Origin of the sequence: uncultured Thiothrix sp. (assembly GCF_937873765.1) — a bacterium.
Classification (GTDB): Bacteria; Pseudomonadota; Gammaproteobacteria; order Thiotrichales; family Thiotrichaceae; genus Thiolinea.
The window spans coordinates 1-46,059 of record NZ_CALMZC010000047.1 but is presented as its reverse complement, the minus strand read 5'-3'; the positions used below and the strand labels follow the sequence as shown (position 1 = coordinate 46,059).

Below are 46,059 nucleotides of genomic sequence, written 5' to 3'. Positions count from 1 at the left end.
CTTAAGTTACTACCGCTTTAGTGGCTCTTCAACTCCTCTGGTGCATGACCAAAAAGTTTAAGAAAAAACCGCTAAGCGGTGCTTGTTAGCAGGCTAACGTTCGGCTTAAGATTTATTAAGGTAATCAATGGTTGCATAATTTAAAAATATAACCTTGTCATCCGCCAAATTCCCTAGCCAAAATTATTGAAGAGTGTCACTTCATGCAAAAAAATAAATTTGTACAAATCATATGCGGTGTGAGTGCATCTATGCTCTTACTTTTAGCATCAGTCGATGTTGAAGCTGAAGGCAAGGGACGAAGCTACGGGCTTAATAACCCTTTCCAAATTAGCGATTTACCAGAGGGTCAACTAAAAAATAAATTAACTAAACTATCACCCAAAGCACGTGAGCAAGCGAAAGCGCGTTTAGATACTTTACGTTTCCATGATCGTGACTTGCCGTATATGCGCACAGATGATGAGGGAGGTATTTATATCGCTGACCCTATCAATCCCGATGTACAGTTAGCTAGCACTGCACGCATGCAGGAGTTAGCTGCTACGGTTCCAGCAGGTGTAGATGTTTTCAAATTACATAGCAATCCGGGTGCTAACAATATCGTTTATTTAGACTTTGATGGTCATGTGATAATCAATACGGCTTGGAACACTTCTACTAGCCCCAGTTATACCGCGAAACCTTACGATATTGATGGTGTCACTAGCAGTTTTAGCGATACAGAAAAAGCGAATATTTTTGAAGTGTGGCGGCGTGTTGCAGAAGATTATGCACCCTTCGGGATTGATGTCACCACAGAGGCTCCAGTGAGTTTTGGGTCAAAAACTGCTCGGGTATTAATTACTGCGAATGTCGATGCCAATGGCATCGACATGCCAGCGAAAAATTCAGGCGGGGTTGCTTATATTAATGTATGGGGCACTTCAAGTTTTGCTAGCAAGTATTCCCCCGCTTTTGCTTATCACAATCAAGTCGGTGGCCCGGATAATATTGCTGAAGTTGTTTCCCATGAATTGGGTCACAATTTAGGTTTATCTCATGATGGTACCAGCACCAGTGGTTATTTCACGGGTCAAGGCAGTGGCATGATTAGCTGGGCACCTATTATGGGCGCAGGCTATTACGCGCAACTTAGCCAATGGAGTAAAGGCGAATATCCAAACGCTAATCAAATTGAAGATGATATTGCTATCATTAGCGCTAAGCTCAGTCCAATTGCCGATGATCATAGTAATGTTCGCTCTGGGGCTACCCCCTTAGTGATCGATTCTACAGGACATATATTTGCAAGTACGCCGGCGACTAGCCCGCTTGATCTAAGCAAAGTCAATAAAGGTATTATTGCTACCCGTACTGATGTAGACGTATTTAGCTTTAATACTGGTGCAGGCAATGTAGTGCTACAAGCAACACCTTTGCGTGAAGCCAGCGCAGAGCGTGGTGGTAACTTGGATATTGCCTTAAGCCTCTATGATAACGCAGGTAATTTAGTCACTAGCAGCAACCCAGCGGATGAAACGGATGCAGGTATCAATACCACACTAGCGGCTGGTCTATATTATTTAGCAGTTGAGGGGGTAGGTAGTGTTAATTACAGCGACTACGGCAGTCTGGGTCAGTATTTTATTGAAGGTGTTTTGTCCTTAGCAGAACCGGATACTACCGTCCCTAATCCTAATCCATTAAGTTTTGTGGTAGCACCTGAGGCTAAAGACCGTAGCAGTATTCATATGACAGCAACAACTGTAACCGATGATAGTGGCAGTGTAGAGTACTATTTTGCTTGTACCGTAGGGGGGAATGGTTGTGTGGATAGCGGCTGGGTAAAATCGCCCGATTTCACTCTAGGTGGGTTGGCTGCGAATACCAGCTACAGTTTTACCGTCAAAGCGCGTGACCTTGCGGGAAATACCACCGATAGTTCAGCCGTGGCGAGTGCAACTACTTTAGATAACCAAGCACCATTGGCTAATGCTGATAATGCTAATGTGGTAAATACCTCCAGTGTTAGTGTAAATGTTTTAGCGAATGACTCTGATCCTGAAAAAGATCCCTTAGCCGTAAAAGCAGTCACCCAAGCGGCTAATGGGTTAGTGAGCTTCACTAATTCAGGAGTGGTTTACAAACCTAATAGTGGCTTCGTGGGGACGGATAGCTTTACTTACACCCTTAATGATAGCTTCGGTGCTAGTGCTACTGGCACGGTCAGTGTCAATGTCACGGCGGCTCCAGTCTCTACCGTTAATCTTAGCCCAGTGGCAGTAGCCGATTCGAGCAAAGTAGTCATCGGCCAAACCGTTACAATTCCTGTGTTAAACAATGATTATGATCCCGATGGTGATGTTTTAAAAATTATCAGTGTGAAATCAGGTCAGCGTGGGTCTATGAGTATTAGCAGTACTGGTAAGGAGCTGATTTATAAAGCGGGCTATCGTACGGGTTCAGATACGCTAAGCTACACGATCAGTGATGGTCGTGGTGGAAAAGCTAGCGCAAAAGTTACCGTGAGTATTGTGCGTTAGTTAGTCCACTGATTTACTTGAGTTCCACAGCAGGCTAGTTTGCCTAACTCCGACAAGCCGGTTCTTGGAAAAGAGCCGGTTTTTGTTATTGGAGCTTGTATTTTTCATTTTCCCCCTTATTGTTAAGCTCATTCTAGTTTTTCTTTAGGATTGTTTTCTATGGCTGATTCTCCGTTTATTTTTGAGGCGAATACCCAAAATTTCGCTCAGTTAGTTATGCAGAATTCACGACAAGTGCCGGTACTGGTTGATTTTTTTGCAGATTGGTGTCAACCCTGTAAGACACTCACGCCGATATTGACCAAACTGATAGATGAATATCGTGGTGCTTTTATTCTGGTTAAAGTAAATACTGACCAAAACCAAGCCCTAGCCGCGCAATTAGGTGTACGCAGCCTCCCAACTGTTAAGCTCTTTAAAGATGGCAAAATCGTTGATGAATTCATGGGTGCTTTGCCTGAAGTCGAGATTCGTAAATTTTTGAACAAGCACCGCACACGTCCTACCGAACCCTATCGTCAGCAAGCTCTAATGATGCAGGCAGAGGGTGATTTAGCGGGGGCAATGAGCTTAATGCAGCAGGTGTTACAGCATGAGCCGGACTTTTATGAAGCTGCTTTGGATTATGCGACCATGTTACTGGTCTCGGGTGAAGTAGACCAAGCGGAGACCTTAGTAAATCAAGTTCCAGAAACATCGGTAGAGCCAGAGTTGCTGCAAAAACTGCGCTCTGAGATTAAGCTCGCTCGTTTAAAAGCGCAGTCGGAAGGCCAAGATACTTCAGAGCTAGAACAACGCCTTGCACAAAACTCGCAAGATTATGCAGCAATGCTTGACTTAGCTAAAATCCGTGTTGCTCAAGGTCGCACTGAAGAAGGTTTGGCGCTCTATTTGACGGTGATGAAGGCAGATCGCAGTTTTGGTGATGATGCAGGTCGGCAAGGTCTAATTGCGAGCTTTGATCTATTGGGTGCTAGTGATCCGCTAGTAAAAAAATATCGCAGTAAAATGTTCTCGCTTCTGTATTGATAACAGGTTAGCTAGTCACCAGCCACTAAGTTTTAGGTTTAGTGGCTAATACTTGGCAAGTTAGTTCACCATCGTATAAACGTATTTGAATACTTTGTTGAGGTTTAATTTGACTCGTTGTTTTAATCAGTTGCTGGTTGTTATCTAAGACTAAAGCATAACCCCGCTCTAGAGTAGCCAGTGGGCTATAAGCCTGTAAGCGAGAGGCTTGTAAACTAAATAGTTGGCCTTTATTCTGTAATTTTTGCTCAATGAAGTGTTGCAAATGTTGGCGGTGCTGCTGTAGTCTGGTCTGTAAGACTTGAATAGCGGAGCTAGGATTTTGCCATTGCAAGCGTTGCTGCAGTATTTGCAGGCGTAAATTCACTCGTTCTTGTTTAAGTTTTAAGGCACGCTGTAAGCGTAAATCTAGTTCATCTAAACGCTGAGTTTTCTGTTGTAAATAATAGAGGGGATGTTGACGTTGTAGGCGATTTTGCACTTGACTTAGCTGCCGGTGACGAGTATTCAAACTTTGCTGGGCTGAGCGCTGTAGCTGCGTTTGGAGTATGTTAACTCTAGCCAAAAGTCCCGCCGAGTCAGGACTCACTAGTTCCGCAGCGGCTGAAGGAGTAGGAGCGCGTCGATCAGCGACAAAATCAGCAATAGTGAAATCAATTTCATGACCAATGCCACTAATGATCGGTAATGCACTCGCATAAATCGCCTGTGCAACGCTGGCTTCGTTAAATGCCCATAGATCCTCAAGAGAGCCTCCACCCCGAGCTAAAACCAATACGTCACACAGTGGTTCATGATTAGCTTGTTGTAAAGCTTTTACAATCTGTGGCGCTGCCCTCTCACCTTGTACAGCGACTGGGTAAATTAAAACTGGGATTTGCGGGCAACGCCGTTTTAGGACATTTAAAATATCATGAACTGCTGCTCCAGTGGGCGAGGTAATCAGACCAATACAGCGTGGATAGCTCGGCAGGGCTTTTTTGTGCTCACTCGCAAACAATCCAGCCTTAGCTAAAGCTTGTTTTAGTTCTTCAAAGCGCCGTTGTAGCTCACCTTCTCCCGCTGCCTCCATGCGCTCAACAATAAATTGATACTCCCCGCGTGGCTCATACAGGCCAATGCGCCCATAGGCAAGAACTTTACTGCCGTTGTCGGGTTTAATGTGTAAGTTTAATGCTTTAGGGCGAAACAAAGCACAACGTAATTGCGCTTGGCTATCCTTAAGAACAAAATAAAAATGCCCAGAACTGGGGCGAGCAAGGTTAGAAATCTCGCCTTCCACCCAAATCGGCGGAAAACCTTGCACGAGCCATTGGTTCACATCGGCATTGAGTTGGGAGACACTCAGAACTAGGCGTTGGTTAGTCATAAGTTTGTAAAATGAACGTTTACTGACATTTGTGTGATAGCAGTTTACCCCATCTAGACCAAACCTTATAATGAAGCGCTTTTATTTTAAGAGCCGGATGATCCCTATGCGTATTCTTCAGGAAGCCCTCACTTTCGATGATGTCCTGCTGGTTCCTGCCCATTCCACTGTGATGCCAGCCAATACTAACCTGCAAACTCGCCTGACTCGCAATATTCACCTGAATTTACCACTGGTTTCTGCAGCTATGGATACTGTTACCGAAGCACGCTTAGCGATTGCTTTAGCCCAAGAAGGCGGCATGGGTATCGTCCATAAAAATATGAGTATTGCTAAGCAAGCTCAAGAAGTACGCGAAGTCAAAAAATACGAGAGTGGTATTATTAAAGAGCCGATTACGGTGAGTCCTGATGCAACCATTCGTGATGTGTTAGAACTCACTCGTGCGCGCAGAATCTCTGGTGTTCCAGTGGTACAAGGCGAAGATTTAGTCGGGATTGTCACCGGGCGCGATTTGCGTTTTGAAACGCATCTAGATGCACCAGTCAGTACGATTATGACGCCGAAAGAGCGGTTAGTGACGGTCAGCGAAGGCGCTGAAAAAGACGAAATCCAATATTTATTGCATAAACACCGGATTGAAAAAGTGCTGGTGGTGAATGATAAGTTCCAGTTGCGTGGCTTGATTACGGTTAAAGATATTCAAAAATCGCATGATTATCCTCATGCTTGTAAAGATGATCAAGGTCGCTTGCGAGTAGGGGCTGCTGTCGGTGTTGGTCATGGCACAGAAGAGCGTGTGGCTGCTTTAGCGGCTGCGGGTGTCGATGTGATTGTCGTGGATACAGCACATGGGCATTCACAAGGTGTGATTGATCGAGTCCGTTGGGTCAAAACTAATTTTCCACATATCCAAGTGATTGGCGGCAATATTGCCACTGGTGCGGCAGCCTTAGCTTTAGTTGAAGCGGGTGCCGATGCGGTGAAAGTCGGGATTGGTCCTGGTTCCATTTGTACTACACGGATTGTTGCGGGGGTGGGTGTGCCACAAATTACTGCAGTGATGAATGTAGCAGCCGCCCTTCAAGGCACGGATGTACCTTTAATTGCCGACGGTGGGATTCGCTTCTCCGGTGATATTGCTAAAGCAATTGCAGCCGGTGCACATTTAGTCATGTTAGGTGGCTTATTTGCAGGGACTGATGAAGCACCGGGTGAGGTTGAACTCTTCCAAGGCCGTTCTTATAAGTCTTATCGTGGTATGGGGTCTTTAGGGGCGATGGCACAAGGTTCGAGTGACCGCTATTTCCAAGAGTCTGAAAATGCTGTGGATAAATTAGTCCCAGAAGGGATTGAAGGGCGTGTCCCCCATAAAGGGCCGCTATCGGCCATCGTCCATCAATTGATGGGTGGTTTACGCGCTAGTATGGGCTATGTTGGTTGTGCGAATCTAGATGAAATGCGCACTAAGCCTGAGTTCATGCGGATTACCAGCGCGGGTATGCGCGAATCGCATGTGCATGATGTGACCATTACCAAAGAATCGCCGAACTACCGCGTTTAGTAGCAAAAATCTGTGCTGGTAGCTTAAGTTTTCTACCAGTGCTAGCTCACTCCCCATCTAGGGGATTTTTTTTTGAGAGTTGACTTATGAGCCAAGATATTCATTCCCAACGTATTTTAATCCTCGACTTCGGTGCGCAGTATACCCAGTTGATTGCTCGGCGCGTGCGTGAGGTGGGGGTGTATTGTGAAATTTATCCTTGGGATGTGAGTGAGGCAGAGGTTACTGCTTTTGGTGCAAAAGGCATTATTCTTTCAGGTGGTCCTGAGTCGGTTACGGCTGGGGATGCGCCCTTTGCACCTGCGAATGTTTTCACCTTGGGTGTGCCGGTGTTAGGGATTTGCTATGGGATGCAAACCATGGCTGCTCAGTTGGGCGGTAAAGTCGAAAATTCAGATCACCGTGAGTTTGGCTATGCACAAGTGCGTGCGCGTGGGCATACTAAATTGCTACAAGGGATTGAAGATCATGTGACGGCAGAAGGTTTCGGCATGCTGGATGTATGGATGTCACATGGCGATAAAGTCACCGAATTGCCGGCAGGTTTCAAATTAATGGCCAGTTCTGAGGGAGCGCCGATTGCAGGGATGGCGGATGAAGAGCGTCAGTTCTACGCAGTTCAATTTCATCCGGAAGTCACCCATACTCGTCAAGGTAAGCGTTTGTTAGAGCGCTTTGTCGGTGAGATTTGTGGCTGTGCACGTCTCTGGACGACGGCGAATATTATTGAAGACAGCATTGCGCGTGTGCGTGAGCAGGTCGGACAAGATGAGGTGATTTTAGGTTTATCAGGCGGTGTAGATTCTTCGGTCGTTGCGGCAGTTTTGCATCGAGCCATTGGTCAGCAGCTTACTTGCGTATTTGTGGATACTGGCTTGCTGCGCCATCAAGAAGGCGATCAAGTGATGGCCACTTTTGCCCAACATATGGGGGTGAAAGTGATTCGTGTGAATGCAGAAGAGCGTTTCTTAAGCGCTTTAGCGGGTGAAACTGATCCTGAAAAGAAACGCAAAATTATCGGACGCTTATTCGTTGAAATCTTTGATGAGGAATCGCAAAAGCTCAGCAATGCTAAATGGTTGGCGCAAGGCACTATTTATCCTGATGTGATTGAATCCGCAGGTAGCAAAACCGGCAAAGCGCATGTGATTAAATCGCATCATAATGTCGGCGGCTTGCCTGAAAATATGCAGCTCAAATTGGTTGAGCCTTTGCGTGAATTATTTAAAGATGAAGTGCGCGTCATGGGTGTGGAGCTAGGTTTACCCCATGAAATGGTCTATCGTCATCCATTCCCAGGGCCGGGTTTGGGCGTGCGCATCTTGGGTGAGGTAAAGAAAGAGTTCGCTGATCTGTTGCGCTTAGCTGATTCTATTTTCATCCAAGAGCTGTATCGTCATGACCTGTATGACAAAACCTCACAAGCTTTTGCGGTGTTTTTGCCAGTCAAATCGGTGGGTGTGATGGGCGATGGGCGCTGCTACGATTATGTGATTGCCTTGCGTGCTGTTGAAACGATTGATTTCATGACCGCTCGCTGGGCGCCTTTGCCGTATGAGTTTCTTGATTTGGTGTCCCGTCGAATTATCAACGAAATCAAGGGCATTTCGCGCGTGGTCTATGATGTGTCTGGCAAGCCACCTGCTACGATTGAGTGGGAATAATCCATGTTGAGACTAAGCGCTAGTGTTCTACTGGCGTTTATGGCTCTTTTCAATTTTCTGCTTCTTGCTGAGCCAAGTATTCCCACTTGGTTCAGTGGTTTATGCGCTTGGTTAAGTCTTGCGCTGCTCTTTACCTTCACCTCTTGGCGTAACTTTATTCAGTTTTTTCTACTCGCTGGCTTAGGCTTGGTGCTTTTGTTGTGGGGCTTAGGTCGAGGTGCTTCACTCTCTTTGCATCAGTTGCTGATACAGAATAATAGCCTGTTAGTGATGCTTTATAGTGTGGGTTTTCTACGCTTGGTGGCGATTCCAGCCGCTGAAGCGGGCGAGTTACCACGTGGGCGTATGGCTTTTGTTAAAACCCTGCTAGGAATTCATGTTTTAGGCGCGGTGATTAATTTATCGATCTTAGTGCTGGTAGCCGGTCGTTATCATGCCCTTGGTTTATTAGGTCGTGATACGGTGAGTTTAATGGGGCAGGCTTTTTCTGCTGCTGCTTTTTGGTCACCATTCTTTGCTGCGATGGGCGTGGCGCTAACTTATACCCCTGGTGCGCAATTATTAGAAGTCATTGCTTATGGTTTAATCTTAACCCTGGTTTCTTTGACTTTAATGACAGTATTAGCGGGCGGCTGGCACTTACAAAAAGTACGAGATTTTCCAGGTTATCCGATGCATTTAAATAGTCTAATCATTCCAGCTAGTTTGGCGGCTTTAGTGATAGGTTTGCATTTACTACTACCTGAAATTAATGTGTTGGCCTTAGTCTCGATTAGCTCGATTACTTTGGTTTTTCTGGTTTTGTTACTCAGAAATAGAAATACCGCTTGGTCGCAATTCAAACGACATTTGTTGGAAGCTGCTCCCCGTATGGGGCGCGAATTGGCACTATTCTTAGGCGCTGGTGTCTTAACTTTAGGTTTACAGATTTTATTAAGTACGGTTGGCGAATTTCAGCTTTTCAAGCACTTTGGTGGAATAGAAGCTTCTTTGGTGCTCGGTGGGGCGATTCTTGTCTCCATGTTGGGGATTCACCCGATTATTAGTATTGCCGTGCTTGGCCCTTTGGTGCTGCCTTTGCGACCTAATTTAGAGCTTTTGGCCACTTTATTCCTGAGCATGTGGAGTTTAGGGGTCGTCGCCAACCCGATTTCAGGTACTAATGTCATGCTGCATGGTCAGTTTGGTGTATCAGGGCGTGATGCTTTTCGGTGGAATCTTAAATATGTGGTGTTGATGTGGTTGCTAAGCTCACTAGTTTTTATTAGTTTGAGTGCTACTCTAGTTTAGAAGCACTCCTAAGACCTAGATATTCTTTATTAAGATCATAAACGATAACTAGCTTTTAAACCTAGATAAGTAGCAACCAGTTTTTCAGCAACTTCATCATTATGTGGAATTAGGCCGCTCACCAATAGGCGCTTGAATCCATGCCCAACTATCTTACCCACTGATTTTATCGCAAAATTCAAATTCACTTCGCCACGTTTACCATTGACGACTAGTTCCGCTTGTTTAGCTTCTAAAGTTGGATTTTCCAGATCAAGCGTATCCAGTTCAAACAGCATGCGCTCATAAATCACCAACGGGCGCTCTGGGTTGAGCATAACCTGTTGCGAAGTCAGAAGCGGTTGAATAGTGTAAGGATAATTATGGCCTGAGAAGGCCACATAGTTACGGCTTAAAGTTTCTGCTAATGCTGGTTTTTTTAGAATTTCGCCTTCACGTTCGACCCGTAAATAAACCTTATCAGCACCATTACTAATATCGAAGGCATTTGCATCGGTTGGAGTAAAATCTAAAGGGTCGTTATCCCCCACCATGCCTTTAAAAATAAAGGTCATTTTGGGGCTAATGCCATATTTAGCTAGTACTAAGGAGAACAACAGATCGCCGGGCACGCAAAAGCGTTGTGCATCAGGATTATGAATGGGATTAAAGTCGTCCGCGATTTCTTTGGCAAAACGGCTCGCTTGTTGAGCACTAATCCGTACAGTATTGCCTTCTGCCTTATGGAACTCATCAAGAAACATACAAACTCAATCGTACTTGAACTAAGGGGTGCTCAGTATAAGCAAATTTCAGTTTAGAATCAGCCAAATACCAATCGCAATCATCAGTGAACCAGTAATTCGATTGAGCAGGCGTACATTGCCTTGCTTTAAGAGTAAATGTCGTAAAGCTTGCCCACCACTGGCATAGGCTAATAAACAGCCGAACTCCATAGTTAGGACAATAGTTAACATGAGTACGAGCTGTGTACCAATTGGACGACTGTGATCAATGAAAGGAGGCAACAAAGACAGCAGAAAAGCCCAGCCTTTTGGATTAGACACGGCAGTAATAAAACCCCGCAGTGCCAAATCCCAAGGCTGAATGGAAATACTCGCATCCGGTGTTTCGGGAATGGCTAAGCGCCCCCGTGAGCGCCACATTTCAATCCCGATCCACGCTAAATACAGCCCACCGATTATTTTAAACACTAAAAATACCTTAGGGAACTGCAGCATCATGGCAGCAATACCAACGATGCCCAAAGTGGCCACTAAGCCCACACCCAACAATTCACCCCACATCATCGGTAGGCTACGCTTTAAACCAATCGACATACCTAAAGTTAGTGCTAAAGTCATACACAATCCGGGGGTAACGGATACGAAAAAAAAGGTCGGAATAAATACCGCCAAAGTTTCAGCTTGCATAATTAAACCGCTACGGGTGCTTTAATATGAGGATGATACTGATAGTTGACCAATTCAAAATCTTCGTATTTAAAGTCGAAGATCGAAGTCACTGCCGGATTTAATTGCATTTGTGGCAAGGGATAAGGTTCACGTGCTAGTTGCTGCTCGGCTTGTTGTAAATGGTTTAGATATAAATGTGCATCACCCAAGGTATGAATAAATTCGCCCGGCTTTAAACCAGTCACTTGTGCAACCATTAAGGTCAGTAATGCGTAGGACGCAATATTAAAAGGTACACCTAGGAAAATATCTGCACTGCGCTGGTAAAGTTGGCAGGATAATTTGCCATCGGCTACATAAAATTGGAAAAAAGCATGGCAAGGAGGCAAGGCCATATTTTCAACCTCAGCCACATTCCAAGCGCTGACAATCAAACGCCGTGAGTCTGGGGTCTTTTTGAGCTGCTCAATCACTTGGCTGATTTGATCAATATGCCGCCCATCTGCACTAGGCCAAGACCGCCATTGATAGCCATAGACAGGGCCAAGTTCACCGTTCGCATCGGCCCATTCATCCCAAATACTCACGCCATGTTCTTTTAAATACGCAATATTAGTGTCGCCACGCAGAAACCATAATAATTCGTAAATAATCGAGCGTAAGTGTAGCCGCTTAGTAGTCAGCAACGGGAAGCTGCTTGAAAGGTCAAAACGCATTTGGTGGCCGAAGACCGATACGGTGCCTGTTCCAGTACGGTCTCCTTTTTGGCAACCTTGGTCGCGCACATGGCGCATTAAATCAAGGTATTGCTGCATAACTGAGTGCTAATTAGCCTTGTTGCTGAGTATTAGCTACTAGTTTACCTGCTTGCTGCTTGCGTGTATTGAATTTTAAGGTGCAAGTGTAAACTAAGGGTAAGCTGTCGTTAGTGCCTGCTTGGCGAGGATGTTCTTCAACATGGCAAGTGGACTTGTGCGTATAGAATAATGGGCGCTGCTGGCCTTCTTGTTGATCAGCGTATTGCATGAATAACTCCTTTTTGTTCTTGTAGGACAATTTAATTGTAAGCCCTAAGTAAAATAGAACATTATTTAGTCGATAATAGGTGGATAAAAATTGAAGAACTCAATAATTGGTCAAGTTTGGGTAGCTGACTGGCTAGCTTTAAATTCTTCTGGACGGGTTTGACTTGCTACTTTGTCTAAAATGCCATTCACGAATTTGTGTGCTTGTTCTGCACCAAATTTTTTAGTGAGATTCACTGATTCATTCACAACGACTTTGTAGGGGGTTTCGGGATTATTGATAAGTTCACACGTGGCAATGCGCATGACAGCGTGTTCAATCATGTCAACTTGAGCTAATTTACGGTCTAAATGCGGATTTAACAGGGTTTCAAGTTGTTCGGTATTTTCGATTGACCAACGCAGCATTTTGTGGAAAAAAGCTGCATCACATTTACGGAAGTCCTCAGCCAACTCTAAATCTTGTTGGAAATATTGATAGATTTCTTCAAAGGTATTCCCAGTCATCAGCCATTGATAAGTACCGATCATGGCTAAGCGACGTGCAACACGGCGTTTAGCAATTAATTGCTGCATCTCATTGAGAGGTCTACGTGAGGGCTTTTTGGACATTTCAAGCACGCAATTTATTTAATAAAGAGACCATTTCGATAGCAGTCAGAGCTGATTCAGCCCCTTTATTGCCAGCTTTAGTGCCAGAGCGTTCAATGGCTTGCTCGATGGTATCCGTCGTCAGTACCCCAAAAATGACGGGAATATCATGGGCTAAACCTACAGAAGCTAAGCCTTTAGCAGCTTCGCCAGCGACATAATCAAAATGCGCAGTACTACCGCGAATCACCGCACCTAAAGCAATGATCGCATCATAGTCACCATTTACCGCCATCGATTGCACCACTACGGGCAATTCATAAGCACCGGGAACACGCACAATTTCAATATCATCTTCTTCAATGCCGTGACGCTTTAAAGTATCAAGCGCGCCCGCTAAGAGGCTTTCAACAATGAAGCCATTGAAACGAGCTACTGCAAGGCCATAGCGGGCTTTTTGTGGGGTAAAATCACCCTCAGTTACTTTAATAGCTGTCATGCTTAATCTTAATCCTTGAGTCCAACTAGCGAGTTGTCGTTTCAATTATGAATGTAATCAACTACTTCTAAGCCAAAGCCCGCAATGCCTAAGAAACGCTTAGGTGCGCTCATCACGCGCATTTTCTGTACGCCTAAGTCGGCGAGAATTTGTGCGCCAATGCCATAAGTTTTGAGGTCAGCGGGTGAAGAGCGCGTATTGTCCTGCACAATGGGCTGAGATTCAAACGCTTTTAAGCGATCCAACATATCTTGGGTATTATTTTGTGGTTCGCGTAAGATAATAATCACCCCAGACCCTTCGTCTGCTACTTTTTGCATAGCAGCACGTAACGGCCATCCGCAATAAGGTTCTTTCAGCGCTAACAAATCACAGAGTTCATTTTCAAGATGTACCCGCACTAAAATCGGTTGAGCAGCTTGCACCTCACCTTTGACTAAAGCTAGGTGAATATTTGGGCGACCCAATTCTTTATAGGCATGCAGCTTGAATTCACCCGCTTCAGTATTCACAACGCGCTCGTAAATTAGCTCAACCGTTTTTTCATTCTGGACGCGGTAGCGGATTAAATCCTCAATAGTGCCCATCTTCAAGCCATGTTTGGCGGCGAAGATTTCTAGATCAGGGCGACGTGCCATCGTGCCATCTTCATTGAGGATCTCAACAATCACTGCCGCCGGTTCAAACCCTGCTAAACGTGCAAAATCGCAACCTGCTTCCGTATGACCTGCACGAGTCAAAACACCCCCCGGTTGTGCCATAATCGGGAAAATATGCCCCGGTTGTTCAATATCAGAAGGTTGAGCATTCGGTGCTACTGCAGTACGAATCGTATGAGCGCGGTCATAAGCAGAAATACCGGTGGTGACACCTTCAGCGGCTTCAATAGAAATCGTGAAATTAGTGCGATGAGCTTCATCAGTCGCAGCATTCATCAAGGGCAAATTGAGTTGCTTACAGCGTTCGCGAGTAAGAGTTAGGCAGACCAAGCCACGGCCTTCTTTCACCATAAAGTTAATATCTTCAGGGCGAGTCATGGAGGCAATCATCAATAAATCACCTTCATTTTCACGGTCTTCATCATCAACGATAACAACCATTTTACCTGCTGCTAAATCGCTAAGGATTTCTTCAATTGTATTAAATGCCATGGTGTGATGTCCGCTTGAGGTCGCTAGCAATTTCTGAGGCGGCAATCATACGCAAATCTGTGGCGCTTGACTAATTGCCCGCATAGATATTTCTGTGAAAAATTTATCTATACTCAATGTCTGCGGTCACTAATCGCCGCTAAGCGACCGAATACAAACGATAAACCAAATAAGATCAGCCCAGTGAGGGCAATTGTTAAGCTCAAGCGCCCCCAATTCAGCATAGCTTCTGCCATCCATTGGTCTGCTAGCTTGGTATATTCCAAAGTTAAATAGGGGATCAGTCCAATCTGAGTGTTTGCAGTCATGTCATTACCAGCCCCTGAAATACTACCCCAAAGCAGCCAAGTTGCTACAAAACTAGCTAAGGCACGTGCTAGAGAGAACATCGGATTGGGAATGCGATGGTTTTTCGCCACCGACCAAGTAAAGACTAAAGCCAAGACAGCGGCACTCATTAAGGTGAAGGTCAAGGTCTGGCTGGGACTAAGAGCAAACATAAATAGGGTCAGTTCACTAGAAAAAAGAAACCCGACCTTAGTCGGGTTAAATGTAAAGGTCAACTCTAGTTCAACAGGCTAGTGTCCATCATCTACTTTGCGCTGATCCTTAAAAGTCCGCCAGCCACTAATCATGGTGCTAACTAGCGACTGCCTAGACATAATATCTTCACGGATTGCTACATAAATATGCGCCATAACGAATAATAAAATCCACCACATCCCCAGATGATGCCAAGTATGTACATCCATGCTTTGCCCAAACAGTGGAATCACCCATGAGCTAAATAGCGCAAATTGCCATGAATTTAAACCGGCTCCTTCGCCATAGAGTGCAAAGCCGGTAACGATCATAAAGAGTAGACCCCAGACAAACATAAAATGCATGAATAAAATAGCGAGTGGATTATGTCCCGTATATTTGCGTGGTTCTTTCTCTAAAAAGGCATACCAGCGGATCTCATGCAGTACACCTGACCAGTATTCAGGTTTATGGAAAGGCGGTATAAAGATTTCACGGGCATGATGATTTCCGACAAAAGCCCAATAGACTCGACCAAGAAAGCCAATTAGTAAAATATAACCTGCTGCAAAGTGCGCGAAACGAATATACCCCATTAGAAAATGATCGCTTGCCTCACCAGACATAGTCGGTAATGGGCTACCAATAAAGTAACCAGTCACTGCTAAAATTACGATGGCGAGCGCATTAATCCAATGCCAAATTCGTAAGGGTGCTTCATACACATAGACGGCAGGTTGAAAGGCGGGAGTATCGTTCGGTTGAGACATGATTAACTCCTTTTGACACGCCAAACCACCATGGCAGTGATTAAAACACCTATTAAAACTAAGCCGATGCTATGGTAAGGGCTACTAAGGAAGTGCTCCACAAGCTCTGGCCAATTCAAAGCAGTATGTTGCCCCGGATGCGCCAAAGCAGCCTCACTGCTGAGTAGGACACTAAGGGCGATTAATTCATGCGACAATTTAAACATTTTATGGCTCCTTAGCGCACTTTTACGGTTGTCAGTTCTTCACCCTCTGGCCCCAGCACATGCGTTGAGCAGGCTAGACAGGGGTCAAAACTATGTAAGCTTCTTAAGATTTCTACCGGCTCATTCGGGCGCTCAACCGGCGTATTCATCAGACAAGCTTCAAAAGCACCGATATTACCGGCTGGATCGCGCGGTGAGCCATTCCACGTCGTCGGCACGACGCATTGGTAGTTTTCGATTTTGCCGTCTTTGATCTTAATCCAATGGCCTAAAGCACCACGCGGAGCCGCTACATTGCCCACACCTTTAGCCTCTTTCGGCCAAGTGTCTGGATGCCATTTCTCCATGTTTGCGGTTGCTGTGTCACCAGCTTTGATATTGGCAATCAATTGATGCCAATCTTCGAGCATCATGTCTCCACAATATTCAGACTCCAGTGCACGTGCCAACGTGCGACCGATAGTACTGTGTAGTGCAGCTTTAGGATCAAGGCTAGTACCTGCGAGTTGGTTAAAGCTAGCTAGACTACGTGCGACTTGCTCTTGTACATAACCCACGCCTTTGGCATAAGCAATGGTGTAGCGCGATAAGGGGCCAACCTCTACGGCATGGCCTTTCCAGCGTGGTGCTTTAATCCATGAGTATTTGGCGCTTTCATCCAGTTCTTGAATATTGGTTTTAGTGCCTTTTGCATTCGCACCTAACACATAATTAGGTTCGGTGATACCATCCCAAGGATGTAAGCCTTTGCTTTCGTCGGGGTAGCTATACCATGAGTGGGTGACGAACTCTTGCACTTCATCGGGATTGCGTGGGTCAATCGGCATGACTTCATTCCAGTTGCCATTCAGGATGACGCCACCGGGTAATTGATCGGTGGATTTGTCATAAGGGACTTTAGCGTAATCACCATAATCCATCACATTCACGGCACCATGTCCACCGCCCCAGAGTTGGTTTTTATAGAAGCTGGCAATCGCAATCACATCCGGTACATACACATTTTTATTGAAGGCAATCATCTCCTCAATCCGTGCGCGCACGAAGTTCAAGCGCTCCATATTCAAGGGTGCACCCGCAGAATAATTCTGATCCATGTTGATCGCGCAGGGCACGCCCCCGACTAAGTAATTGGGATGTGGGTTTTTGCCTCCGAAGACAGTATGCACTTTGACGAAGTCTTTTTGTAAATCCAGCGCCTCTAGATAATGCGCCACTGCCATTAAATCAGCTTCGGGTGGCAATTTATACGCGGGATTATCCCAATAACCATTTTTGAACGGTCCTAACTGGCCGGATTCAATAAAGCGTTTAATCCGAGTTTGCACATCACGGAAATAGCCGGGGCTAGACAAAGGATGCGCAGGTGACACGGTTTGCTGTAAGGCCGAAGTGGCTTTCGGATCAGCCTTTAATGCATTGACCGGATTCACCCAATCCAAGGCATGCAGGTGATAGAAATGCACGACATGATCATGTACTTGCAGCGTTTTTGCCATTATTTCGCGAATCAGATGTGCATTAAGTGGAATCCTAATCCCTAAGGCATCCTCAACCGCACGCACGGAGGTTAAGGCATGGCAGCCGGTACAAACCCCACAAATCCGTTCCACAAACGCCCATGCATCGCGAGGATCACGACCTTTTAAGATGACTTCCAAACCGCGCCACATTGTACCCGTCGATACCGCATTACGAATGATATTGCTGGAATCAATATTCACTTCACAGCGCATATGTCCTTCAATACGTGTGACCGGATCAATCACTACTCGTTGACCGGAGTTGTCTAAGGTATAGCCATTTGGTGTAGTAATAAGGCCCACTGTTATTCTCCTTGTTCTTTAGCAGTCACGGGTTGATTGGATTTATTAGCTTTAGCACGGCTCACCGCCGAGACAGCAGCATGTGCAGCAATTGCTACACCCACGGTAGTTGCGGCAGCAAGGCCAAGGGTGTCGGCATTGGCTTCTACCCCAAAGGGTTTTAGATCAGTTAAGCGCGCATACCAAGAGCCTTTGTCCCAAAAGCCGTCTTCAGAACAGCCAATGCAACCATGCCCCGCTTGGATCGGGAAAGAGGTACCTTCATTCCAACGTATGGTGGAGCAAGCATTGTAAGTCGTAGGGCCTTTGCAACCTACTTTGTATAAGCAATAGCCTTTGCGTGCACCTTCATCATCAAAGCTTTCCACGAATTGCCCCGCATCAAAATGTGGACGGCGATAGCATTTATCGTGAATACGTTGGCTGTAAAACATTTTTGGACGACCTTGGCGGTCAAGTTCAGGAAATTTTTCAAAAGTCAGAATATAAGTCACCACTGCTGTCATCACTTCTGCAATGGGTGGGCAACCGGGGACTTTAATAATGGGCTTGTCATGAATGACTTTATGTACTGGCGTGGCTTTAGTGGGATTTGGTGCAGCCGCTTGTACACAACCATAGGACGCACACGATCCCCACGAAATGATTGCTTTGCAATGCTTAGCGACATGCGTGAGCTGATCAATAAATGGTTTGCCACCGATAATGCAGGACATACCATCTTGATTTAGAGGGGGATTGCCTTCGACCGCAAGGATGAAATTACCATCATATTTTTGAATGGTTTCTTCAATAATGGCTTCGGCTTGTTGCCCCGCTGCTGCCATAATCGTGTCGTCATAATCGAGAGATACCATCGATAAAATTACGTCTTTAGCTAGCGGATGTGCGGAGCGAATAAACGATTCTGAGCAGCAAGTACATTCAAGACCATGCAACCATAAAATCGGAATGCGTGGTTTAGTTTCCATCGCATGAGCAATTTTTCCCGCGAACTCAGGGGCTAACCCTAAGGCTGCGGCGGTTAAACTGCAATACTTCAGAAAACTTCGCCGCGAGATACCTTGGCGGCGCATGACATCATAGAAGGTCTCTAGCATACACTACTCCTCACTCCGATTTTGGTCTGGCTATGAGGGCGTTATGCAAAGCTTATGCCATGCATGGAGGTATCGTTCCAGCTAAGAGGGGCTTAAGTTGCAATTTCCCAAGCCAATTACAAGTCGATTAAAGCTAGACAATTATTAAGAAGGTCCATCTACTTCTTAAGTTTAAGATGTATGATCGGTGATTAGATGGAAATTAACCTTGCAAATTTTTAAAAAATTGTAATAGGATATTCCAATCATCACCGTAGGAGAGAACGAGTGGCTACCCAACAAGTTTTAGTGCTTGGCATTGGCAATGTACTATGGGCTGATGAGGGTTTTGGGGTACGCTGCGTTGAGACCCTTGATCAAAATTATGTCTTTCCTGATCATGTCACTCTGATGGATGGGGGTACACAAGGGATTTACCTCGTGCAGCACGTTCAAGCCGCCGATATTTTAATCGTCTTTGATGCGATTGATTACGGCTTAGAAGGTGGAGCTTTAAAGCAAGTTCATAATGCAGATGTACCCCATTTCATGGGTGCAAAGAAAATGAGTTTGCATCAAACGGGCTTTCAAGAGGTGTTGGCGATGGCGCAATTGCTCGATTCCTATCCTGAAAAAATCTTGCTAATTGGTGTGCAACCCATAGAGCTTGAAGATTATGGTGGTAGTTTACGTCCTGCGGTCAAAGCACAAATTCAGCCGGCTATCGAAATTGCCTTAACTTATCTTGATGGTTTGGGTGTGCGTGCGACCAAACGTACCCATGCTTTACCTGAAAATGAGCGCTTAACTCCAGCGCAAATTGCTTTAGCGCAATATGAAGCGGGGCGGCCTTCTGCAGCACTAGCCTGTCGGCTGGGCGATGAGCGTGTCTTAGCCGATCCGAGTATGCAGTTTGACCCAAAACCCTCGTTGATTGATAAACCTTTGAGTGTAAATGTCGATAGTAGGAGGCCAAACTAATGTGTGTGGGGCTTCCTATGCAAGTGTTGGAAATGCACGGTACGCATGCTTTATGTGAAGCCGATGGGCAAACTGAACTCATTGATATGATTTTAGTGGGTGATCAAGTGCAAGGTACTTGGATACTCAATTTCCTTGGGGCAGCACGTGAAATATTAGCCCCTGAATCTGCTAAGCAAATGCGCCAAGCCTTAGCTGCTCTACAAGCCGTTAATCAAATTTCTGACCCGCAAGTGCAATTAGATGAACTATTTGCCGATTTAATTGGGCGCGAACCACCCTTACCAGAGCATTTGCGCGCGCAACTGCCACACAAAGGATAAATCTATGTCATCCCCGCTAATTGAGCGTTTGCAACACGAATTTCATTATCCACTGGTGGATGCGAGCAATTTAACTGCGTTTCTCAAGGGGTATGCGTGTACAGCACTGTTTTTCACCGAAGATCCGAAACGCTTTCATGAGTCCAACGATGTAGCCGTCGTATTACCGGAACTGGTCAAAGCCTTTCCGAATCAATTCACTCCTGCCATTGTGGCACGCAGCGATGAGAAAAAATTACAAAGTTTATACGGTTTTCAAGCGTGGCCTGCCTTGGTGTTTTTACGTGGACAAAATTACTTAGGTGCGATTACTGGCATTCAAGATTGGGCGGTGTACCTTACTGATATTACAACCATTTTAGCCTCTGAGCCTTCGCGCCCGCCCGCGATAGGGATTGCAGTGGTCAGCCATTAGGAGGCTAGTATGACCGAAAAATATTATGGCAAACCGATTGGGATTCCGATTGTAGGTGTGGGTTCGCAACCTGCTGAGGAGGGCGACGAGACCTTTAGCTTTATCGGCGCACCGGGGGTGATGCCCACTTACCACAATCCGCTTCTGCCTGAGCCAGAAGCGGTAGAAAGTCTAGTAGCCGCCAAAACGCTCCTTGCGCAAATCCAACAGGGGATTGAGCAGTATCAAGCCCGTTCGCCTGCATTGAAATATGACTTACTACCTTTGGATGCGGCTAACCTCGGTTTGGTTAACCAAGTCTTGAATGAGGGGGAAGTTAGCGTAGTGTATAGCGGTATGCCAACAGTCCAAATTCAAGAGTCGGTCTTGACTGGAGTGTGGCGTGTACAGACCTTTGATGAGCAGAAACAATTAATTGCTGATGGCATTGAAGTGGCGGATATTCCTTCGATTGTACGCGAACGTAGTTTTGCCCATGGGCAAGCCTTGAATACCAATCTGCATAATTTGCCATTTGGCGTTTTAAATGCGCCCGCTTTAATTACCGAAATCGCTGAAAAAAGTAGGTCTTGGCAAACAGGGGCTTTGCCGCATGTAGTGAATTTAAGTTTATTGCCTTTGTCGCCAGAAGATTTAGTCTTTTTAGGTGAGCGTTTGGGCATGGGTGAAGTCACGATTTTATCGCGTGGTTATGGCAATTGCCGGATTGGTAGTACACGTATCCCCAATGTGTGGTGGGTGAAATATTACAACTCGGAAGATGCCTTAATTTTAAACTCGATTGAGATTGTTGACGTGCCCGAAGTCGCGTGCGCTGCGCCTGAGGATTTAGAGGATAGTGCCGAGCGTTTGGCAGAGATTTTAGAGGTCTATCAATGAGCCAAATTCACAGCCCGTTTGAAAGCTCTTACGGTGGTGACAATTCGCGCATTAAAGACAGCGACAAAATGGAGTGCAAAATCTGCTGGCGCGTTTACGACCCTGAAGAGGGTTGCAACTACTGGCAAATTCCTGCCGGAACGCCGTTTGCCCAATTGCCCGACCATTGGCGTTGCCCCGAATGCGACGCGCCCAAAGCACAATTTATGGTTGTGAATCATGCTTGCCCCCCAGCCTGCTGATGCTTGCATTCAACGCTTGGAGCTCACCTTCCAAGTCATCGAACGCGAGCGTATGCAGTGTGTACCGATTTTAAATGCTAGTTTGCAAGTGAAAGCTATTGGCTTTAAGCGTTGGCAAGAGTATCGCCTAGGTATTTTACTCACGCCGTGGTTTATGAATGTGGTGCTCTTGCCAGAATTGCAAGATTGGCAAGTCGGTAGTAAACAGCTAATTGCTTTGCCGTCAGGTGAGTATGAGTTCATTGTTGGGCATGAAATCGAACTAGGCTTTTATCTAAGCTGCTCACTGTTTTCGCCTGTTCTAGAGTTTGAAAACCAAGCGGCTGCCGAAGCCACGGCTGAAATTGCTTTATTGCATCTATTAAAACAACAGGCTGTCCCCGAACCTGCTAAAGCTGAAACACGCAAGGCTCTTAATCCCGAATCACTCACTCGACGCGCACTGTTACAAGGGCGCTTTTTGCGAAGCTAAGATGCAAGCCGGTTTAGAAGGGCGTATTCAGATTGTTTTAAATTCAGCCACGCAAAGTGCGAGTGTGCAGATTCAGCGTCCCTTGGCGGCGATTCAAAAACTTTTGGTTGGAAAGACAGTTGAGCAAGCTTTAGAGCGCATTCCATTGCTGTTTAGCATTTGCAGTCAGGCTCAGAGTTGTGCCGCTTTATTGGCAGTGCAAAAGACATTAAAGCTACCAAGTCAGCCAAAATTGCTTGAGACACAAGCGCAATTAGTCCGGCTCGAAACGCAGCGTGAGCATGTGTTACGGATTTTAATGGATTGGAGCACTTGGTTGGGGCAACAACCCAACCCCAGTTTAATCCAACAAGCTATGCGTATTGTCCCGCAAGCCCGCCAAGCTTGGTTTCAAGGTGCGCGGGCGTTTACTCTAACTAGCGAATTAGCCACGACTGACACTGAGATAATGGATGTGTGGGAGTCGTTTTTAGAGACGCATATTTTTGCTATGTCTTTGGATAAGTGGGAGCAGCTCAATACCTTAAAAGCTTTACAAAGGTGGATAGCTGCACAAGCAACGGTAGCCGCCCAAACTTTAGCTCAGTTACAACAGCAGCAATTAGCCAGTTTGGGGGCAAATGATTTTCCATTGGCAGAGGAAGCGTCGGTACTAAAACGCCAAGCTCAGCAACCGATCATTCGAGCTGCATTAGCGGCTTATGGTAATGGAGTGTTTACGCGTTATCTAGCGCGTTTAGTGGAATTGGTACAGCCGTCGATTATGAATCTTGCTCATCAGCAAGTTGAAGCTGCCCGTGGGAGTTTGCGTCATGTTGTGCAATTGAATGCGCAGGGTTTGGTTAAAAATTATGAGATTCTCGCCCCAACTGATTTAACCTTCGCATCACAGGGTGTTGTGTCTGAAGGTTTACAAGCGCTCATGCAAACGGCTTCAAGCTCTGAATTAGTAAGCCAAGCCCGCTTATGGATTGCAGCACTTGATCCCTGCGTGGCGTATGATTTGGAGCTGAGCTATGCATGAAATGTCGCTGGCAGAAGGTGTATTGCAAATCTTAGAAACCGAAAGTGCTAAGCAAGGTTTTAGCCAAGTCAAAACCATTTGGTTAGAAATAGGTGCGTTGGCAGGTGTAGAGGTTTCGGCTTTAGAGTTCGCCTTTGATGTGGTACGACGTGGGACTTTAGCTGGCAATGCTCAACTAGTGATTATTCATTTACCCGCTCAAGCCTGGTGTTTGTCCTGTGGGCAGATTGTGGAAATTCGCCAGCGTTATGATGCTTGCCCTATTTGTGGCGGTTATCAATTGCAAGTCAGCTCGGGTGATGAAATGCGTATAAAAGAATTGGAGGTGGAGTAATGTGTACCGTATGTGGTTGTAGTACAGGCGAAACACGGGTGGAAGGTAAAGAACCTAGTCATGAGCACCACCACGATCATAGTCATACGCATGATCACCACCATCATGACCATGATTATAGTCATGCTCACTCACCTGAACCGCAAACTATGTTCAAACCTTTAGTGGGTAATCACCATTATGGGCTAGGCCCTGCACGCGTTCATGCTCCTGGTTTAAGCCAAACGCGCATGGTGCAGATTGAACAAGATATTCTGGGCAAAAATAATAGTTACGCGCAGCAGAATCGACGTTGGCTAGCGGAGCAGGGTATCTTTGCTTTGAATCTAGTTTCAAGTCCGGGATCGGGTAAAACCAGTTTATTGGTGCGCACCCTCACCGATTTAAAAGATGAGATGCGTCTAGCAGTGATCGAAGGTGATCAAGAAACTGCACAAGACGCGGATAGGATTCGTGCTACCGGTTGCCCTGCGATTCAAATTAATACCGGCAAAGGCTGTCATTTGGATGCGCATATGGTTGGGCATGCTTTAGAAAGTTTACAACCCCAAGCCGCTAGTATTCTGTTTATTGAAAATGTCGGGAATTTGGTTTGCCCAGCGGCGTTTGATTTAGGTGAGGCGCATAAAGTGGCGATTTTGTCGGTCACTGAGGGCGAGGATAAACCCATTAAATATCCAGATATGTTTCATGCTGCTAACCTATTGCTTTTAAATAAGATTGATCTGTTGCCTTATCTGCAATTTGATGTGGAGAAATGCATTGAGTATGCACGCCGCGTAAATCCCTCCATTCAAATCTTACAAGTCTCAGCCACCACAGGTGAGGGTATGCAGCAATGGTATCAATGGCTGCGCATGAATCAGCAAATGCGTTTGCTTGGGCGTCCGAGCACTCAAGTTAAAGCCGAGCTTGGAGCATGACTGAACGCCCAACGATCTTAATCGTGGATGATGAAAAGCGTGCGCTAGAAGCCATCGTGCGCCTGTTGGATGATGAGTTTGATGTGTATACCGCACACACTGCTGAGCTTGCCTTGGCAATTTTGGAGCGAGAGTGGGTCAAAGTGATAGTCTGCGATCAGCGCATGCCCAATGTGTCGGGCGTAGCGCTTTTAAGTCAGGTGCGCGAACAATGGCCGGAAGTGGTACGGATGATTATTTCCGGTTACACCGATTCCGATGACATTATTAGCGCGATTAATGAGGCGGGTATTTATCAATATATTAGTAAGCCTTGGCATCCCGATGAATTACGCTTAAAGCTGCGCAATGCGGTCGAGTTGTTTGATTTACAACGCCAAAACGAACGTTTGAGTCTTGAATTAAAACTCAAGCCTAGTACTTTGAGTGCGGCTATTCAAAGCAAACGTACTGCTTTGCAAGAGCGTTACGATTGGGATATGGGGGTGGTGCGTAGTCCAGATAGCTGTATGAATGCAGTCTGCCAAGAGATTTTCCAAGTTGCTCCCTATGATGTGAATGTGGTGCTCACAGGTGAATCAGGCACAGGCAAAGAGCTACTGGCGCGCGCCTTACATTACAATAGCCTACGTCAGAATGAAGTATTTATTGCCCAAAACTGTGGTGCTTTGCCGGATGAGTTACTAGAGAGTGAGCTATTCGGGCACAAGCGTGGTGCATTTACCGGCGCGATTGCAGATCGGGTGGGCTTATTTGAATTGGCGGATAAAGGGACAATTTTTTTAGATGAAATTGGCGATATTTCCCCTGCATTTCAGGTGAAGTTATTGAGGGTGTTACAAGAGGGTGAGATTCGTCCCCTTGGTACTAATACCATGCGCAGTATTAATGTGCGAGTGATTGCTGCCACGAATAAAGATTTAACCGAGGAAGTACGCCAAGGTCGTTTCCGTCAGGATTTATATTATCGGCTTGCGACGTTTTCGATTCATTTACCGCCTTTGCGCCAGCGTTTACAGGATGTACCCTATTTAGCCAATGCGCTCTTGCAAGAGGCGGTGCAGCAAATGGGGAAGCATGTCAAAGGCTTTAGTAATGAAGCCTTAGCCTGCCTACAAGCCTATGATTGGCCGGGTAATGTGCGTGAATTGCAAAATGAAGTGAAGCGTATGCTAGTTTTATGTCGAAGTGACTATCTCGAGTCGAATTTGGTGTCTCCACATGTGTTGCGTGCCACACCAGAAGAATATCGCCAAGAAATGCGCCTGTTGACAGATGATTTACAAGGCACGCTCAAAGATCGCGTTGAGCAATTGGAAGCGCGGATTTTAAAAGAAGTCTTGATTCGCCATCGCTGGAATAAAAGCCGTGCTGCTGAAGAGTTAGGCTTATCGCGGGTCGGTTTACGTAGCAAACTGGAGCGTTATGAGCTTGAGCGTTTGGATTCGGCAGGTTCAGCATGACCAACACTCTCCTCAAACAAGTCGGCCTAGACCAAGGTTTGCCTAGTCAGTTTGAGGAGAATGCGTGGGTGGAGGTCATTCAGCGCATGGATGATATTTACACCGACCTAGTGCACTATCAAATTGAATTAGAAGAAAAAAATACTGAGCTAGAGCATGCTTATGCAAATCTGACTCAAGCTCATCAAGATTTAAAAGACACCCAACGCCAATTGATTCAATCTGAGAAAATGGCCTCTTTGGGGCGTTTGGTGGCAGGTGTAGCACATGAGTTGAATAATCCAATTAGTTTTGTTTTCGCGAATATGCACGTGCTCTTGAGTTATGAGCAACGTTTTCGGCAGTATTTGGAGGGTGTGCATAGCAATTTACCGGTGGATAAGCGTGAAGCTTTACGTAAACAATTGCGTATTGATCGGATGATGGAGGATATTCGTCCACTGTTGGAAGGCTCAATGGAAGGGGCGGAGCGAGTCAGTGAAATCGTGAAAAACTTGCGCCTGTTTTCCACGCCCGCCAGCCAAAAACCTGAGCGTTTTGATCTAGTAGCCCTCTGTCAACGTACTGTTCACTGGCTGGCGCGCTCTAGTCCTATTGAGCCTGAACTCACTCAAACCTTCCCTGCTCAATGTGCGATTTATAATTACGAAGGCTATGTCAGCCAAATCTTGGTCAACCTGATTCAAAATGCCTTGGATGCGATGGAAAACCAAATTAAACCAAAATTGACCCTGCAACTGCTCACCGAGTCTGAGTGGGTGCACGTGGATATTCAAGATAATGGTTTGGGGATTAAAGAGGCCGATTTACCTAAGTTATTTGATCCGTTTTATACTACTAAAGCCGTCGGCAAGGGTACTGGTTTAGGCTTATATATTAGCTATGGCTTGGCGACGGAGCATTGTGGTGGAGCTTTGAGTGCACGTAATTATTATCAGCAGGGCGAAAATGGCGCGATTTTCCGCTTGAGTTTGCCACTAAAAGCGAGGGCAGCGTTATGAACATACTGTGGCTGCAATCGGGTAGTTGTGGTGGTTGCTCAATGTCGCTGCTCAATGCCGAAGTCCCTAGTTTATATGAATTATTTAAGCTAGCCGACCTTAATTTATTGTGGCATCCGTCATTAAGTGAAGCCTCGCATCAGGAGTTTTTAGACCTACTCCAAGCCGTACTGACGGATGAAATTCCACTGGATATTCTGTGCCTAGAAGGTTCGGTAATTTGTGGGCCGAAGGGTAGTGGTGCGTTTCATCAATTGGCGGGTACACAACAGAGTATGTTGCACTGGCTCAAGCTCTTGACTGCTAAAGCACAGTATGTGGTGGCGGTGGGTTCGTGTGCAGCGTTTGGTGGGATAACGGCGGCGGGTGAGAATATTGCTGAAGCGACGGGTTTGCAATACGACGGCGCACTCTTGGGTAGTGTTTTAGATGCTAATTGGCGCTCCAAAGCAGGCTTTCCGGTGATTAATATTGCGGGTTGCCCTACGCATCCCGCTTGGGTGACGAATACCTTAGTGCAAATCAGTATGAATGCCTTGCGCTTAGAGGATTTGGATGAGTTCCATCGCCCGCGTTCCTATACCAATCATTTAGTGCATCACGGCTGTCCGCGTAACGAATTTTATGAATATAAAGCAAGCGCGGGAAAGCCCGCCGATTTGGGCTGTATGATGGAGCATTGTGGTTGTTTGGGGACTCAAGCACGCGCTGATTGTAATACTCATCTGTGGAATGGCAGTGGTTCATGTTTGCGTGGTGGGTATCCTTGTATTAATTGCACCGCACCTGCATTTGAGCAAATCAAGCATGCTTTTGGAGTAACACCGAAAATCGCCGGAATCCCGATTGGTTTGCCCTCTGATATGCCTAAAGCTTGGTTTGTAGCGCTCGCCTCATTATCTAAAGCTGCTACCCCTGAACGAGTGCGCACTAATGCAGTCGTTGAGCAAATCTCAATTCCCCCCAGCAGCAAAAATCGGGGACGCAAATGACTCGTCGCATACTGGGGCCGTTTAACCGTGTCGAAGGCGATCTCGAAGTGCAATTTGAGTCTGATGCAGGTGTCATTACTCAAGCGTGGGTTAACTCCTCGCTGTTTCGAGGCTTCGAGCGGATTTTGGTGGGTAAAGTACCCAGTGATGCTTTGGTCTACACACCGCGTATTTGTGGGATTTGTTCAGTGGCTCAATCAGTTGCCGCTGCCCAAGCACTCGCTCAAGCGCAGGGTTTAACACCCACTCTCAATGGGCAATTGGTTACGAACTTGATTTTAGCCTGTGAAAATCTAGCGGATCATTTGACTCACTTTTACCTATTTTTCATGCCCGATTTTGCCCGTGAGGTGTATCAAAGTCAGCCTTGGTTTTCTGATACAGCGCAACGTTTTAAAGCACAAAGTGGCAGTGCACATGGCGAGGTTTTAAAAGCGCGGGCTGAGTGGCTGCATATCACTGGTATTTTGGCTGGCAAATGGCCACATAGTCTCAGCATTCAAGCAGGCGGTAGCACTCGTGCTTTAGAGGCACAGGAAAAGCTGCAATTGTTATTATTGATTCGGCAATTTCGTGCGTTTTTAGAGCGTGTGGTGTTTGTTGATCAATTGGAGGCGGTTACACAATTAAGCACTGCCGATGAGTTAAACACTTGGCAAGCCGCACACAGCAACAGCGATTTTGGGCGATTTTTGCAATTAGCAAACCGTTTAAAGCTAAACGGTTTAGGGCGTGGCACAGATCGCTTTTTGAGTTATGGCGCGTATGGTCAATATTTTCCGCAAGGGGTATGGGTGCAGGGGCAGATTCATGCCTTAGATGTGGAGCAAATCACTGAGGATATTAGCCATAGCTGGATGCAAGCAGAGCAACGTGTAGCAGTTCCATTTCAAGGTGAAACGCAGCCACATTGGGAAAAGCAGGGTGCATATAGCTGGTGTAAAGCGCCACGTTTAAATGGGAAAGTGGTGGAAACCGGTGCAATTGCGCGGCAGCTTGTGGCTCAGCAGCCGTTGATAACAAACTTAGTGCAAGCTTCCGGTGGCAATGTAGCGACACGGGTAATTGCACGTCTCTTAGAGCTAGCCCGTGTAGTGCCCGTGATGGAGCAATGGTGTCAAGCCATCCAAATCGGGGAGCCGTTTTGTGCACATGCTTCGATGCCGGATGAAGCACAGGGAATAGGTATGGTCGAAGCGGCACGTGGCAGTTTAGGGCATTGGCTCACCCTTCAGGCTGGCAAAATTGCTCATTATCAAATCATTGCACCTACGACTTGGAATTTTTCCCCACGAGATGAATTAGGTCAGGCAGGTGCTTTAGAGCAAGCTTTAGTTGGAACTCCGGTTGAGGACACCGGTGCAGTCAAGGTGCAGCATATTGTACGTTCGTTTGACCCTTGTATGGTTTGCACGGTGCATTAATGCAAGCAGAACGCATTCGGATTCGTGGCATTGTGCAGGGTGTGGGGTTTAGACCTACCGTATGGCGTATTGCGCATGAATTGAGCGTGCTCGGCTCGGTACGCAACGATGGCGAAGGTGTACTGATTGAGGCGCAAAGTTCAGTGGTGAACTTAGAACAGTTTGTGGCTCGTCTGCAAACCGAAGCGCCAGCTTTGGCACAAATTACGAGTATTGAGCGTGAGGTTATTGCATTACAAACTCAGACTGATTTTCAAATTCTCGCAAGCCATTATTCAAATGCTCACACGCATATAGCACCCGACGCTGCAACTTGTAAGGAATGTATACACGAGAGTTTTGACCCTAAGTCACGTCGCTACCAGTATCCCTTTACTAATTGCACACATTGTGGGCCACGTCTAAGTATCGTTACAGGCATTCCCTATGACCGCGCCCAAACTACTATGCAGACCTTTGCGTTATGTAAGGCCTGTGCAGCAGAATATCACCATCCGACTGATCGGCGTTTTCATGCTCAAGCTAATGCTTGTGCCGTTTGCGGTCCACAAGTTTGGCTTGAGACGGTCACAGAAAAAATTCAAGGCTATGCTGCGATTCAGGCTTGTGCTGAGCACATTATGCAAGGGCAGATAGTCGTTATCAAAGGTCTTGGTGGCATGCATTTAGCAGTCGATGCTAGTAATGTTGATGCCTTATTTAAATTACGTAAGCGTAAACATCGTCCTGCTAAACCCTTAGCTTTAATGGCAAAAAACTTAGCACAAATTGAGCAATTCTGTTTAGTCAACGCTGAGGAAAAAGCTGCCTTAGAGTCCGCTGCAGCACCGATTGTATTGCTAGAGCGCAAACCTGAATGCTCCTTAAGTGATGCGCTTGCGCCTAATCAACATCTGATTGGTTTCATATTGCCTTACACACCCTTACATCATTTACTAATGAATTGTTTAGAGCAGCCTATAGTGCTTACCTCAGGCAATGTTTCGGGTGAACCACAGTGTATTAGCAATGAGCAAAGTCTTGCGCAATTGGGTGAAATTGCCGACACACAACTGCTACATAATCGTGATATTGCCAACCGAGTGGATGACTCAGTGTTGCGTTTTATGGCAGGGGAAATGCGTGTTTTGCGGCGGGGGCGTGGTTTTGCACCTAAACCAATAGATTTACCAACAGGCTTTGAGCAAGCACCTAAAGTTTTGGCGTTTGGGGGCGAGTTAAAAAATACTTTTTGTTTGTTAGAGCAAGGGCAAGCCATTCTGTCCCAACACAATGGCGATTTGGCGAATTACCAAACCTTACAGGATGTGCAGCAGCATTTGGCTCTGTATCAAACGGTGTATCAGTATCAGCCAGATGCAGTTGCTTTGGATAGGCATCCGAATTATCACATCAGCCAATGGGGTCGAGCATGGGCGGCTGAGCGTAATTTGCCAATTATTGAAGTTCAACATCATCATGCGCATCTAGCAGCCTGTCTAGCAGACAATGCTTATCCCTTAGCAGCCGATGAGGTACTGGGCATCGTGTTAGATGGCACAGGTTATGGGAGTGATCATACCCTTTGGGGTGGCGAGTTTTTAAAAGCTAATTATCAGAAATTTGAGCGCTTAGCCTTTCTCAAGCCGGTGCATTTATACGGTGGACAACAAGCCATTCTTCAGCCTTGGCGCTTAGCGGTTGCTCATCTAAAGGCGACAGGTCGTTGGCAGCAACTAGCGCGAGATTATGCTGAGTTGGCAGCTATTCGCTATCTGCAAACTAAGCCACTAGCTAGTTTGCAGGCAATAGCAGAGCGGGGTTTAAATTGCCCACTCACCAGTTCTATTGGACGGCTATTCGATGCAGTGGCAGCGCTATTAGGTATTTGTTGTGAGAGCGTGAGCTATGAAGGGCAAGCCGCTATTGAGCTAGAGGCTTGTGTGGAGCGTGGTTTGTTGACTGAGTTAGCAGGTTATCCATTCGCTTTCAATGCTTATCAGCTTGACCCTAGTCCAATGTGGCAAGCCTTATTAGCTGATTTAGCAGCAGGACAGAGTAAGGCTTGGATGGCTACGCGCTTTCATAAAGGCTTAGCACACAGCTTGGTAGAGATTGCTTCCCAACTCGCCAAGCAGTACCAATTGACTACCATTGTTTTATCTGGTGGTGTGTTTCAAAACCGTGTCCTATTAGAAGCTGTCCACGCTGGCCTAAAGGGTCAATTTACCGTATTAATGCAACGCCAAGTCCCAGCCAATGATGGTGGTTTAGCCTTGGGTCAAGCAGCGATTGTTGCCGCGCAATTATTAGGAGTCAAGTAAGTATGTGTTTAGGAATTCCGGGGCAGATCAGTACGATTACCAATGCCGCTTGTTACTTGGCTAAGGTCAATATCGGCGGCGTATTGCGCGAGGTAAATATTACTTGTATTGCTGAAGAAGGCACGGAGTTACAAGATTTGGTAGGCGCATGGGTATTAGTGCATGTGGGCTTTGCCCTAAGTCGGATTGATGAAGACGAGGCACAGCGTACTTTACAGATTTTGGCGGAGTTGGGTGAATTACAGGTTGAACTCGATGCTATACAAGCATTAGGAGTCAGCGCATGAAGTTTGTGGATGAGTTTCGGGATAGCGAAAAAGCGCTAATTTTACGCCAAGCTATACACCACATTGCTCAGATCTTAGAACCCTGCTTGCAACGTCCATGGCAGATTATGGAGTTTTGCGGTGGGCATACTCATACCATTTTTCGTTATGGGATTGAGCAAATGCTGCCCGATTGTATTGAATTGGTGCATGGGCCGGGTTGTCCCGTGTGCGTGTTACCTATGGGGCGGGTAGATGATTGTGTGGCAATTGCTGAGAATCCGCAGGTGATTTTTACCACCTTTGGTGATGCGATGCGTGTACCTGGTTCGCAAAAGAGCTTATTACAAGCGCGTGCCGAAGGGGCGGATATTCGCATGGTTTATTCGCCGATGGATGCGCTGGCTTTAGCAAAAAAGCATCCGGAACGGGAAGTAGTATTTTTTGCCTTAGGCTTTGAAACCACGATGCCAAGTACGGCTTTGACTGTGCTGCAAGCTGAGCGTGAAGGCATCAAAAACTTCTCGCTCTTTTGCAATCACATTACCACTGCACCGACCATTAAAGCGGTGCTCGATGAACCGGATCTCATGCTGGATGGTTTTCTAGCTCCCGGACACGTAGCGATGGTGATTGGTTTAGAACCCTTCCAATTTATTGTCCGCGATTATCACAAGCCTTTAACGATTACTGGCTTTGAGCCATTGGATATTTTGCAGGCGCTATGGATGCTATTGCAGCAATTCGCTGAAAATCGTTGCGGGGTGGAGAATCAATATGCACGGGTGGTGCAAACTCAAGGTAATACCACTGCCTTAAAGGCTATCCACCAAGTATTTGCAACCCGTGATTTCTTTGAGTTGCGTGGTTTAGGCTCGATTGATCAGGCTGGAGTGGGGATGCGCCCTGAATATGCATTCTTTGATGCTGAGCAGAAATTCAAAGTTAAAAATCTCACTATGACCGATCCGCAAGATTGTCAATGTGGCGCTGTGGTTAAAGGTTTAATCAAGCCATGGGAATGCCAGATTTTTGGTAAACGCTGCACGCCTGAAAATCCAATGGGTGCACTGATGGTGTCCAGTGAGGGCGCGTGTGCGGCCTATTATAATCATGGCTATGGGCGGGATGCAGCATGAGTAAGTTAGCTGGAAAAACCATAACGCTTGCGCATGGGGCAGGCGGTAAAGCCATGCGTGAATTGATTGATGAAGTATTTGTAAAAGGTTTTGCCAATCCCGAATTAGCCAATCTAGAAGACCAAGCACGCTTTGATTTAACTGAATTAATTGCGCAAGGCAATCGCTTAGCACTCACCACCGATAGCTATGTGGTCGACCCGCTATTTTTCCCCGGTGGGGATATTGGCAAATTGGCGGTGACTGGCACGGTGAATGATTTAGCCATGAGTGGTGCAGTGCCTTTATACCTCACCTGTGGAATGATTTTGGAAGAAGGCTTTGCCATTGATGAGCTGATTAAAATCGTTGCCTCGATGAAAGCAACTGCCGATGCAACCGGCGTGAAAATCGTTACGGGTGACACTAAAGTTGTGCATAAAGGTGCAGTGGATAAATGCTTTATTAATACTGCTGGGGTAGGCGTGATTCCCGCTCATATTCAAATTGCTGCCACCCAAGCTCAAGTCGGTGACAAAATTATTATTAATGGTTTTATTGGTGATCATGGTGCGGCGATTGTAGACGCGCGTGGTGAGTTAGCTCTAGAAAGTTCAATTTTAAGTGACTGCCAACCGCTCCATGATCTGGTGCAAACTATGCTCAAAGTTTGTCCCCAGATTCATTGCTTACGCGATGCGACCCGTGGTGGGGTAGCCACCGTCCTAAATGAGTTCGCCCAAAGCTCGCAAGTCGGGATTAAATTGCAGCACTCTGTTATTCCAGTCCGTGATGAAGTGCGTGGGATGTGTGAAATTTTGGGATTAGATCCTTTATATTTGGCGAATGAAGGCAAACTCGTAGCGGTCGTGCCGCCTGAGTATGCTGATCTGTTGCTGGCAGCGATGCGGGCACATCCAGCAGGCTTAGCCAGTGCGATTATCGGCGAAGTGCAAGCCACGCCCAAAGCGCGTGTGCTCTTAAATACTGGTTTTGGGGGAGAGCGCCTCTTGGATATGCTCGTAGGCGAGCAATTGCCGCGGATTTGTTAGTGGGTAGTGACTGGAGCCAAACCAAAGTGATGCTCAAAGCCTTTTATAAGTTGTAAGAGCAAAGGTAAGATCACTGCCCAGCCTGCTATTAGGGTGATCAGCGAAACTGGCAAGGAGTAATTAAAACTTAAAGCCCCCATCTTGGCTCCTGCCCAATAACTCAAAGCGCCCGCCACACCACCTATAGCAGCTTGATAAAGCGGTTTCAGTGGTTGCAACCAAGCCAAACTATAAAACAAACTTAAAATAAACCCAGCCCAAATCACTAATAACCAAACGGGCAGTGCACTATGCAAACTCCAAAAACCAAGTATCTGCAAGCTTAGATCAATGCCCCAACCCAAAGGGGCAAGGACTAAAATTGCTAATGAATCACGCTTAAGCTGTGCAGATAGCAGCAGCAAATGTAAGCCTAAGAGCGTAAGCAAGCCTAGCACTGCGCTATTGCCTCCAAGCGCGGCTAGCCACCAAATCCCTTGGAAGATGGCTAAGTCAGTTAGTTTAATGGCTAGTGGATGTTTGAGCATGATAAAGCGGTTTATCCGCAGTTAAATGCACGGTACTAATCAAACGTTCCTGAAATCCGCCCGCACAATAATGCAGGTAAAACTGCCACAGGCGATAAAATTGATGATCAAGTCCCAAACCTGCGAGTTTATCTTGCTCAGCCTGTAAACCTTGTGACCAGTGTTTTAGGGTGAGGGTATAGTCCAAGCCAATATCTTGTAAGCCACTGATTTTCATATCAGTAAATTGTGTCAAATGTTGACTCATGACGGTAATCGAAGGCAAAAAGCCGCCGGGGAAAATATAACGTTGGATAAAGTCAGCTTGTTTGCGATAGCGCTCATAGCGTTGGTCACTAATGGTAATCGCTTGCAGGAATAAGCGCCCATGCGGTTTAAGTAAGCAATTACATTGTTTAAAAAATTGTGGCAAGTGTTGGTGTCCGACCGCTTCAATCATTTCAATGGATACTAGCTTGTCGTATTGGCCGCTTAACTCGCGATAGTCTTTTTTCAACAGGGTGATTTGCTGCTCTAAGCCTTGGTCTTTAATCAGTTGTTGCACATAAGCGTGTTGAGCATCGGAGATCGTGGTGGTAGTGACTTTGGCTTGATAATGCTTTGCCGCATACACCGCTAAAGCCCCCCAACCAGTGCCAATTTCCAAGAGGGTATCACCTGATTTTAATTCTAAACGCTCGCAAATGAGGCGTAATTTGTTGAGTTGCGCTTCGTGTAAGCTACTGTTTGAACTGGGGAATACCGCGCTGGAATAGAGCATGGTTTCATCAAGGAACAGTTTATAAAACTCATTCCCAAGGTCGTAATGGGCAAGGATATTCTTCTTGGAGCCAGCCTTGGAGTTAGGGCGTAAAGCATGCGCGATACGATGCCCGATTTGACTAAGCCATGAAAAACCATGATCAAGTTGGTCGAGTAGGTGTTGATTGCGCACCAAGACACGAATCACTTTGGTTAAATCGGGGGTATCCCATAAGCCTTCGATATAGGTTTCGCCGGCCGCAATCGTACCTCCCCCCCATAACACCCGTGCGTAGCCTTGCAAATCATGTACAGTAATATGTGCTTGCAAACTGTGTTGTGGGTTGCCAAAGGTATAAAAGGCTTCGGGGTCTTGGAGGGTTAGATAGCCGTAGTCGAGTTTGGCGAGTAATTTTAAAAACAAGGCTTTCGCGAAAGTCGCTGAGCTGAAGTTTAGGCTTTTACTAAATTTGACAGTGCTTAAAGTGTTCATACATTACTCTCCTTCGAGGGCGTGGGATGCGGTACATAAGGTACCTTTTTCCAATACAGTTTGAGTGCCTGCCAGTAAATACTGGCCACTGTTTTAATCGTCATGGCAGGAATGCGTAGCCATTGCGCTTTGAGTTCGGCAGCCGTGAGTGGTTTACGCTCCAAGCGCAGGGAGGCATCAAATAAGCGTTCTTCGGCTTGATTAGTGATTTGCAGGCTCAAAACTTCATCCAGTGCACTAAACCGCCAGTGATAATGCATCTGCAAATCCATGAAGGGCGAGACATGAAACACCTTAGGAATCGGTGCTTGGCTGCGCGCATCAATTAAATAGCAATGGCGCTCGTTCCACGGCGTATTACTGACTTCGGCGAGCAAATAATGTAATTCGCCATTCGCTGCATGGCAGTAATAGAAATTCACTGGACTAAAGTAAAATCCCCAGCAGCGTACTTGCCCAACAAATACTACACGCCCATCTAAATTATTCCCGCCTAAACTCGCTACTTTTTGCCAAACCGTTTGGCGCGTGAGTTCGGGCTGATGACCTAAATAATCACTAGGGTGAAAACTCATTAAGGCAGCACGTTTAACCTTAAACCACCAGCCTAAATTGGGTAGGCTATTGAGTTCATCCAAGTCCAAGGCGAACAAAAAGATCGAGTATGTAAAGCGATGCAACGTAGGCTGATAGCGACAATGTCCTACCATACCACTGTACAGGCAACTGTTTAACGCGTTCATACTTGCACTCCTAGACGGCGGCACACATCTACTGCACTTCTCACGCCGTCTTCATGGAAACCGTTATACCAATAGGCTCCGCAAAAATGGGTATGGCGCTTGCCACAAATTTCTGGGCGGCGGCTTTGTGCTTGCACCATTTTTTGACTAAATACGGGATGGCTATAACGGTATTCACCCAAAATTTTGCTTGGCTCAATGGCTTGGGTATTATTCAAAGTCACGCAAAATTGCGGTGCTTCTTCGGGCAAGCGCTGCAAAATATTCATGCTATACGTGACCGTGGCAGGCTGTGTCACTGAGTTGCTTAAGTGATAATTCCAACTCGCACGTGCCAAAGGAATCGAGGGTAATAAACGCTCATCGTGATGCAAAAGAACTTCATTCTCACGGTAAGGAATCGCGCCTAAAATGCTGGTTTCCTCAGAACTAGCATCATTCAGCAGTGCCAAGGCTTGATTGCTATGGCAGGCTAAAATCACTTCATCAAATGGGTGCGTGCTATGCTCGGTGCTGATTTGCACACCTTGTTCATGGCGCTGAATGGCTTTAATCGGGGTATTGAGATGAATATTACTTGCGAAGTTGCGCGTGAAATAGGGAATATATTGCTTCGACCCCCCCGTAATGGTGTACCACTGCGGGCGATCTTGAATATTCAATAGGCCATGATTATGGAAAAACTGAATAAAGAATTTGAGTGGAAAAGCTGCAATTTCTCCCAAGCTCGCCGACCAAATCGCTGCACCCATGGGTAAAATGTAATGCTTGGCGAAAAATTCGCTCAAACCTTCTTGCTTGAGAAAGTCGCCTAAAGTGAGCTCGGCTGGAACGCCTTGTGCAGCTAAGGTTTTGCAGCGCTGATTAAAGCGTACAATTTGCTTCAATAAGCCATAAAAGCGCGGATTCCATAAATTGGAGCGCTGAGCGAAGAGACTATTTAAGGAGTTGCCGTTGTATACCAAGCCAGTTTGTGTATTAGTGACGCTAAAACTCATTTCAGTGGGCTGATAAGGCACGCCTAATTCATTGAGAAAACCTTGGAAATAAGGATAAGTGCGGTCATTAAAGACAATGAAACCGGTATCAATCGCCCAAGTTTTGCCCTGCACATTCACATCAATGGTCGCCGTGTGTCCGCCAATATAATGATTGGCTTCAAAGACTTGTACTTCATGCCCACGGCTCAGTAAATAGCCGCAAGTCAAACCTGAAATCCCTGAGCCGATAATGGCAATTTTCATGAGCGTAGTATCCTTTGCCCCAGCCATAGCTGTAGGCTGTAGGGCAGACGATTTAATAAGCGTAAAGCAAAGACAAAACTGGCGGGTGTGCTAATTAAAGCTTTGCGCTTAGCCAAACCACGACGAATATCGGTAGAGGCCTGCGCTACTGGAATACGCATCGGCATGGGAAAATCGTTTTGATCGGTGAGTGGGGTTTGTACAAAGCCGGGGGTAATCAGGCTCACCGCAATGCCATGTTTTTTTAAATCTAAACTTAAGCTTTGTGCTAAATAAGCAATCGCGGCTTTACTCGCGCCATAAGCTTCTGCACGGGTGAAAGGGAATAAGTAAGCACTCGAACCCACCAAAGCCAATTGTCCACCTGCCGGAATATGCCGTGTAAAGGCTTCTAAGCAATAGCCGATACCGAGTAAATTGGTGTGCATTAAGCGACTAAAACGCTCACTGTCGAAGTGCTTAGCATCATCGATATAAATGCTTGTGCCTGCATTGAGGATAACTAAATCCAAAGCTTGAGTAATACTTTCCCCTGCCACTAATACCGCTTCGCGCTTAGTCACATCAAAGCTTAAAGTCTGGCAGTGGGTAGGGTTGTGCGCTTTTAAAGCAGCCAGTTTTTCAGTATTTCGTCCGCAAGCAAGCACTTGCCAGCCATCTTTTAAGTAATCTAGTGCGAGTTGTTGACCAATACCGGAAGTGGCACCGGTGATGAGTACCGTTTTCATGCGACTGCTCGCTTTTTCACTGTGCGAATCACCTGACCTAAGAGTGGAATATGCTCATAGAGCATTTGCCCTAGATCGGCGTAATCACGATGCTTTTCAATAGCTTGCTGATTGAACTGTAAGTGGCTCGCACCTTCGACCGTGACTGCTTTGCCGCTATTTAAACGGGGGTGTACAAAGGTCATCGTCCAAGTGACGCAAGCTTGATTATCTTGATAAAACAAGTCTTTAATGACAAAACGACAGGATTCGAGATTGGCATAGAGTGCCGCAAAATAAGCTTCAAACGCCGCATAACCTTGCACGCGGTGCAAAGGATCTTGGAATTCAATTTGGGGGCTATAAACGCTATGTAGGGTCGACAGGTTTTCTTTTGTCAGTCCCTCATACACTTGTTTAAAACTTTCTAATACCTTAGGCAGCATTGCTAGTTCTCCGAATGCCCCTACGGGCTTGATGCTGGCTAAGTTAGCAAGATCAATGTCAAACTAACGTGAAGATGACAAGAGATTGACGATCATGACTAAACCGAATGGCATTTACCAAAAGCTGATTCGTGTATTTGTGCTGCAAATGCTATTTATTAGCCTCATTACGGCCTTAGGGGTGTATACCGCAGCATGGATTGTAGAAAAAGTCATGGTCAAAGCAGCACTCGAAGGTGAAGCCGTACATTATTGGACTTGGCTGCTGCAAGACCCGCAGCATCCAACCCCGAATACTGATAATTTGCGGGGTTATCTCGCGCAAAATGGCGATTTTAGCCAAGTACCCGCTGAAATTCGCGCCATGCAACCCGGTTATGAACGGGTGCATTTGGGGCAAAGCAATCCTTTGGTTTATGTAGAGGACAAAGCGAATCAGCGCTTATTTTTAGTATTTGATGAAAATAGCGTCGGCAAATTGTCTTTCTATTTCGGTGTCGTGCCTTTGAGTTTGGCACTGATGGTGATTTATTTATCGGCGTGGGTGGCTTATCGCTTATCACGCCGTACCTTGTCGCCCTTGGTTTCGTTGGCACAGACTATGCGTCGATTTGACGGCAAAGGCAATGATTTTGCTGATCTGAAATTGGACGAATACACCGCAATAGCCGTGAATGATGAAGTGCGCATTCTCGCCCAATCTTTGCAGGAATTTACCCACCGCCTGCAGCAGCAACTTATCCGTGAGCGTGAATTTACCCGTGATGTCAGTCACGAATTGCGTACCCCCCTAGCCGTTATTAGTGGCTCGCTGGAGTTATTGCAAAAACAAGCACATAAACCCTTGCAGCAGCGCGCTTTGGAGCGTATGCAAGTGACTACCCGTGATATGCAATCTTTGATTGAAACCTTGTTACTGTTAGCCCGTGAAGAGAATCAGGCGAGTCCACCAGAAGCGCTATTGGTGAATGATTTAGTGAAGCGGCTGATCAACCAAGTTGAACAAACTCATAATAGTGATCAGCATGTGAAATTGCTCTGCATTGAGCCGCAACGCCTGAGCATCCACGCACCACGCCAAGCCTTGGTTATTGTGCTTGGCAATCTCATTCGCAATGCTTGCAATTATACCCAGCATGGCTCGGTGACGGTATTGATCGAAGGTAATGCCGTCGAGGTGCGCGATACCGGGATGGGCATGAATACGGAGCAGTTGGAGTTGGCACAACAGGCTTTTCAGCGTGTGCATACCAGTGGTGACGGCTATGGTTTAGGTCTAGATATTGTCCGCCGCTTGTGTGAGCGCTACGGTTGGCATTTGAGTATGAGTAGTTTATTGGGGCAGGGTACTCGGGTACGGGTACAATTAGTAGGCTAAAAGTTTAAAACCCACGCCCTTAACGGTTTGAATCAGTTCAGCTTGATTCGGCTGATTGAGCGCTTTGCGTAAATTATATAAATGACTCCGTAAGGCATCGGTATCAGGGGTATCACTACCCCATACTTCATTTTGCAAAGCTTCACGCGAGACAATAGCCGGAGCTTCGCGCATTAAAATACGCAGAATTTTAAAGCTCGTTGGGGATAGAACGACTTCTTGCCCTGCACGCCATACCTGCTGCGTGCCAGTATCCACCGTCAAATCACCCAAGCTAATACGCTTATTCACTACTTGCCCACGATTACGTTTCACCAAGGCTTGTAGCCGAGCCACTAGTTCTTGGTTGGCGAAAGGTTTCACTAAATAATCATCCGCGCCTTGGGCAAAGCCCTGCAAACGATCTTGAAGTTGGTCACGCGCAGTGAGCATTAAAATCGGTACATCCAAACCATATTGCTGACGCAAACGCTGACAGACAGTAAAGCCATCGATATCCGGCAAGTTTATATCCAAAATGAGGGCATCATAGGTATTTTGAGTGGCTAACTCTAAACCTTGCAAACCAGTTGCAGCGTAATCGACCTCAAGGTTTTCGCTGAGTAAATAGTCACTGATGGTTTCGGCTAAGAGGCGGTGATCTTCGATTAATAGCACGAGCATGAGGCAGTCAACTCTAAGAATAGGGGCGCTGTGCCATTATAGGAAAACTGTGGGGACTGTGCTTAAACTCCTGTTTGTGAGTCAACCATTAAGCTGCGTATACTAGATAACCCTCGTAATAGGAGCAGCAGATGTTAGGTATTCATGATTGGTGGTTATTTATTATTTCCGGGTTGTTACTCAATCTTATGCCTGGACCAGATACTTTATTTATTATGAGCAAAAGCGCGTCGCAGGGCTGGAAAGCAGGGGTGGCTGCAAGTCTGGGCATTTGTTCTGGCGTCTATGTGCATGTATTTGCTGCTGCTTTTGGTTTGTCCGCGTTACTGGCGACTTCAGCAGCGGCTTTTGTGGTAGTGAAACTGATGGGAGCGGCTTATCTGATTTATTTAGGTTGGATGACTTTACGGCAAAGAGCAGCGGTAGCTAACGAAGCGAAGGTGCAAGCCGTTCAAACTAAGCAGCCTTTATTCACCGTTTACCACCAAGGCTTTCTCACCAATGCCTTAAACCCGAAAGTGGCGTTATTCTTCTTGGCGTTTGTACCACAATTTATTTCTGAGGATTCAACTAATACCGTATTAGCCTTTATTCTACTTGGAACGGTGTTTGACATCAGTAGCTTGATTTGGTGCACAAGTGTGGCTTTATTTACGGCTTTTGCCAGCGAGCGTTTACAGCTTAGTGCAAGTGTCAAAACTTGGTTGAATAAACTCGTTGGCTCTTTATTTATTGGCCTAGGGATTCGCTTGGCAGTATCGGCGCAGAGTTAAGGTTTTTTCGTAATCCCAAGTAAGGGGCCTAAAAAGGTGATTTGGCTATTGATTTTAGTTTCAGCAGAATAAACTGCTGAAACCACGCCATCTAAATACAAGGCATCAGTGCATTTAAGCTCATCCTTAAAGAAGCGTGCGAATTCATAGAAATTTACTGGCTGGGTACTGATAACTAAATAAACTTGTTTGCCTGCAACCCCAATTCCATTTCGGATTAAGCGCGAAATCGCCTCGGGTTTAAATTCAGGATGAATGTTACCATTTTGCACTAGCAAAGGCCCCGATTGAGTTGCTAACTGCACCTGCTTAGCGAACTTGGGGTATTCAGAAGATTCGACGATCTGCGCTCCGGTTTCATTAATCAAAAATATTCCATTTGGTTTCCAATAGAAATTACCTTGGGCTGCACGTAAATTGAGTTTACCGAGCTGCTTTCCCTTGATCACTAAGAGACCCACCGGCTCAAAATTGTTTTGATACATGCCCGCATTCATAGCAAATAGCAGCTCTTCCTGTTGAGTGCTCAGCCAAGTATTTAAGCGCTCAAAAGTTTTAAAGGGCTGGCCGTTGTTATCTTTCAAATACAGATTAAGTTGTTCCCGCTTTGGGTTATAGGATTTGACCATAAAACCCGAATACTCAGCAGCATATAAGGAACCACTAAAGAAGATTAAGCTAAGTAAGCAGATTAGGTGGTGCATTATAAATCTCGATCTTTAGGTAGTAACCAAACCAATAATTGATTGAGTAATAAAGTAGTAGCAAGCAAAAACACGATTATCCAAAGAAAGTAATTGCTTGGCATTAAATACCAAGAAATATCTTTTGGATCAGTACGCCATAACTCATTACTAAACACTAACGGGTGAAAGATTTCCATCCAGAAAAACCGAAAGAAAGGGCTAATCAAGAGCATGACAACTAATAAGCCTAACATTAAATTTCGGATAATCACGGCATAGGCTTGATAGCACTGCGCACGTTTGCTAAGAACTAAGTCGAGTACCAATACGGCTGTAATCAAGATAAATAACCAGAAAGCTTGCTCGTACATACCACGTACTTCAGTCAGATGTTGGCTTTCTTTTTCAGACCAAGGTGGGCTAGGCAAAGTGCTAAGTTCGTGGCGAAAAAAACTAGCTAATTCACTACTGCTGGTTTCAATTTTAACTATACCTAATTGTTCGCAGCGTGGATTCCAGTGGCAATTGATTTGATAAGTCCAAGGCGTATAAATTACTGCAGCCAGTGAAATAAAAAATAACCACAGCAGCAATAAGATAGGAAAAATAATAGTTTTAAGTTTAGAAACAAGCTGCATGTCAGGCGCAAATAGCAAAAGCTGCATGATACTCAACTGCGCCTAGGACTGCATGTTCTTTCAGTGTTAAGCCTAGAAAGTACGCAGTCGTACCCTTAAGATAGTCGTGTATAGTTGCAAAGACCCAATGCATAGCACACCAAGTAACTAGCTAAAGAGCTTGCCCTTTCCCTGAGTGGTGGCTGAAACATAAGCACAGTGACCATTAGTCTCAATTGTAGTCGGTTTAATGCAAGTGGTTTGAAACTTCTTCAGGTTGTTTAATCTAAACCTATACTTAGACTAGTTGAATTTTACTTTAGGGATTTTAGCCTCATATTAGCACTTTCTTATAGAATAAGGCAGATATGGATTTCTTCATGAAAATGACCAGTTCGCCGTTAGCGAAGTTTGGATTAGGTTTGTATTTACTGCTGACTTTATCAAGTAGTGGGGCCAGTAGTGAGCCGATAGATTCGGTAGCGGCTACTCATCCCTGTGCAAGAATGTCAGTTAAAAGTTTAGATAAGCGTGCTGCACCTTATCAAGATACTATTCAAAAATACGCCACTCAATATCAAGTCAGTGAGGCAGTGATTAAAGCGGTCATCGCTATTGAGTCCTGCTATAACCAACAAGCAGAGTCACCTAAAGGTGCACAAGGTTTAATGCAATTGATTCCAGAAACGGCCGAGCGCTTTGGTGTTTCTGACTCGATGGACAGCCATCAAAATATTCAAGGCGGTACGCGCTATCTAGCTTGGCTATGGAAACGTTTTGATGGTGATTTAACTAAAGTTTTAGCTGCGTATAATGCAGGCGAAGGGCGAGTTGATCAATACAAGGGGATTCCGCCGTATCGCGAAACTCAAAATTATGTGCGTAATGTCATGTTTGTTCATAATAAACTAGCGGGAGTTGAGGAAAGCCTTAAAGATGAGGTAAGTCCTAAAAGTGAAGTAAGCACTTCAAGCACGGCTGTGTTCTTCCATTCTGCAGTGATAAGTACGAATACACCGGCAGTCACGGTACGCCGTGCCAGCTTCACACAAGCAACCCCATCTGTACCACCTGTGCCCCGCAGAGTCGTCGCAGTGTTTGAATCACCCTTCAAAGTAACCCGCCCGACTAAGCCCGGTCGAGCTGGTTGGTCAGCAAATAAAGCACGTGCTCCACAACTCTATAAGCATTAATACTGAAAAAAGGACTTGCGAGTCCTGAGAAGTTTGGTTATATTTTGCAGCCTTCAACGACAGGCATATAGCTCAGTTGGTTAGAGCACCACCTTGACATGGTGGGGGTCGTTGGTTCGAGTCCAATTATGCCTACCAAAATATTGTAGTATGTTGTTGCATACTGTCCTAAAAGCCCTTGCAGGCCACAATCTGCAAGGGCTTTTTTGTTGCATGTGGTTGCATGAAGTAGCATGGCATAGCATTAAATTGTGCATATTATTGTGTATATCGTTCCAACTTAAAGAGAGCGATATACACAAATGAATAAGAAACTAAAAGATTCAACCGTTAAAAATGCCAAGCCTGAAAAAGATGGTTCACCAGCAACTTATGCAGATGGTGGCGGTTTGTTGTTGTATGTAACCAAGACTGGGAAATACTGGCGCTATCGTTACCGAATCGAGGGAAAACCGGCTATTCACTCTTTGGGTAATTACCCTGAAATGAGCTTAAAAGAAGCCAGAGAGCAGCATGAGGAAGCGCGTGCTTTAGTAGCTAGAGGTATCAACCCAAACCGCCATAAGCAGCGCTTGCAAGCCTTGGAGTGTCAGGTAGGTAGGCAGAGTTTTCAGGTAATTGCCTTAGAGTGGGTAGAGCGCAATAAATCAACATGGTCTGAAGGGCATTTTCTTAGGGTCAATCGTTATTTACAGAATGATACCTTTCCGTGGATAGGACAGAAGAATATTAATAAAATCTCTCCCGCAGAGATTACCCGCTTGGTACAACGTATCGAGGCACGTGGGGCAGGGGATGCAGCTAGACGGGTGAAGCAATACATCAGCCAAGTCTATAAACATGCTATTTCCTTAGAGTTGGCCGAACGTAACCCGACAGTAGACCTTGATAACAACATCATCTTTAAACCCAGAAGCAAAAAGCCCTTTGCAACCCTGACTGATCCAGTCAAAGTGGGGCAACTCTTACGCGATATAGATCATTTTGAAGGGACGCTCATAGTCCGATGTGCTTTGCAGTTGTCTGCTTTAGTCATGTTGAGACCGGGAGAGTTGAGAGCAGCGGAATGGTCAGAAATAGACCTTGATCAAGCTTTATGGACAATCCCGATTAAGCGTATGAAAGCACCTACCCACGAAAAGCAAGCTAATCTTTCCAGTCATATCATCCCCTTATCAACTCAAGCGGTCGCAGTTTTACGCGAGCTATACCCCTATACGGGACGATCTACTTATGTATTCCCCAATGCACGTGGTGCAAGTCGCTGTATGAGTGAAAATGCAGTTAGAGCCGCACTAAGGACGCTGGGGTATGACAACGACACCATGACCCCACATGGATTTAGGGGCATGGCTTCTACCTTACTGAATCGAATGCGTGAACAGGATACTCGTACCCGCCTTTGGGACATGGACTTGATAGAGCAACAGCTTGCCCACCGTGATAACAGTATTCGAGGACGTTATAACCGTGCTGATAGTAGTGAAGCGATTCACCAGCGGCGGGAGATGCTGCAAGCATGGGCTGATTACCTAGATGAACTCAGGGCAGGTGGTCAGATAGTGGCATTTAGAAAAGCAAAATAACCAAGGTGTAAGTGATCAAGCCGGGTAGTTTTACCCGGTTTTTTTTCGTCTGTTAAAAATTATCATAAAAAAGTTGCGACAGTTGCGACAGTTGCGACAGTAAAAGGATAAATTGATTAATAATTAATTATATAGAATTTACTAATTAATAATAAAATATATATAAATTATTGTTTTTATTATAAATAATATATTTAACCTTTATTTTTGATTCATTCAAAACCCTGCTTTTCTCACTTTAGTAATTGCGACTGCGACAGTTGCGACAGTTGCGACACTTCCCAAAGTAAGTTCAATCGTACAGATACTTACCTTTGGTTTTTTATTCAAACTCAAGGGCAGGGTGCTACACTTGCCCCATACAACACCGCCAGCTGGGAAAGCCCGATTCACTTACACCACGGGTACAGAGAGACCATGACCGATACCCCCAAAAAAACACTAAGCCTCAATAAAAAGCCTGCTAGTACCCCCACAACCACGGGAACGATTAGCCGCAGCGGCAAGCGCATCATCCGGCGCGAAGAATTAAACCCTGTACCGACT

General features: G+C 45.8%; 48 protein-coding genes and 1 tRNA gene. 27 read left to right on the top strand and 22 right to left on the bottom strand.

Features of this window, described 5'->3' with window-relative positions; translation table 11 throughout:
* Nucleotides 1–203 precede the first annotated feature (203 nt).
* Both Q0307_RS13850 and trxA read left to right on the top strand, forming a co-directional pair.
* The gene (locus Q0307_RS13850) at nt 204–2,525 is read left to right on the top strand and encodes an Ig-like domain-containing protein (protein WP_298661388.1); all 2,322 of its coding nucleotides are present in this window, start codon (nt 204–206) and stop codon (nt 2,523–2,525) included.
* 159 nt (nt 2,526–2,684) lie between these two features.
* On the top strand, nt 2,685–3,554 hold the full coding sequence (gene trxA / locus Q0307_RS13845; RefSeq protein ID WP_298661386.1) for a thioredoxin: 870 nt from the start codon (nt 2,685–2,687) through the stop codon (nt 3,552–3,554).
* Between the two features lie 25 nt (nt 3,555–3,579).
* Here trxA and xseA read toward each other — a convergent pair whose 3' ends face one another.
* On the bottom strand, nt 3,580–4,923 hold the full coding sequence (xseA, locus tag Q0307_RS13840) for an exodeoxyribonuclease VII large subunit (RefSeq protein ID WP_298661385.1): 1,344 nt from the start codon (nt 4,921–4,923) through the stop codon (nt 3,580–3,582).
* Nucleotides 4,924–5,029: 106 nt separating this feature from the next.
* Between xseA and guaB the strand changes: the two genes are divergently transcribed.
* The 3 genes from guaB to Q0307_RS13825 all read left to right on the top strand — a co-directional run bounded on the left by guaB (nt 5,030) and on the right by Q0307_RS13825 (nt 9,441).
* A complete protein-coding gene (gene guaB / locus Q0307_RS13835; protein WP_298661384.1) occupies nt 5,030–6,487 on the top strand; it encodes an IMP dehydrogenase in 1,458 nt (485 codons plus the stop codon).
* 86 nt (nt 6,488–6,573) lie between these two features.
* Nucleotides 6,574–8,151 carry a glutamine-hydrolyzing GMP synthase gene (gene guaA / locus Q0307_RS13830; RefSeq protein ID WP_298661383.1) on the top strand — a complete coding sequence of 526 codons (1,578 nt, stop codon included), beginning with the start codon at nt 6,574–6,576 and terminating at the stop codon, nt 8,149–8,151.
* A gap of 3 nt (nt 8,152–8,154) precedes the next feature.
* On the top strand, nt 8,155–9,441 hold the full coding sequence (locus Q0307_RS13825; RefSeq protein WP_298661382.1) for a hypothetical protein: 1,287 nt from the start codon (nt 8,155–8,157) through the stop codon (nt 9,439–9,441).
* A gap of 35 nt (nt 9,442–9,476) precedes the next feature.
* Here Q0307_RS13825 and Q0307_RS13820 read toward each other — a convergent pair whose 3' ends face one another.
* From Q0307_RS13820 to Q0307_RS13765, 12 genes are all read right to left on the bottom strand, one after another.
* Nucleotides 9,477–10,184, bottom strand: a complete 708-nt coding sequence (locus Q0307_RS13820) for a DUF3581 family protein (protein ID WP_298661381.1) — start codon at nt 10,182–10,184, stop codon at nt 9,477–9,479.
* Between the two features lie 48 nt (nt 10,185–10,232).
* Nucleotides 10,233–10,853, bottom strand: coding sequence for a LysE family translocator (locus Q0307_RS13815; protein ID WP_298661380.1), 621 nt, complete (start codon nt 10,851–10,853; stop codon nt 10,233–10,235).
* Between the two features lie 2 nt (nt 10,854–10,855).
* Nucleotides 10,856–11,650 (bottom strand): thymidylate synthase, encoded by a 795-nt coding sequence (locus Q0307_RS13810; RefSeq protein ID WP_298661379.1) that lies wholly within the window; start codon nt 11,648–11,650, stop codon nt 10,856–10,858.
* 13 nt (nt 11,651–11,663) lie between these two features.
* Complete coding sequence (locus tag Q0307_RS13805; protein WP_298661378.1) at nt 11,664–11,861, bottom strand: hypothetical protein; 198 nt, start codon at nt 11,859–11,861, stop codon at nt 11,664–11,666.
* A gap of 110 nt (nt 11,862–11,971) precedes the next feature.
* Nucleotides 11,972–12,472: a transcription antitermination factor NusB gene (gene nusB, locus Q0307_RS13800; RefSeq protein WP_298661377.1), complete on the bottom strand. Its 501-nt coding sequence runs from the start codon at nt 12,470–12,472 to the stop codon at nt 11,972–11,974.
* Between the two features lies 1 nt (nt 12,473).
* Entirely contained in the window at nt 12,474–12,950 is a 477-nt protein-coding gene (gene ribE / locus Q0307_RS13795; RefSeq protein WP_298661376.1) for a 6,7-dimethyl-8-ribityllumazine synthase, read from the bottom strand.
* A gap of 41 nt (nt 12,951–12,991) precedes the next feature.
* Nucleotides 12,992–14,101: a bifunctional 3,4-dihydroxy-2-butanone-4-phosphate synthase/GTP cyclohydrolase II gene (ribBA, locus tag Q0307_RS13790; protein ID WP_298661375.1), complete on the bottom strand. Its 1,110-nt coding sequence runs from the start codon at nt 14,099–14,101 to the stop codon at nt 12,992–12,994.
* A 113-nt stretch (nt 14,102–14,214) separates the two neighbouring features.
* Nucleotides 14,215–14,601, bottom strand: coding sequence for a hypothetical protein (locus Q0307_RS13785; RefSeq protein WP_298661374.1), 387 nt, complete (start codon nt 14,599–14,601; stop codon nt 14,215–14,217).
* Nucleotides 14,602–14,679: 78 nt separating this feature from the next.
* Nucleotides 14,680–15,393 (bottom strand): Ni/Fe-hydrogenase, b-type cytochrome subunit, encoded by a 714-nt coding sequence (cybH, locus tag Q0307_RS13780; protein ID WP_298661373.1) that lies wholly within the window; start codon nt 15,391–15,393, stop codon nt 14,680–14,682.
* Nucleotides 15,394–15,395: 2 nt separating this feature from the next.
* Nucleotides 15,396–15,599 carry a hypothetical protein gene (locus tag Q0307_RS13775; protein WP_298661372.1) on the bottom strand — a complete coding sequence of 68 codons (204 nt, stop codon included), beginning with the start codon at nt 15,597–15,599 and terminating at the stop codon, nt 15,396–15,398.
* Between the two features lie 11 nt (nt 15,600–15,610).
* Nucleotides 15,611–17,425: a nickel-dependent hydrogenase large subunit gene (locus Q0307_RS13770; protein ID WP_298661371.1), complete on the bottom strand. Its 1,815-nt coding sequence runs from the start codon at nt 17,423–17,425 to the stop codon at nt 15,611–15,613.
* Between the two features lie 2 nt (nt 17,426–17,427).
* Nucleotides 17,428–18,525: a hydrogenase small subunit gene (locus tag Q0307_RS13765; protein WP_298661370.1), complete on the bottom strand. Its 1,098-nt coding sequence runs from the start codon at nt 18,523–18,525 to the stop codon at nt 17,428–17,430.
* 267 nt (nt 18,526–18,792) lie between these two features.
* On the opposite strand from Q0307_RS13765, the gene Q0307_RS13760 reads away from it, so the two are divergent.
* The 17 genes from Q0307_RS13760 to hypE are packed head-to-tail and all read left to right on the top strand — an operon-like array spanning nt 18,793 to nt 33,716.
* A complete protein-coding gene (locus tag Q0307_RS13760; RefSeq protein WP_298661369.1) occupies nt 18,793–19,485 on the top strand; it encodes a HyaD/HybD family hydrogenase maturation endopeptidase in 693 nt (230 codons plus the stop codon).
* Nucleotides 19,485–19,808 carry a HypC/HybG/HupF family hydrogenase formation chaperone gene (locus Q0307_RS13755; RefSeq protein WP_298661368.1) on the top strand — a complete coding sequence of 108 codons (324 nt, stop codon included), beginning with the start codon at nt 19,485–19,487 and terminating at the stop codon, nt 19,806–19,808. Before Q0307_RS13760 ends, Q0307_RS13755 begins: the two co-directional genes overlap by 1 nt.
* Before the next feature lie 4 nt (nt 19,809–19,812).
* On the top strand, nt 19,813–20,223 hold the full coding sequence (locus Q0307_RS13750) for a hydrogenase-1 expression HyaE (protein WP_298661367.1): 411 nt from the start codon (nt 19,813–19,815) through the stop codon (nt 20,221–20,223).
* A 9-nt stretch (nt 20,224–20,232) separates the two neighbouring features.
* A complete protein-coding gene (locus Q0307_RS13745) occupies nt 20,233–21,102 on the top strand; it encodes a hydrogenase expression/formation protein (RefSeq protein ID WP_298661366.1) in 870 nt (289 codons plus the stop codon).
* A complete protein-coding gene (locus tag Q0307_RS13740) occupies nt 21,099–21,344 on the top strand; it encodes a rubredoxin (RefSeq protein WP_298661365.1) in 246 nt (81 codons plus the stop codon). Before Q0307_RS13745 ends, Q0307_RS13740 begins: the two co-directional genes overlap by 4 nt.
* Nucleotides 21,322–21,816, top strand: coding sequence for a [NiFe]-hydrogenase assembly chaperone HybE (gene hybE / locus Q0307_RS13735; protein ID WP_298661364.1), 495 nt, complete (start codon nt 21,322–21,324; stop codon nt 21,814–21,816). Before Q0307_RS13740 ends, hybE begins: the two co-directional genes overlap by 23 nt.
* Nucleotide 21,817: 1 nt before the next feature.
* Entirely contained in the window at nt 21,818–22,840 is a 1,023-nt protein-coding gene (locus Q0307_RS13730; RefSeq protein WP_298661362.1) for a hypothetical protein, read from the top strand.
* On the top strand, nt 22,833–23,174 hold the full coding sequence (hypA, locus tag Q0307_RS13725; RefSeq protein WP_298661361.1) for a hydrogenase maturation nickel metallochaperone HypA: 342 nt from the start codon (nt 22,833–22,835) through the stop codon (nt 23,172–23,174). The genes Q0307_RS13730 and hypA overlap by 8 nt, the downstream gene beginning before the upstream one ends.
* Entirely contained in the window at nt 23,174–24,097 is a 924-nt protein-coding gene (gene hypB, locus Q0307_RS13720) for a hydrogenase nickel incorporation protein HypB (RefSeq protein WP_298661360.1), read from the top strand. The genes hypA and hypB overlap by 1 nt, the downstream gene beginning before the upstream one ends.
* Nucleotides 24,094–25,560: a sigma-54 dependent transcriptional regulator gene (locus Q0307_RS13715; protein ID WP_298661359.1), complete on the top strand. Its 1,467-nt coding sequence runs from the start codon at nt 24,094–24,096 to the stop codon at nt 25,558–25,560. Before hypB ends, Q0307_RS13715 begins: the two co-directional genes overlap by 4 nt.
* Nucleotides 25,557–26,561 carry an ATP-binding protein gene (locus Q0307_RS13710; protein ID WP_298661358.1) on the top strand — a complete coding sequence of 335 codons (1,005 nt, stop codon included), beginning with the start codon at nt 25,557–25,559 and terminating at the stop codon, nt 26,559–26,561. Before Q0307_RS13715 ends, Q0307_RS13710 begins: the two co-directional genes overlap by 4 nt.
* Nucleotides 26,558–27,553 carry a HupU protein gene (locus tag Q0307_RS13705; RefSeq protein WP_298661357.1) on the top strand — a complete coding sequence of 332 codons (996 nt, stop codon included), beginning with the start codon at nt 26,558–26,560 and terminating at the stop codon, nt 27,551–27,553. Before Q0307_RS13710 ends, Q0307_RS13705 begins: the two co-directional genes overlap by 4 nt.
* On the top strand, nt 27,550–28,977 hold the full coding sequence (locus Q0307_RS13700) for a nickel-dependent hydrogenase large subunit (RefSeq protein ID WP_298661356.1): 1,428 nt from the start codon (nt 27,550–27,552) through the stop codon (nt 28,975–28,977). The genes Q0307_RS13705 and Q0307_RS13700 overlap by 4 nt, the downstream gene beginning before the upstream one ends.
* Nucleotides 28,977–31,280 carry a carbamoyltransferase HypF gene (gene hypF / locus Q0307_RS13695; protein ID WP_298661355.1) on the top strand — a complete coding sequence of 768 codons (2,304 nt, stop codon included), beginning with the start codon at nt 28,977–28,979 and terminating at the stop codon, nt 31,278–31,280. The genes Q0307_RS13700 and hypF overlap by 1 nt, the downstream gene beginning before the upstream one ends.
* Nucleotides 31,281–31,282: 2 nt before the next feature.
* Nucleotides 31,283–31,567, top strand: a complete 285-nt coding sequence (gene hypC, locus Q0307_RS13690; RefSeq protein ID WP_298661354.1) for a HypC/HybG/HupF family hydrogenase formation chaperone — start codon at nt 31,283–31,285, stop codon at nt 31,565–31,567.
* The gene (gene hypD, locus Q0307_RS13685; RefSeq protein ID WP_298661353.1) at nt 31,564–32,685 is read left to right on the top strand and encodes a hydrogenase formation protein HypD; all 1,122 of its coding nucleotides are present in this window, start codon (nt 31,564–31,566) and stop codon (nt 32,683–32,685) included. The genes hypC and hypD overlap by 4 nt, the downstream gene beginning before the upstream one ends.
* Nucleotides 32,682–33,716, top strand: coding sequence for a hydrogenase expression/formation protein HypE (gene hypE, locus Q0307_RS13680; RefSeq protein WP_298661352.1), 1,035 nt, complete (start codon nt 32,682–32,684; stop codon nt 33,714–33,716). The genes hypD and hypE overlap by 4 nt, the downstream gene beginning before the upstream one ends.
* Here hypE and Q0307_RS13675 read toward each other — a convergent pair.
* Genes Q0307_RS13675 through Q0307_RS13650 form a run of 6 tightly spaced genes read right to left on the bottom strand, consistent with a single transcriptional unit; the run spans nt 33,713 to nt 38,617 of the window.
* Complete coding sequence (locus Q0307_RS13675; protein WP_298661351.1) at nt 33,713–34,243, bottom strand: DUF2878 domain-containing protein; 531 nt, start codon at nt 34,241–34,243, stop codon at nt 33,713–33,715. The genes hypE and Q0307_RS13675 overlap by 4 nt on opposite strands.
* Nucleotides 34,218–35,477 (bottom strand): cyclopropane-fatty-acyl-phospholipid synthase family protein, encoded by a 1,260-nt coding sequence (locus Q0307_RS13670; RefSeq protein WP_298661349.1) that lies wholly within the window; start codon nt 35,475–35,477, stop codon nt 34,218–34,220. The genes Q0307_RS13675 and Q0307_RS13670 overlap by 26 nt, the downstream gene beginning before the upstream one ends.
* Nucleotides 35,474–36,220: a DUF1365 domain-containing protein gene (locus tag Q0307_RS13665; RefSeq protein WP_298661348.1), complete on the bottom strand. Its 747-nt coding sequence runs from the start codon at nt 36,218–36,220 to the stop codon at nt 35,474–35,476. The genes Q0307_RS13670 and Q0307_RS13665 overlap by 4 nt, the downstream gene beginning before the upstream one ends.
* On the bottom strand, nt 36,217–37,464 hold the full coding sequence (locus tag Q0307_RS13660; protein WP_298661347.1) for an FAD-dependent oxidoreductase: 1,248 nt from the start codon (nt 37,462–37,464) through the stop codon (nt 36,217–36,219). The genes Q0307_RS13665 and Q0307_RS13660 overlap by 4 nt, the downstream gene beginning before the upstream one ends.
* The gene (locus tag Q0307_RS13655; RefSeq protein WP_298661346.1) at nt 37,461–38,192 is read right to left on the bottom strand and encodes an SDR family NAD(P)-dependent oxidoreductase; all 732 of its coding nucleotides are present in this window, start codon (nt 38,190–38,192) and stop codon (nt 37,461–37,463) included. Before Q0307_RS13655 ends, Q0307_RS13660 begins: the two co-directional genes overlap by 4 nt.
* On the bottom strand, nt 38,189–38,617 hold the full coding sequence (locus Q0307_RS13650; protein WP_298661345.1) for a nuclear transport factor 2 family protein: 429 nt from the start codon (nt 38,615–38,617) through the stop codon (nt 38,189–38,191). The genes Q0307_RS13655 and Q0307_RS13650 overlap by 4 nt, the downstream gene beginning before the upstream one ends.
* Before the next feature lie 94 nt (nt 38,618–38,711).
* On the opposite strand from Q0307_RS13650, the gene Q0307_RS13645 reads away from it, so the two are divergent.
* Nucleotides 38,712–39,995, top strand: a complete 1,284-nt coding sequence (locus tag Q0307_RS13645; protein ID WP_298661343.1) for a HAMP domain-containing sensor histidine kinase — start codon at nt 38,712–38,714, stop codon at nt 39,993–39,995.
* On the opposite strand, the gene Q0307_RS13640 is transcribed toward Q0307_RS13645, so the two are convergent.
* Nucleotides 39,984–40,658 carry a response regulator transcription factor gene (locus Q0307_RS13640; RefSeq protein WP_298661342.1) on the bottom strand — a complete coding sequence of 225 codons (675 nt, stop codon included), beginning with the start codon at nt 40,656–40,658 and terminating at the stop codon, nt 39,984–39,986. The genes Q0307_RS13645 and Q0307_RS13640 overlap by 12 nt on opposite strands.
* 131 nt (nt 40,659–40,789) lie before the next feature.
* Here Q0307_RS13640 and Q0307_RS13635 point away from each other — a divergent pair, with 131 nt between their 5' ends.
* On the top strand, nt 40,790–41,431 hold the full coding sequence (locus Q0307_RS13635; protein WP_298661341.1) for a LysE family translocator: 642 nt from the start codon (nt 40,790–40,792) through the stop codon (nt 41,429–41,431).
* Here the strand turns inward: Q0307_RS13635 and Q0307_RS13630 are convergent.
* Complete coding sequence (locus Q0307_RS13630; protein WP_298661340.1) at nt 41,428–42,135, bottom strand: phosphodiester glycosidase family protein; 708 nt, start codon at nt 42,133–42,135, stop codon at nt 41,428–41,430. The genes Q0307_RS13635 and Q0307_RS13630 overlap by 4 nt on opposite strands.
* A complete protein-coding gene (locus tag Q0307_RS13625; RefSeq protein WP_298661339.1) occupies nt 42,135–42,782 on the bottom strand; it encodes a DUF1461 domain-containing protein in 648 nt (215 codons plus the stop codon). Before Q0307_RS13625 ends, Q0307_RS13630 begins: the two co-directional genes overlap by 1 nt.
* A gap of 332 nt (nt 42,783–43,114) precedes the next feature.
* Between Q0307_RS13625 and Q0307_RS13620 the strand changes: the two genes are divergently transcribed.
* The 3 genes from Q0307_RS13620 (at nt 43,115) to Q0307_RS13610 (ending at nt 45,513) form a co-directional block, all read left to right on the top strand.
* A complete protein-coding gene (locus Q0307_RS13620) occupies nt 43,115–43,927 on the top strand; it encodes a lytic transglycosylase domain-containing protein (RefSeq protein WP_298661338.1) in 813 nt (270 codons plus the stop codon).
* A 61-nt stretch (nt 43,928–43,988) separates the two neighbouring features.
* Nucleotides 43,989–44,065: transfer RNA gene (locus tag Q0307_RS13615), tRNA-Val, on the top strand.
* 164 nt (nt 44,066–44,229) lie between these two features.
* A complete protein-coding gene (locus Q0307_RS13610; RefSeq protein WP_298661337.1) occupies nt 44,230–45,513 on the top strand; it encodes an integrase arm-type DNA-binding domain-containing protein in 1,284 nt (427 codons plus the stop codon).
* Nucleotides 45,514–46,059: the final 546 nt, after the last annotated feature.

Excerpts from the sequence above, each read along its gene's own strand:
- Q0307_RS13850 (WP_298661388.1), top strand. The coding sequence starts at position 204 with ATGCAAAAAAATAAATTTGTACAAATCATATGCGGTGTGAGTGCATCT.
- trxA (WP_298661386.1), top strand. The coding sequence starts at position 2,685 with ATGGCTGATTCTCCGTTTATTTTTGAGGCGAATACCCAAAATTTCGCT.
- xseA (WP_298661385.1), bottom strand. The coding sequence starts at position 4,923 with ATGACTAACCAACGCCTAGTTCTGAGTGTCTCCCAACTCAATGCCGAT.
- guaB (WP_298661384.1), top strand. The coding sequence starts at position 5,030 with ATGCGTATTCTTCAGGAAGCCCTCACTTTCGATGATGTCCTGCTGGTT.
- guaA (WP_298661383.1), top strand. The coding sequence starts at position 6,574 with ATGAGCCAAGATATTCATTCCCAACGTATTTTAATCCTCGACTTCGGT.
- Q0307_RS13825 (WP_298661382.1), top strand. The coding sequence starts at position 8,155 with ATGTTGAGACTAAGCGCTAGTGTTCTACTGGCGTTTATGGCTCTTTTC.
- Q0307_RS13820 (WP_298661381.1), bottom strand. The coding sequence starts at position 10,184 with ATGTTTCTTGATGAGTTCCATAAGGCAGAAGGCAATACTGTACGGATT.
- Q0307_RS13815 (WP_298661380.1), bottom strand. The coding sequence starts at position 10,853 with ATGCAAGCTGAAACTTTGGCGGTATTTATTCCGACCTTTTTTTTCGTA.
- Q0307_RS13810 (WP_298661379.1), bottom strand. The coding sequence starts at position 11,650 with ATGCAGCAATACCTTGATTTAATGCGCCATGTGCGCGACCAAGGTTGC.
- Q0307_RS13805 (WP_298661378.1), bottom strand. The coding sequence starts at position 11,861 with ATGCAATACGCTGATCAACAAGAAGGCCAGCAGCGCCCATTATTCTAT.
- nusB (WP_298661377.1), bottom strand. The coding sequence starts at position 12,472 with ATGTCCAAAAAGCCCTCACGTAGACCTCTCAATGAGATGCAGCAATTA.
- ribE (WP_298661376.1), bottom strand. The coding sequence starts at position 12,950 with ATGACAGCTATTAAAGTAACTGAGGGTGATTTTACCCCACAAAAAGCC.
- ribBA (WP_298661375.1), bottom strand. The coding sequence starts at position 14,101 with ATGGCATTTAATACAATTGAAGAAATCCTTAGCGATTTAGCAGCAGGT.
- Q0307_RS13785 (WP_298661374.1), bottom strand. The coding sequence starts at position 14,601 with ATGTTTGCTCTTAGTCCCAGCCAGACCTTGACCTTCACCTTAATGAGT.
- cybH (WP_298661373.1), bottom strand. The coding sequence starts at position 15,393 with ATGTCTCAACCGAACGATACTCCCGCCTTTCAACCTGCCGTCTATGTG.
- Q0307_RS13775 (WP_298661372.1), bottom strand. The coding sequence starts at position 15,599 with ATGTTTAAATTGTCGCATGAATTAATCGCCCTTAGTGTCCTACTCAGC.
- Q0307_RS13765 (WP_298661370.1), bottom strand. The coding sequence starts at position 18,525 with ATGCTAGAGACCTTCTATGATGTCATGCGCCGCCAAGGTATCTCGCGG.
- Q0307_RS13755 (WP_298661368.1), top strand. The coding sequence starts at position 19,485 with ATGTGTGTGGGGCTTCCTATGCAAGTGTTGGAAATGCACGGTACGCAT.
- Q0307_RS13750 (WP_298661367.1), top strand. The coding sequence starts at position 19,813 with ATGTCATCCCCGCTAATTGAGCGTTTGCAACACGAATTTCATTATCCA.
- Q0307_RS13745 (WP_298661366.1), top strand. The coding sequence starts at position 20,233 with ATGACCGAAAAATATTATGGCAAACCGATTGGGATTCCGATTGTAGGT.
- Q0307_RS13740 (WP_298661365.1), top strand. The coding sequence starts at position 21,099 with ATGAGCCAAATTCACAGCCCGTTTGAAAGCTCTTACGGTGGTGACAAT.
- hybE (WP_298661364.1), top strand. The coding sequence starts at position 21,322 with ATGCTTGCCCCCCAGCCTGCTGATGCTTGCATTCAACGCTTGGAGCTC.
- Q0307_RS13730 (WP_298661362.1), top strand. The coding sequence starts at position 21,818 with ATGCAAGCCGGTTTAGAAGGGCGTATTCAGATTGTTTTAAATTCAGCC.
- hypA (WP_298661361.1), top strand. The coding sequence starts at position 22,833 with ATGCATGAAATGTCGCTGGCAGAAGGTGTATTGCAAATCTTAGAAACC.
- hypB (WP_298661360.1), top strand. The coding sequence starts at position 23,174 with ATGTGTACCGTATGTGGTTGTAGTACAGGCGAAACACGGGTGGAAGGT.
- Q0307_RS13715 (WP_298661359.1), top strand. The coding sequence starts at position 24,094 with ATGACTGAACGCCCAACGATCTTAATCGTGGATGATGAAAAGCGTGCG.
- Q0307_RS13710 (WP_298661358.1), top strand. The coding sequence starts at position 25,557 with ATGACCAACACTCTCCTCAAACAAGTCGGCCTAGACCAAGGTTTGCCT.
- Q0307_RS13705 (WP_298661357.1), top strand. The coding sequence starts at position 26,558 with ATGAACATACTGTGGCTGCAATCGGGTAGTTGTGGTGGTTGCTCAATG.
- Q0307_RS13700 (WP_298661356.1), top strand. The coding sequence starts at position 27,550 with ATGACTCGTCGCATACTGGGGCCGTTTAACCGTGTCGAAGGCGATCTC.
- hypF (WP_298661355.1), top strand. The coding sequence starts at position 28,977 with ATGCAAGCAGAACGCATTCGGATTCGTGGCATTGTGCAGGGTGTGGGG.
- hypC (WP_298661354.1), top strand. The coding sequence starts at position 31,283 with ATGTGTTTAGGAATTCCGGGGCAGATCAGTACGATTACCAATGCCGCT.
- hypD (WP_298661353.1), top strand. The coding sequence starts at position 31,564 with ATGAAGTTTGTGGATGAGTTTCGGGATAGCGAAAAAGCGCTAATTTTA.
- hypE (WP_298661352.1), top strand. The coding sequence starts at position 32,682 with ATGAGTAAGTTAGCTGGAAAAACCATAACGCTTGCGCATGGGGCAGGC.
- Q0307_RS13675 (WP_298661351.1), bottom strand. The coding sequence starts at position 34,243 with ATGCTCAAACATCCACTAGCCATTAAACTAACTGACTTAGCCATCTTC.
- Q0307_RS13670 (WP_298661349.1), bottom strand. The coding sequence starts at position 35,477 with ATGAACACTTTAAGCACTGTCAAATTTAGTAAAAGCCTAAACTTCAGC.
- Q0307_RS13665 (WP_298661348.1), bottom strand. The coding sequence starts at position 36,220 with ATGAACGCGTTAAACAGTTGCCTGTACAGTGGTATGGTAGGACATTGT.
- Q0307_RS13660 (WP_298661347.1), bottom strand. The coding sequence starts at position 37,464 with ATGAAAATTGCCATTATCGGCTCAGGGATTTCAGGTTTGACTTGCGGC.
- Q0307_RS13655 (WP_298661346.1), bottom strand. The coding sequence starts at position 38,192 with ATGAAAACGGTACTCATCACCGGTGCCACTTCCGGTATTGGTCAACAA.
- Q0307_RS13650 (WP_298661345.1), bottom strand. The coding sequence starts at position 38,617 with ATGCTGCCTAAGGTATTAGAAAGTTTTAAACAAGTGTATGAGGGACTG.
- Q0307_RS13645 (WP_298661343.1), top strand. The coding sequence starts at position 38,712 with ATGACTAAACCGAATGGCATTTACCAAAAGCTGATTCGTGTATTTGTG.
- Q0307_RS13640 (WP_298661342.1), bottom strand. The coding sequence starts at position 40,658 with ATGCTCGTGCTATTAATCGAAGATCACCGCCTCTTAGCCGAAACCATC.
- Q0307_RS13635 (WP_298661341.1), top strand. The coding sequence starts at position 40,790 with ATGTTAGGTATTCATGATTGGTGGTTATTTATTATTTCCGGGTTGTTA.
- Q0307_RS13630 (WP_298661340.1), bottom strand. The coding sequence starts at position 42,135 with ATGCACCACCTAATCTGCTTACTTAGCTTAATCTTCTTTAGTGGTTCC.
- Q0307_RS13625 (WP_298661339.1), bottom strand. The coding sequence starts at position 42,782 with ATGCAGCTTTTGCTATTTGCGCCTGACATGCAGCTTGTTTCTAAACTT.
- Q0307_RS13620 (WP_298661338.1), top strand. The coding sequence starts at position 43,115 with ATGAAAATGACCAGTTCGCCGTTAGCGAAGTTTGGATTAGGTTTGTAT.
- Q0307_RS13610 (WP_298661337.1), top strand. The coding sequence starts at position 44,230 with ATGAATAAGAAACTAAAAGATTCAACCGTTAAAAATGCCAAGCCTGAA.